This window comes from Pseudotabrizicola sediminis (assembly GCF_004745575.1).
GTDB lineage: Bacteria > Pseudomonadota > Alphaproteobacteria > Rhodobacterales > Rhodobacteraceae > Pseudotabrizicola > Pseudotabrizicola sediminis.
Map to the genome: position 1 here is coordinate 399359 of NZ_RPEM01000001.1, position 56022 is coordinate 455380.

Genomic DNA, 56022 nt, shown 5'->3' on the forward strand with positions numbered 1-56022 from the left:
GAACGCGGCGGGCCGCACGTCACCCCCCCTGTCCGCACAGGCTTTGGCCATACCCTAATCGGCGCAAGTGCGGGCGGTCAGGACGGCAGCGTTGACGTTGACTGGCAGCCCGAAGGTGTCATCTGGACCATCCGCCTGACCCAAGGGGTGACGCCCGTCAGCGGGGACGCGCCTGTCCAGAAGGCTCTGACTTCCGTCACCGTAACCGAGGAGTCGCTGGTGGGGCGGCGGATTCTGATGATCGAAGACGAACCCCTTGTCGCGCTTGATCTGACCTTCGAGCTGGAAGATGTCGGGGCCGAGGTGGTCGCGGTGGCGCGCACCCTGCGCGACGCGCTGCGCGAAGCAGCGGATCAGATGGTGGATCTTGCCTTGCTCGACGGCAACCTTGGCGGCGAAAAGGTGGATGCTGTCGCCGAAATCCTTAGCCGGCGTGGGATTCCCTTCTGCTTTGTGTCAGGCTATGGCCCGGAACACCTGCCCGCCGGCTTCCGGACCGTCCCGATTGTCCAAAAGCCGGTCGATCCGGCGCGACTGCTGTCTGTGCTGCATCAGATCAGCGTCACACCTGTCGCAGAGACCCTCTGAAACCAACCCAGGTCACACAGGCCGGGCCTTGTGTTCGCGAAGCGGGACCATGGGCGCGTCAGCTGTCCGGCTGCTCTGATTCGGGTGACAGTGCCGACCGCTGGCGATCCATCGGCGCAAGCGACTGCAGGGCGATGTCGAGGTCTGACTGGAACACAGATTGCAGCCGTGCCGCATTGCTTTTGGCATGTGTCGAAAGGCTTATCTTGCCGATCATTGAATTGCCTTCCAGCGCTTGGGCAAGCTGCTGAATGAATGGATCTGGCGGGGCCATTTTGGGCATCTTACTCTCCCATAACTCATAAAAAACTGTTCATTTTCACGCAAACAGCAGAACAACAGATGCCTTTCAAACCAAGACACCATGCGACGGCACGACTGCCCCCGCAAAAATGACCGAAGAAACGGGGGATGTTGATGCGACGCACCATCACAGGAAAATGGGACACTTACCTCTGAATACGCGCCAACCCGGCTCTCCAGTCTTCCAATGCACCAGTCGTCTTAACAGCTGGTAACCAATTTATACGATTCAGAAGCCTGTGCGAACAGGTTCGGAAACTACCTAAGAAAAAAGCATTCCGCCCACCTCATCGTCAACAGGAAACCTCCGCAACGCCCGTCTGACATCGACCAAAGTTCCAGATCACCCCCGCCATCCGGGGAACGCAACCTTGCGACGTTCGTTGATGCAGCAGGAAACGGAGAGTGCCATGACACAGAAGATGCCATCGAATGAGGCCCTGCGAAACAAGGGTGGGGTCATCGACCAGCGCAAGCAGCAGATCGACCCTGCGGGAAAGCATCGCGACGATCCGAACGACCTGGCAAAACGCTCGCAGAAGCAACCGGGGCAGGATCTGCGCGATCCGCAAAAGGACACCGGCAATGCCGAATGAACCGAAAGCCGCCAAACAAAAGCGCCCGCCGCCACCGGATCGTCAGAATGCACAGGATGATCACGAAGGGTCGGCGCATAGCCCGGACGAATTTGATGTGATGAACCCGCAAAAGCAGGGGGTGGGGGACGGACAAGCCGATCAGGCGGCCCCGAAACCTGCGACCAAACGCTGACGTGACATCGCAGGTGAAGATGCGGGATTGCGTCATTGTCGGCGGCGGGCCCGCAGGCCTGACCGCCGCGCTTTATCTTGCCCGGTTCCTGCGCAGTGTCACCGTGATTGACGCGCAGGACGGGCGGGCGCAACTGATCCCGAAAACCCACAACCTTGCCCCGTTTCCCGACGGCATTTCAGGTCTTGATCTTCTTGGCCGGATGCGGGGGCACGCGTGCCAATATGGGGCAGTCATTGAACCCGGCACTGTCCGCAGCGTTGCAAAGCAAGACGGCGTGTTTCACATCACGACCGACAGCCGAACCCTTATGGCCCGCACGGTCATCTTCGCCACAGGCGTTTTCAACCATCGGCCGCCCCTGTCCTCCGGGCAACATGCGCAGGGTCTGGCGCTTGGGCTGATCCGCTATTGTCCGGTGTGCGATGCCTATGAGGTGCGTGACAAGCGTATTGCGGTGCTTGGACACGGTGACCACGGCACCAAAGAGGCGCGCTTTATCAGCCATTATTCCCCTTTTGTGACCTTGATCCCGCCAGACGGATCAGTGGGCGTCCCGCAAACCGGCATCGCTGCCCTGTCGGCACCCATGCAGCGCATTTCCCTGTCAGAAACCGAGGTGATCGTCACCTTGGGGACCGGCGCGTCCCACCATTTTGATACGCTTTACGTCGCCCTTGGCACCACGGCACGGTCAGATCTGGCGGATGGGCTGGGGCTGCGTCTGGACGCAGGCCACATTGCCGTCGATTCCCGGCAGCGGACCAGCCTCGACGGCGCCTATGCCATCGGGGATGTCACCGACGGTCTGGACCAGATCGCGGCGGCCATGGGCCAGGGGGCCATCGCAGCCGCCGCGCTCCACAACAGCCTGACTGAAAAAGCGTCCCGTGCTCTGACCCACAGCACAGCGCCGCACACCGATGGTCCCGCTGCCACCGAACCCCGTCTGGAGGTTTCCTGATGCCGCCTTCCCCTTCGCCGCCGGTCAGCCCGGCAGAGCACTCTGCCATTGTAGACGCAATCCATCGCGCGCTCGCCGCCCGGCAGGAAAGCGGCAAGTCCGGCATCGCGGCATCCGTGCTTTGCAACGGCCAGACCGTCGCCAAGGCAGAGAACGAGGTTCACCTGCACTGCGACCCCACCCGACATGCCGAAATGGTCGCCATCACGCGCGCGGCAGAGGCGCTTGGCACAACCGATCTCAAGCAGTGTGTGATGATCTCTACCCTGCAACCCTGTGAAATGTGTCTGGCGGCGATGCGCTTTGCCGGAATACGCCGCGTGATTTTTGCGGCCACCCAAGGCCGTGTGGCGGGCAAATACTTTGCGTTCCCGCACCTGAGCCTCGACGACTTCCGTCATGGCAACGACTTCGACGCCATCGGCGGGATCTGTGAGGATCTGGTGCTGCACCTTTACGCCACCGGAGAAGAATAAATGCCCGCACCCAAATTGCTGAGGATTCTTGAAAGCTCGCTTTATGTCAGTGATCTTGGCAGGGCCGCCGCGTTTTACGAGGGCGTCATGGGCCTGTCGTGCCTGCACGCGGATGACCGGATGCGCGCGTATAAGGTGAATGGGGTCAGCGTTCTGCTGCTGTTCCTGCGCGGTGCCACGACACAGCCGGTTCAGACGGGTGGCGGACTGATCCCACCCCATGATGCCACCGGCCAGATCCACATGGCCTTTGCCATCACACCAGAAACGCTGCAGGCGTGGCGCGACCATCTGGCCCAACACGCAGTGGAAATTGAAGGCACGTCAGACTGGCAGCGCGGCGGACACAGCCTGTATTTCCGCGACCCGGACGCCAACATGCTGGAAGTGGCAACCACACCGGGGCTCTGGCAGGGCTTCTGACCGATGCATCCGGCGCGCAGCCTTCCCTGAAGCGCAGATCTACGGTCGCACGCAGATGGTCGAGACCGAAAGCGCAGGCCCGGACGTCCATTCCCGAAACCCCATCAGGAAACTGACCAATGCCCCCCGACACGCCTTCCACAGACCAGTTACCGCCGCGCACCCCTGTTCAGGTCGTCGCTCAGGAAACGCTGATCGCTAATCTGCGCAATGCACATGCCTTGGAAAAGCAGGTGATCGCGGTGCTGGAACCGCAGCTGAAGCTGTTGGACGACTACGCTGACCTGCACGCCAGACTTACCCGCCACATCGCCGAGACCCGCGAACAGGCAGAGCGGCTTGAGGCCGCATTAGCCTCCTGCGGCACATCGCCCTCCATGATCAAGGATGCGGTGCTGAGTGTGATGGGGCTTGGACAATCTTCGGCGCAGGGCTTCAGTTCCGACGCAGTGCTGAAGGCCGTGGTCGCCGACATGATGACGGAACATCTGGAAATCGCGACCTATCGCACGCTGATCGTGCTTGCCGAAATGGCGGGTCGGTCAGAGCTTGTCCCTGCACTGGAGGCATCCCTGCGCGAAGAGGAAGCGATGGCAGACTGGTTCAACCAGAACCTCGAACTGCTTGCGCGGCGGTTTGTCGAGCTCGAGACGGCACAGAGACGTCAGTAAAATCAAGCCGCGTAGGGTTAACCCGGATGGCACACCGGCCCGGCATGGAACCTGCCAAGCATATCAGGGCCGGGTTTCAATCGCCTGCGCCGCGACGGGCAACATATGTTTGCGCACTGCGCGGGTGATTTCGCCCATCTGGATCGGCTTGCAGATCACATCGTCAAAGCCGCTGTTGCGGTAAGAGTTTATCTGTCCGGGCTGCGTGTTTGCGGTCACCGCGATCAGCGGAAGGGGCGGTATGCCCCTGCCCTGTTCGGCGGTACGGATGGCCAGTGCCGCCGTGACGCCATCCATCCGTGGCATGGAAATATCCATGAACACCGCAGTGAGCGCCCCTTCCCGCACCTTCGTCAACGCTTCCAGCCCATCGCGCGCTGTCTCCACACCCAGCCCGAGCAGCTCCAGCATCGCCTTGATGACAGCCAGGTTGGCCGCATTGTCATCCACGGCCAGCACCACCATACCAGCCACCGCATCCAGCGTCGGGGGATCTTGCGGAGCCACCGGCTCATCCACCGTTTGCAAGGGCAGCTCGACCTTGAACTCCGTGCCCCTGCCCTCCATGCTGCTGACGGTGATGGCACCGCCCATGCCCGTGACCAAATGCTTGACGATCGACAGTCCAAGACCGGTGCCGCCAAAGCGATGCGAAATGGTCGCATCCGCCTGACCGAAGGCCGTGAACAATGACTCCGCTGCCTCTGGGGTCATGCCAATTCCGGTATCGCTGACCGTCACCCGGAACGGACGGCCCGGAACACAGCTGAACCTGACCGAGACAGTTCCCGCTTCGGTGAATTTGATCGCATTGCTGACAAGGTTTTGCAGGATCTGGTTGATCCGCATCTCGTCGCCCCGCCACAACGCCCTCGCCCCCGGATTGGTCATCACCTCAAACGTCAGACCCTTTTGCTCCGCCACGTCGAAGTACAACGTGTCAAGCCTGTTGGCCAAATCAATCGGCCGGAACGGCACGGGGTTGAACTCCAGCTTGCCGGCTTCGATCTTGGACAGGTCGAGCAGGTCATTCAGGAGCTGCAGCATTACGTCACCGGACTCGATGATCGCCTGAACCCGGGTCTGATGCACCGGATCGACCAGATCCTGTGCCAACACCTGGGCCAGCCCCATGACGCCGTTCAGCGGCGTGCGCACCTCATGCCCGACCGAAGCCACGAATTTTGCCCGGGCATCCGATTCCCGTGTGGCCGCCGCCATGGCCACGTCCCTGTCCTGAACGGCTTTGATCAGCAGGATCTGTTCGTCCACCATTGCGGCCAGCTCTTCGATCAGGGACTTTTCTTCCCGTGTCCAGTTGCGCGGCGCGCTGTTGAACACGCACAGCGACCCGATCGGCGCACCGGACGGCTCGTGAATCGGTACACCCAGATATGAGATGATCCCAAGTTGCCTCACCGCAGGGTGCTCCATGACACGGTCATCGGTGCGGGCGTCAGCAATGACCAACGGTGCATCCGCGTCGCGTACCAGCTTGCAAAACGAATGACTGAGCGGAGTTGCGCGTTCGGTCTGCAGGGGTTCGGCGACACCGTTTGTGCTGCGAAAGAACTGGCGGTCGGCCTCATCGTCGATAACCGACATAACCGATGCCTCGGCACACAGAATAAGTCGTGCCAGACGGGTCTGACGGTCAAATCCGTCATGGGATGTTCCGTTCAGCAACCCAAGCGATGCCAGAGTATTGCTTGTGATATGCAGCATGGTATTCCTCTTGCCCTGAGCGGCGGGCTGCGCCAGTCAGGTCCGTTTCCGGTAATAAATCATTCTGGCGTGAACATCCGATCGATATTCAGCACAATCGCCCAACAACACCTTAATGCCATCGAGTATTTCGTCAGCAGACAGGCTGCCTTTTGCTGTCCCGGAGCTGTATCGACCCGCTGGCGCTTGCGGCGTCTCTATTGATAAAACGCGGAAAGGTCCAAGCGCGCCCAGTTTGCCGGCTACCACAAACGCAAAAAACGATGCATTGTTCCCACACAATTTTCACGTATGCGTGACCTCTCCATCTCCTTCACTTGGCCATCAAGGCGCAAGGTCAGCGTCTATACCCTTGGAAAAAGGTGGATTTCTCTGAGAGATCGCGCGCGCACTGGCCTTCGACCAATCCGCACAGTCACGCCGCGATCCGGTTTTAGCCTTGCACGAAGCCCCGAAACACCTGTTGGCGGGTACAAGTCCCATGAGGGCAGGCCCGTCCCACTCGGTGAGTGCAGTGGCACGGTTGGCCTACTCAAACAGGTATAGTCCGACAGAGCCATACACAGAAGTCCTGAGACTCTCAGCGCAGGCGGACCCAGACAGGGGCCGACTTCTGGCATCTTACTTCTAATCGTTCGACCGCCTCATCAGTGGGAGACACGGGCAGCGCACCTCCGGGTCAGTTGTGCTGCACTGTGCCCCATTTTTGTCTAATTAAGGATGTAATTACCGACGTCAATCCTCCGTGATGGAGGCAAATCATAGGAGCCATGAGAACGTCATGCACCCATTCTTGAAAGCCAGCATCGCAACGATCGCTCTTTCTGCATTTGCTGCAGTGCCAGTCGCTGTCGTTCTCGCTCCTGATTCTGCTTATGCCAAAGGAGGCAACGGGGGTGGCGGCGGCGGTAACGGTGGCGGTAACGGCGGCGGTGGCGGTAAAGGCGGCGGTGGCGGTAACGGCGGCGGTGGCGCTGACAAAAGCAACAGGGACGGCCAGGACAAAACCAGCACTGCAAAGTCCAGCAATGGCGCATCGAAAGCCAAGGCCGCACAATCGTCACGCGGGTCTGACGGTGCACCGACACGCGCCTCGAAGAAAGCTACAGTCAAAACGTCCAAAAACGCCGGCGTCGCGAAACAATTTGCAAAGACGGCCGTGAAAGTATCGCCAAAGCCGATGCCAAGGCCGAAAGACAAGGTTTTGGATGTGCTGCATCCAAGCAACCTTGGCAAGCTGAACGGAGCTATCAACGCGAGCGCAAACGCAAAGCTTGCCCAAATCCGCAATGGCAATTTCACCGGTCCAGTTGGGATGGCCGCAGCGTTGGCACTGGCCGATTACAATTTCAGCACTCAAAATGAGGCTTTTTTGTCGGCGAGCAGAGCGTTGGAACTGGCTGCCGCATTTGCTGTCATAGATGGCGCACCCAGTGAAGAGGAACTTGCTGCGGCAAGCGCTTTGATCGCAGGATCTGATCGTCCGACAGAGGATGAGATTCTGGCCGCCGAAGCTTTCGTCGCGACAGCAACTGACGACACGGACGCAGGTGCCCTCGCCGCAGCTCAGGAAACGTTGCAACTTGCGGCGGCCTATAATGTGGTAACGAGCGCGCCGAGTGAGGAAGAGCTTGCAGCCGCGTCCGCGATTATTGAAGGAGCTGAACGGCCGACAGAAGAAGAATTCGCGGCAGCCCAAGCTATTGTCGATGCCGGGGAGCCGACGAATGCCGGAGTCATTGATGCCGAGAGCGCCCTTCTCGCCTCTTACAAGGGCACACTCGACGAAGACGCGAAAGCCCGGCTTCTTGAAGCCCTAAAGATATCGCTTCCGAGCCCGGAACAGATCTCGGAAGCAATACGCGCCAGCGATATTGTTGAAGAACCGGCACTGGTTCAAGAACCGGATATCCTGATCGAAGATACTGCATCTCTTTCAGAGTAAAAACGACCTACAAGTCAGTCCGGCCGCCGCCAAATGTTTGCGGCGGTCGTATGAACTGCCTTTGATGGGCGGTTGCCTCAAACAGCGATCCTGCCCAGGAGACTTTGTAAAGCGTTGCCATCCGCAGTGCTTCGGGTTGAGCATGATCGTGACAAGGTGACAGAAAAATTCCCATGCCAGACGCGGAACAATCCGATGAAAGAGCTGTGATGAAGAAATATAAAACTTACCGCACTCTGGTGTGTTTGGCTGTTCTGAGCGGGTGTGGTGGCGGTGATGATGCAAACAGTATCGCGAAAACTATCGGCGCATACTATTCCTGGATGAGTTCTGAAATTCAAGAGGCGTGGGCTTCTGACTATTTTGGACAGGGAACAAGAATAACAATCGTTGATGCATTTAGGGAAAGCATTTCAAACAAACCATTCTCGGGAAACTTAGGAGATGGAGAGAAACTTCAACTTCACGGCGAATGGGTTTCTGACCAGATTGCGATGCTCGCGCCGCTCTCTTCTCAGAATCTTCATGATCTTTCAAATAATCAAGCGGTATCTCTGGAGGCGGGAAAGCTTAATATAATCAATCTCAGCTATGGCATGATAGGTGAGCCTGACGTGAACGGGAACCCCTATGAGGATCTTAATTGGTCCAAGAGAGAGCAATCAATTATTGACTACGCGAGCAACAATTTGGCACTTGTTGTAAAAGCTGCAGGTAATGATGGAGTTGCCATCGATGAAATCAACCAGAGTGGAAATTTTGAATATCTTAATCTAGACTTAATTGGCGCACAGGCTGCGATCTTTGTTGGCGCACTGAACGCCCATGGAACGATAGACAATCCGGCAAAACTCGCCAATTATTCAAACTATGCCGGAGACAATGTCGTTGCCCAAGATCAATTCATCGTTGTCGGGGTGACTGGAAACATAACTGACCTCTACGGGACCTCATTTGCTGCGCCCATTATTTCAGGCTATGCGGCTGTTCTCGGAAGTAAATTCACATCAGCCTCACCTGATATCATAAAGAGTCGACTGTTGGAGACTGCGAGAACTGACACAATAGCAGGTTACAACAAAGGTATCCACGGAAAGGGAGAAGCAAGCTTGTCGCGCGCTTTGGCACCTGACTCAATTGATTAGTCGGATGACGAACAGGGTTTCCATTCACACGGCTAGTCCCAGATGACATGCAGATAAGCGGCGGAAAGTCATTGACGCCCCATTTCTATAACCGGCGAAAAGGTACCATTCGCATTTTTTTGCAGTCAAATGAAGGCATTCACGAAGAAATCCTCAAGTTCGCCATTACCACCGGCTTTCTGTAATCATCCGACCTGACCGCCTTGCCGCGCGCTGAGAGGCAATTAGTACACTATTGATAATAGACACTACGGTGATGGCGTTGCGTGGCGGACAAATGAACTTTGGACACATGAGGAGAAGCAGTCGACTCGTTTCCAGACGGATGCGTCGCGCGTTTAAGTTGCCCAGGTGGCGCGACGCAATGCTGCCAACTCTACCCTGATTTTCAATTGGCTTCGCAATTCCCGCTATACTCCTGACTTCGTGACGATGTTGTCGCGCGCGATAAATCCTCGCTTTGTACCAGTGGAGGTCGTCGTGAAGATGACGACACCGGCGCTATGCCTGCTGTCGTTGCGAACCGCATTGAGGTCGAGCTGGCGAGCGGGTATCACGCGCTACCCAGGGTCGCCGAACGCTTCCTAGCTTAAATCGAAATCGCGCAGATCCCATTCATCCCTTGCCACTCAACAGGTTACATCATCAAAAAGAGAACCTAAAATTAATTCCCACTTTTGCATCAGCCTCTCCTCGAACCTTGACAAGATAGTCCAAAGAGGTCTCGGGCGGAATTAGGCTTGCAGCCAACCTGCAGTTCACATTCTGAATTCCTCCTAAAGAACCATAATTTGCGATACATGCTTTCTCAGTCATTTTTCCAAAAAACGGATATGTTGCACTAATTGACGCCACAGCGTTTTCAAATGGAGTAAATCGGTAGACAAACCCGAGTTGCAAGGCGGGAGCAATTTTGTACTTTTCTCCCCTCTCGCCTGTGCTGAAACCCCAAATAATGCCGAAATCCGGTGAAACCTGCCTCAACAGAAGAACTGTAGAATCTGGAAAATTTGGAGTGTACCAGTCTTGAAAATCAATAAGGTCGCCTCCTGAAAGTTCGTAACCGCCATTGCTCAGATCTCTGGCGAGGCTGGAGCGATGAGATCCGATATACACATCCAAAAGAAAGGTGTCTGCCCATATCTCTTGCGCCAGGACAGATTTGCTGGAAGTCGCAAGCAGGGCAAGCGCTAGCAAAGATTTATTCCAGCGGGAGAGAGACATTTATTTGCACTGATCCTGATAGAACGGAGCAAAGTTATTCTTTGCACACAGTCTATAACCTGTGGCGAATCTTCGCGACAGGTGGGCCACTCCCCGATCCTTGAAAAAACTTTCGGCTGTTTCAAGCTACCCTGTGCAAACTTCTGAAATCACCATCGATGCGCTGAGCATCCGACTTTCCCGAATTGCACTTTGGGAATTGCGTGCCGGACGACCCACCGCCCCCCGGTGATCGAGACATTGAAGGCCGATGCACCCGTAGATGAACTGTCACCCTCCGGCCGACCAAGGTGTATTGCGCCGCCTCACGGCGGCGCAAAGGGATGGGCTCATTCGCCCGGAGTGAGCTTGTGAATCATGCCCTCATCCACGGCAGCGTAAAGGCTGCCATCTGGCCCCATGACAAGCGAGCGGAATCGTCCCGCTTCCATTGGAAGTGTCATTTCTGTGACATCGACGACCGCAATGCCATCTTGGCCATTGGACATCTCAATCACGTCGATGCGCTGACCGATTGGCGTGCCGCCAAATCCGATGCCCATTAGTCCGATGACCATGGCGCCGTCCCAGGTGCCCCAAGCCTCACCTTCAAGGAAAGCAGCGGAGGAACTGCCCTGCGACCAGCCGTTGTTGGTCCAGATCGAGGGCATTGCATCAGGATAGGTCACCAGGTCGGTCATGGGCATGTATTGCGCCCGTTCATACCGGTTCATCCCATCCATCTGGTTGGGTTCATAGCCGCAATAGCCATCGGGGCAATTGTCTTCACGACCCGCCATGCCCGGTCGAGGATCCCAACCGGCGTTGCCGCCGTTTTTCAGCACCGTCGTTTCGTCTGAGTGCCAGGGGCCATGCTCGACAGTGATCGCATCACCCGTTTCCGGGTGGAAAGCGATGCCCTGAACGTTTCTGTGCCCATAGGTGAAGGTTCGCAAATCAAAGCCCTCGGGTGGCGCGTTGCCTTCGACGGCATTGCCATCGGTGTCAATGCGCAGAACCTTGCTGCCCATCAATGTCGGGCTTTGCGGAACCTCAGGATTGTGATTGTCACCGGTGGTCAGGAACAGATGGCCTTCGGGACCGAACCGCACGCGACCGCCATTGTGAGCACCCGGTCCCCCAAACGGCTGGTCCGAAGCGTTCATCTTGTAGGGCACGTCATCCACAATGTCAGTCCGGTTGGAGACAGCCGTGAAATCCTCGTTTACTTCCAGCCGGATCAGCCGGTTGGTATGCGGATCGGACATATTCGATGTCGCGTAGACGTAGATCCGGCGGTTCGCTTCGAAATCGGGATCGACTGCAACCCCCATCATACCCGCCTGTCCTTCGCAGAACAGATCGTCGGCAGTGGTGGCATAGCCATCGGTGCCTTCCATGCCAAGAAGCGCGTTGACCTCGCCCGACGGCATGAGCACGGAAAGGCCGTCGCATTTTTCAGTGAAAAACATCGTGCCTTCATCGAAGAAGGCCATGTCCCACGGTTCATCAAGACCTTCCAGCACAACGCTGTGCTGAAGGCTACTGGTGTTGGTGCCGGTCTGCGAGAAAGCCGGGGCACCAAACGCGACGGCGGATGCGGCAACGGCGATCAATGATATCTCGGTACGACCGTTCTTTCGGAAATTCATGATGTTCCTCCCTCATATCAATCTTGCCGGATGTCTTATTGTATGACTCCTGCCCAGATTGAACGCATCGAAAGCCCGGAAGGTTCCCAGATGACGGCAAACTCGCAGCTGGCAAGGGCCTATTCCACTGGCCAACGGGTTTTGGCCATCCCAACAACGCATTCTACACATGGGTCTCTTGCTGAAATCTCGTTGGCGTATGGCCAAATCAGTAAGGCCTTGGCCGGCCAAGCTTTAAGACGGACGAGCCCGGCGTGAACCGTGGGTTATGCTGAACCCTGCCATGGCAGCTTTCCTTCCCCGCGCCGGTGCGATCCCAGCAGTCGCAGGCTACTCAACGACGGGTTCGGTCGAACCAGACTCTTCATTTGGAGCAGACTGTATCGACAGATAGGCAAAAATGTCGCGGGCATCTGCTTCGTTGCGAAGACGATAGGACATCTTGCTGCGCGCGCGGGGATCGCCCAGTTCATCGCGCAGGTGACCGTTGGGGTTTTGAAGGAACGCAATGGTGTTGTCTTCGGCCCAGATCGCACCGGTGTCGCCATAGGCGGCAAGAGCATCACTATAGCCCTGATAATCCTCCTGCGTGCCGGGCGTAGAGCCGCTGACGCCGAATAGATTGGGCCCCATGCCTGCGCGGCTTCCCGCTACGACGTTGCCTTCATGATCTGCAATGACATGACAGGCTACGCACAGACGGGCGAACAATTTCTCACCTTCTGCGGCATCGCCCTGCCCGTCTTGAGCCGCAAGCTGCGTTGAGAAAGCCAGAACACCGGCAATTGCATACAGAGATTTCTTGATCATGGTCTTCCCGAATTTGTGCAAACCTACCAGCTTGGTCCGGTGTGCGTTCCATCATTTATCCTTGCCACAGCAGTCAACTTTCAAACGTGGCACCGGCATGGGACAACCCCGCTGGGAGGCAAGAGTTCCGGGCGACCTGCCATGGGCGCGCCTCTGAACGCAGTCACGCCTTCTTCATCGTTCGTTCCTAGCTTGGCTCAAACCCAATCGCAGAAGCGCGGATCCTGTCTGTGCCTCGCTGCCGGAATTCCAGCGCCAGGTCACGCCAGTCATATCCATCGCCTTGCCATCGGCCCAGACACGGCCAAAGCCGGTGATCGGGCCTTCGCAGAGCGCCACGGCGAAGCTGGCATAGTAGAGGTATTCGGTGGTCTTTACCTTGCCGCCCCCGCCACCCTTGCCGCCGCCTTGGGCGGTGGTCTTCGTCTCCTCGCGGAAGTCGGTGGCCCAGATGATGTCGCCGCCGATCCGCATCCGGCCATAAAGCCGCCGGATCACCGCCCCTTCGGTGGCCTAGGTGATGCGCAGGGTGTCGAGCCGCGCGCATTCGATCCGCTGCGCCGGGGCCAGCGAGGACACGATCCAACTGTCGACGACCGAACCCACGGTCGAGCCGATGAAGCCACCGATGGCAGCTCCGGAAAAACCGAGGATCGCGCCGCCAAAGGCCCCGCCGATGGCAGTGCCGACGGCGCCGAGGACAACCCCAGCTGCGTAGCGGCCATCATCCATTGGTGTTTCCAGTAGTCAACGGCATCGGTCTGAGAGGCACAGATAACGGAAGCGATCTCCCCAGTTTCACGCTTCAGCAAAGAATTTCGCTCCCAGTCGCAGAAAATCCAAAAGCGACAGATGCAAAACCTTAACGCCTTGGCCGAAAAGATGGTTATTTTTCATTATGTCACAGAACTTCACCAAAATCGCACAGTCATCAGCTTCGGAGAATTGCTGCCCCAAGAGAAGACTTCCCGCCCACCTGGCGCAGGGACAAGTGCTCAGCCCTTCCCGCATGACCCCCGAAAACAACGGAAAAATCCGGCCGAAACCGAATCTGGAGAACGCATTCGCGAGGGGAAGTGGCGGTGCTGTCAGACAAATGCGAACCAGTCTCCGTTACCCCTACCCTGGCCGGATTTCAGGCAGCCAGAAGTCCGCGCCACTCTGCGAGAGCGGCGGCACGGGTCTGCTTGTAGATGTTGCGGTTCTGGAGGTGGCGCTCCGTTGGAAAGTGGTTGTGGACTGAGGCATGGACTGAGGTGAACTTTTGCAACGTTCGCATGCGCCGGAACCGCAACATTGCCCGCTCACGTCGTCGGAATGGCAAGTACGAGTTCTCCGCCCGGTTATTGAGCCAGCGCCCCATCTCGCGGTCATCGCCTCGACCAAGGTCCTTCAAGGCGGCACCGTATGAGCGAAGTTTATCGGTGACGATCGTCTCGGGTCGACCGTGCCGCTTCATCGATTTTCTGAGAAATTTCAGTGCTGCTTTGCGATCCCGCGTCTTGGTGACGACGCTTCCAAGCACCTCGCCCTCGTGGTCAACCGCCCGCCAGAGATAATGCGTGGCACCGTTGATCTTCACGTAGACCTCGTCCAAGTGCCAACGCCAGTGTCGGCAAGCGCGCATTCTGTCGACCCGTCTTCGTCGGATTTCGGCGGCGAACATAGGGCCGAACCGGTTCCACCGGTACCGCACCGTCTCATGGCTGATCTCGATCCCCCGCTCGTGCAGCAGATCCTCGACGTTGCGGAGCGACAGCGGAAACCGGATGTAAAGCATCACCGCCAGGCGGATGATCTCTGGACTCGTCTTGAAGTAGCGGAATGGGGAGCGTTTGGTCATGGCGGCAGGCTAGCGAACCACCCTGCCCCGCTGCAAGCAACTTTCCTCTGACAACGCCCTTGTGACCCTTCGCGGGCTTGCTGGTATTGGGTTTTTGGTAGATCGGCATCAATCGCATAAGGCGCATCAGCCGCCGAATGCGCTTTTCGTTCACGGCATGGCCTTCGTTCTGCAGATGCCACGTCATTTGCCGGACGCCGTAAAACGGAGTGTCCAGGAACTGCTTGTCGACCTTCAGCATCAGGTCAAGGTTCATCGCCGTCTCACCCTGCGGCGTGTAATAGAACGACGACCGTGAGATCGAGAGCAATTGGCACTGCGCCCCGACCGACAGCTTGGGATGGGTTCTTTCGATCATGCCCCGCCTCACTTCCCGATCCAGGGCTTGAGCTTTCGTGACAAAAAATCGTTGGCCACAGCCAGCTCTCCGATCTTGGCATGCAGATCACGGACCGTTTCCTCAGCGATCTCGGCGGTGGCCACAGCCTGACCTCCACGCTCAAAAATCCCCGCAGCACCTTCCAGAACAGCCTTCTTCCACTGATGGATCATGGTCGGATGAACCTCATAAGCGGCTGCCAGCTCCGACACTGTGCGTTCGCCCTTCAGCCCTCCAGCGCAACACGGGCCTTGAACGCCGCATCGTGGTTCCTGCGTTTCGACATGTTCTGATCTCCTCGAATTGGGGATCAGCAGACCTCAGATCGTAGCTTCCGTCACTGTCCGATTTTCGGGGGGTAGCTCACTATTGCAGGATCCTTTCGGCATCAATCAGCATTGCGGCGGCCGGATGCAGAAGTCCGGCCATCGCGATCGACAGCCCCATTGGAAATCCCGTGCTGCCCGAGATCGACTTCCAGCCGAGCCGGTGCGCCGCCGGTAAACGCCTGAGGCCGAGGACGATGGCAATGCCAGCCAGCATTGATGCCGAGAAGACAAGCGCAAAAAGCGGCATCGTCGGCACCGGCACGAATAGCAGCAGCGCCGAGAGCATCTTTACGTCCCCGCCGCCTAAGATGCGCAGGCAGAACGCCGCGAAGCCGAGCGCGAAGACAGATCCTGCTACGACGATCCGCGCCACCAGATCGTCCGGGGGCGCGATCAGCGCCGCCAGCCCGAAGACCGCTAGCGCGATGAGGCAGAGCACGTTCGGAATCCGCATATGGTTCAGGTCCGAATAGGCCATCGCCACCAGAAGCGGCGCGATCAGCACAAGCGGGAGCAAGGGCACCATGGCTCAGGCACAACGCAGCTCGGACATGGCCGACGCTTCGAGCTTTGTCCGAAGCAGGTTGACGACCAGTTCCGCCAGTCCAGAGGTTTCGGTCTTGGCATAGATGCTGCGAAGATGTGACCGGACCGTCGATTCAGACACCGCGAGTTCGTTAGCGACGCCCATAGCCGACAGCCCCCTGCTGAGAAGCAGGCAGACCCGGAATTCGGCACGGCTCAGCCGTGCCGGATTGGTGGCACCAAGAAGCGCCCTTTGCCCCGGCTGCACCTGACCGGTGTCTTGGGCGGCACGGTGATTGACCACCGTCCGCGTCACCAGCCCGACCTGACGGCTCGCCCACGTGCGCGACATTGTCGGCAGGATGACACTCAGCGAAGACTGCATCGCTTCCGAAACGCGGCCGCCGAAATGCAGTTCGATATGGTCGCGCGTCGTCGGCCCTGAGCCGAGCACCAGCACCGCGAAATCCACCATCCCGCGCCGCGCCTGCCAGGTTTCTAGAGCTGGATCGGCGTCCCCCTCGCTGTCGTGCGCCGAGGCGAGCCAGACCGAAGCCGGCCGCGGCCGAGCCAGATGACGGCCAAAATATCCGTCCGCGTAAGATACCCTCAGCGGCAGGCAACTGCGTGTGTCCAGTTGGTCCCAGACCGCGATCCGGATCGGACGAAGATCGCTCAGATGGGTTCGAACCAGCATCCCGGCGCTGGCGCCGAGACCGTTCGCAAGTGCACCAAATGCGTCTTTGAGGGAAAGGTCACCATGAAGGGCATCGCACCAGTCGGCGATCGCCTCTATAACCTTCGATTCCAGAAAGCTAGGAGCCACCGGCGATCCACACAGCTCTTCGAAATACGCCCGTTGCATTTGCTATTCCCCCTTATAGCTCAAGGACCAGCCATCCCAATAAAATACGAAGTTATCGGAACGTGTCCCGACGCAAATTTATTTTTTTGAAAGGCCGCCATGCCTCCCCTCTAAGAAAGTGTCAGCAATTGCCGCTGTTTAGTCAATAAATTGCCCCAATTTTCGCGCTTGGCGGCCAATAATACAACCACGGGCGGAAATATCGTCCTTGACCGGATACGAATTCGAAAAGATCAGTCCAGATTGGCGCTATTTGTTCGGGAATCATCACCAGCGCCCCCCCGGACCAGTTCAAGAAGTTCATCCCGCGAAAAAGCGCAGGTATCGGATGACGACAGGGCCAAGGGTCAGAAGCAGAAGCGCGGGCAGCATCAGCGACGCCATGACGACGGACATCTTGACCGGCAGCTTGTTAGCCATTTCTTGGGCGCAAAATTCGCGGTTGCGGCGCATCTCGCTGGCGTGGGTGGTCAGGGTTTCCGAGATGCTGGTGCCGAACTGCATCGATTGCAGCACCACATTGGCGAAGGCCGTGACCTCATCCACGCCCGTCCGGGCAGCCATGTCGAGCAGCGCGCGGTCGCGTGACTTGCCGGCTTGGATTTCGCGCTGCGCCGCAAGCATCTCCTCGGCAATCCCGGGCGCTGTCTTTTCCAGCTCATTGCCGACGCGGATCATCGACGCGTCGAAGCCGAGCCCGGCCTCGACCGAAATCTGGATGAGGTCCAGCGCGTTGGGAAAGCTTTCTTCGATCGCCCGCCGGCGTTCCTGCACACGCGATCTAAGGCCGATCGACGGGCCAAAGAACCCGATGGCCACAAGCGCGCTGAGGATCTGGAAGACGTGCAACTGACTCCAGCCGCCGATCCGCGTGTCGAGCGCTTGGGGCAGTACGACGATCCCGGCTCGTGTCGCCCAGATCAGTGCGAGCAGAACAGTCGGCAGCACGATCCCGAGGCCGAGCCGCAGAAGGTAATAATTGCGCACGGAATGCGGCCCGGTGAACCCGGCCAAAGCCAACTGACGCTCCACCTCGGAGCGTTGCTTGCGGTCGGCGGGGATCAAAGTCTTCATCATCCCCTTCGGATCTGCGCTCTTGTAGCGCAGCAGCCCGCGATCCTCGACCATCGGTCGGCGGCGACCCTGCGCCGCCATCCGCCGCAGCACCGGGTCCCTTCCGGCCAACGTTCCGGAGAGACCGAAGACGACCAGCATCGCGCCGATGCCGGCGCCCAGAATGATCAGCATCTGCGGCGTCAGGCCGGCGGTTTGCAGGTGGGTCGCGAGCGCTTCGAACATGGTCGTCCCTCCGGGGTCAGATCCTGAAATTCACGAGCCGGCGCATGATCAGGAAATTGGCAACGACCAACACGGCGACGACGATCGCGAACGGTCGGAAAAGCGGATCACCGCTGACATCGACATAGTAGCCGGGCGCAGTGATCGAGGTGGCGCCAAGGATCACCAGCGGCAGACACGACAGGAAGATTGAGGTCAGCCGCCCTTCCGCCGAGATCGCCTTGATCCGCCGCCGCATGGCCATGCGGTCGCGGATGACCTTTGCGAGCGTGTCGAGCACTCGGGCGAGGTTGCCGCCAGTGCCGTGCTGGATTGCCACCGCGACCGCCAGATAGCGCGCGTCCTCAAGCCCGGTCCGCTCGGCTAGGTCCATGACCGCGTCAACCAGATCGTCGCCGTAGCTGATCTGGTCGATCATCACGCCAAATTCAGTGGCGACCGGGTCCTTCATGTCCGAGGCGACCGAGGCGATCGTCGCGTTCAGAGGATGCCCGACCGTCAGTCCCCGCGCCATGAGGTCGAGCGCCTCGGGCAGTTGAGCGACAAGCGCCGCCATCCGTCGGTCGCGCAAGACGCGGACCCAGATCACCGGGGCGACGATACAAAGCAGCAGGGCAGGCCCTGCGGCCAGCCAGGCCGGAAGGGCGGTCGAAGTGGCCAATGCCAGGACAGCCGCGCCGCCGCCCGCCAACATCATGAAAAGCCCCGGTCGGATCATCAGCCCCGCCTTGCGCAGATCGGCCGGCAGGGTGCCGAAGAACGGCAGCCCTTGCAGTTGCCAGCGCTCCCTGCCGGGCTTCAGCAGGCGCAGAAGCTCTTCCGTCGATGTTCCTGCCGCGATCATCCGCATCCGCCGGTTGCGCGCCTCCGAGAGGCTTTCACTGCGTGAGACAAGCTGGCGAATGCCTTCAAAGGTCATGAGAACGCCAAGGAAGACGCCGACGTAGACCAGCGATGACCAGTCGAATTCGGTTAGCCGGGTCATTTGCGTGCTCCGTCGTTCAGGAAGAGGTCGCCATTGATCTCGACCCCAGCCTGGATCAGCCGTTCGAAGCATTTCGGTCGGATGCCGGTGGCAATGAACTCGCCAGTGACTGCGCCGGTTTCGGACAGCCCGGTTTTGCGGAAGATGTAGATGTCCTGCATAGTGATAGTGTTTCCTTCCATCCCCGTGATCTCGGAAATGCTCATCACCCGGCGCGAGCCGTCACTGAGACGGTTAAGTTGCACCACCATGTCAAGGCCTGAGGCGATCTGCGAGCGGATCGCTGAGATCGGGAAATCGAGGCCGATCATCGTCACCATCTGTTCGATCCGGCCAAGCGCGTCGCGCGCGGTATTGGCGTGGACGGTGGTCATGGATCCTTCGTGGCCGGTATTCATCGCCTGCAGCATATCGAAGGTCTCTGCCCCGCGGACTTCGCCGACGATGATCCGATCCGGCCGCATTCGGAGAGCGTTGCGCACAAGGTCGCGCTGGGTGACGACGCCGGAGCCTGTGGGGCTTGCCGGTCGTGTCTCCAGCCGCACAACATGGTCCTGCTGAAGCTGCAGTTCGGCCGCGTCCTCTATCGTCACCACCCGCTCGCGCCCGCCGATATGGGAGGACAGCGCATTGAGCATCGTCGTCTTGCCGGAACCGGTGCCGCCTGAGATCAGCACGTTCACCCGAGCCTGTACGAGCGCCTTCAGAAGCGCCGCGGCCTGCAGATTCAGCGTGCCGAGTTCCACCATGCGCTCGACCGTCAGCGGATGGCGGGAGAATTTGCGGATCGAGACCGACGGCCCGTCGATCGCGCAGGGCCGGATGATTGCGTTGACGCGGCTGCCATCCTCAAGCCGCGCATCGACCCAGGGCGTGGATTCGTCCACCCGCCGCCCGATGCGGCTGACGATCTTGTCAATGATGCGCAGAAGGTGGCGTTCGTCCCGGAAGCGGACGTTGCTCTTTTCGAGGACCCCGAAGCGTTCCACATAAACGCTGCGGTGCGAGTTCACGAGGATGTCGCTTATCGTGGGATCGGCCAGCAACGGCTCCAGCGGGCCAAAACCGAGAACCTCGTCGAGCAGTTCGTCCACCAGCTGCTTGAATTCTTCGGCCCGCATCGGACGGCCTTCCTCACTCAGGACCTGCGACACCAGTGTTGCCACCTCGCGGCGCAATTCCTCGGGCTGGACCTTGTCGATCACTGCGAGGTTCAGCCGGTCGAGCAGCACATTGTGCAAATGGCTTTTCAGTTCGAGACGGGCGGTCAGCTCGGTCTCCTGTGGAGTCGGTTCGGGCGCGACAGCCACGGGATGGGCAACCTTGGCACCAAGTTCGACGACATTGGATCCTGACGGCTTTTTGAATTGCCTGAACACTGCCGATTCTCCTTATTCCGTCGGCTGCTGAATTCTGGCCGCAAGACCGCTGCGCGTCGATTTGGCCAGTTGCGTCATTGCCTTGCCAAGAGATGAGCGCGGCGCCGCGCGCGACAGGGGCTGACCCCGGTCGGAGGCGGCCGCGGCCGACTGCGGATCGTGCGGCAACCAGTGGTCAAGTCGACGGCCGAGCACCTTCGCCGCTTCGCGCTGAAGCTGTGATTGCAGCAGGGGCCGGCGCTGGCGGTTTACGATGATTTCGACCGATATGGCCGGGTTGTCCTGGGTAAAGAAGTCGATCAGCCGTCGGCAATGCCGGATCGAGGACACCGAGATGTCGGTGACGATCATGAATTCGTCGGCACGCGCGACGATTGGTTCGATCCAACTGACAAGGGCGCGCGGCAGATCCACGATGACATAGTCCTGCGTCTGGCGCAGCGTATCGAGGATCGCGGCCACCTGATCGCTCCTGAGCGAATCGAGCGGCGCGAATTTCGAGGGTGCCGCAAGAACCGACAGCCCGTTCGAAGTCACTGCCATCGATTGTTCGAGGAAATTTGCGTCCGGAATTGTGCCGTCGAGGGCAAGCTGCATGAGCGTGTCCTGCTCGCCAAGGTCGAGGAATGATCCGATCGTGCCGAACTGAAGGTCGAAATCGACGATCGCCACCTTGGGTCGCGGGTCGCGCCGACTGAGGCCGGCACCGGAGGCGAGCTGGTCGGCGAGGTTAACCGCGACCGTGGTCGATCCGGCACCGCCCCGAGCCTGTGCCACCGCAATGATCCGGCCGGTACGGTTTCCGACGGTTGACGGCCGCCGGCCAAGCTGCGCGACCTGACGGTCGACGTCGCCGGTTGCGGTCGGCAGTGGCAAAACCTCGTCCACTCCGGCGTTCGCCAGTGCCCGTGCCTGGGTCAGCGAGATGTTGCCATCGGCGAGTGCCACCAGCTTCGTGCCGCTCCGCCGGTGCGCGACGAGTTCGCGGATCGCGGAGAGGTCGGCCTGATCGTCAGGGCTCGTCTGAAAGAGGACGACATCGTAGTCCGCCATCGCCTTCACCGCCCGCCCGTTCATCCCGGCAAGTGTAGAGCTTTGGGTATCCACCCGCACGCCGGGTTCGGCTGCCAGAGTGCGTCCGATCGTTTCGGAAACGCTGGCCTCGGACGCGATCACGAGCATGGTTTTGGTTGTAACGGTCATCTTGTCATCCTTCCGGTGGTCGGCAGGCCACGTTCCCTCATCCGTTCTCACCATGGTCGAGGTCTTCTCCAGGCAGCGAAGTGCTCATTGCGGGGAATGGCAGCGAAGGGCCGGGAACCGAGGGGTTGCCCGACCCGGCAAGTGCCGCCAGCCCCGACAAGGGCGTGACGAAGGTGAATTGCAGGTTCACCAGATCGACCGTCACCATCGGAACATAGGGACCGCCTAGAAACCCAAGTTGCAGATCGTTCGGGTCGTTGGGGTCGTCAGGGTCGTAGCGAAAACTCAGATTGGCCTCGGTAGCTCCGGCCGGCAGCAGGGGCGCGATCGCACCCCAAATCTCGTCCACCGTCGGGTTGCCGGCGGCCCCGGTGCAGATCATCGCGGCGGGAGCGGCACATACCGTCCCGCTGGCTCCGGCCGAGCAAATCGTGCCGAATTTCGGCACCGATGGGCTGGTGCCGCGCGCGTTGAAGGACGGCAGAGTCCCCGGGCAGGCCGGCGGCCGCACGACTGCGATCCGCGCCGCGATCTGCATCGCCTTGTCAGCCATCACGTATTCCGCGCCCATCCGGCCGAAATCAATCAACGCGAAGAGGAGCAGTAGAAAGACCGGGATCACGATCGTCAGCTCGACCAGCGTGGTGCCGTCCTCGTCGCGCCCGAAGCGGCGAACAATCGTGATCGTGCGAAGAGAGGGGCGACGCGTCATGATCCGAACACTCGCGACCGATCGGTGACGCTGGTGGTCAGCGGCGTCGTCCCGAAGCTCGATCCGAACAGGGTAAAGATGCCGGAGAAGGGGAATGTGATATCGACAAGTGCGGTCACCGAGACGACTGGCGCCGGATTGACCCGATAGCTGCCGGGCACACAGGCCAGCGCTGGGGCTACGCCGCCCGCTTGGACCGTGACGCCGCCGGGAAAGATCGAGCCTCCGGTCAGGCTTTGCGCGACGATGGTCTGAAGCTGCGGCGTATAGCCCGCAACCCCGCCGCCAGTGGTGCAAATGTTGACCGGCACGATCCGTGACAGATAGCGCGTGGCGTCGCGCACCCCGGCGATAGCGCTCTGATAGCCAATCATCAGCCGGCTCCCTTCGACGATGATGGCGAAGACCAGCAGCATCATCGGCAGCACCAACGCGAACTCGATCAGTGCGACGCCGGCCTCGTCGCGCGCCAGACGACTGCCGTGGCGGCTCAGTCTTTTCAGTCGGTGATAAATGTGCTTGCCCATGATCCTTACCGGTAAAGCTGCACGACATCGTGGAAGATCGCGCCCGAGCCGACCGTCCCGGTGCCAGGACTGTCTGCGCGGCCGATGACCTCGGCGTAGATATCGAGACCGTTGGTTGACCCGTTTGCGACGACCGGCTCGGTGATGAACATCTTCACCATCTGATGGACCGGCACCCCGGTAGAGCTCCCCGAGATCGAGGTGCCACCGTTATTGGGGTCGCAGTTGACGCCGGCGACGATGATCACGCGGCGGTCGGGATCGGAGCTCTGATTGGGTGAACACATCGGCCGCCCGGTCTCGGAAAGGCCCGAAAGGATTGGCATTGCCGCGCCGCCACCGCCGGCCGCAGCAATCTCGGCCAGATAATATTGATAGCGGGTCGTCGCCGAGGGATGCGGATCGGCGCCGGCGTAATTTGCCGCGATATACGTCGTGCGCCCCGCCGCCCAGTTGCCGTCTCCGTAGGGCGCGCAGCCGGGATAGCAGTCGTCGTGCGGTAGGGCGGCGGTATCTGCCGTCGGCTGCGGGTTGTTCCAGCTGCACGCGTTGCCGCCATTTGGCTGGATCCCCTTTATGACGTTCGGCGCCGGGGCGTAGATCGGATTGTTCTTCTCGCTGTTCATCGCGCCCGACCACATGTCGAACCGGGTATTCAGCGCGTCATTGGTGATGCCGACCTTCTGGCCCGGTTCCGTATCGACGCCGCGCACCGCAAAGCACTGGGTGATGTTGCCGACAGCCCCGAGGACACAGCGCAGCATCGGGCCTGTGCCGCGCGATCCGGCGCAGCTGCCGTTTGCGTCCAGAGCCAGGGTCGAGGGTTCGAGAAATCCGAAGTTGCCCGGCCCCCAGGCTGCCCCGTTCCCGCCCGAGCGCAACCGGATCAGGTCGCCAATGGTGGCGGCATTGTCGGCGTCGAAACTTGGATCGGGGATGCAGAACATCATCGGTGTGATGTCGCAGGCATACTGGGTGAAACCCGCAACTGCCGTTGCACCGACTTCCGGATCAACCCGTGCCCCGCCAGTCAGCACCTGCAGAGCTGCTCCGAAGGTATAGGGCACGGACTTCGGCGTCAGCGTGACGCGGGCATAGACCGCTTCCTCAGGGCTCGGCTGGTTCGGATTTGGGGGTGGAGCAAGGGCCAAGATATCGTTGCTCGGCAGAGTGGCAAAAAAATCGAGCGTGAAGTCAGCAGAAGAAAGCGCCTGCCCGCCCAAACCGAAGGTCTGGCTGTCGCTGATCAGCGCCGCGGCAGCACCTTGTGCGCGGGTGATCGAGTCGGTCTTGCCGTCAAGCTCGCCCGCCGCCGCCAGGGCGACGTGATCGGCATAGGAGTGCAGTTCCGACTGGGTCGAGGCGACGCGGCCGATATCGAAGGAAATCGCCACCATCCCAAGCACCGCCGTCAGCGCGAAGGCCCAAAAAAGCAGGATCGCGCCATCTTCTTCGCGGGCAAGGCGGATGATCGGGCGAAGGGCCGGGTTACTGGTCGGGCGAGTCATGGCGTGTTCTCCTTGCTGCCCGGCCTACTTGACCTCGACCAACTCGACCGTGTTGGCCCTACGCACCCGGATCGTGGTTGTGGCGACGACCTTGGTCACCGGCGACTTCTCGCGCAGGATGTCCGACAGCCGGATCGAGTCCATCGGTTGGTCGACAGCGTTGTCGAGCGAGCGGAGCGAGAGGCTCAACGTGCCGGCTTTCTGCGCCAGCGCCAACGTCTGGCCCTGTTCGGGCGTGACCTCGACCGTGACGGTCTGGGCGACGAGCGGCTGGTCACTTTGCCGGTTCGCGTCCTGGTCGACGCCTAGGACATGGATGTTCTGGAGAATCGTCACCGCCCGCAGGCCGTCGTCGCGGCCCTGGGTCAGCACGATGTCGACGCTGTCGCCGGGGGTAACAAAGCCGCCGACGGCGGTCTCGGCCTCGACCTTGATTGCCATCGCGCGAGTGTTCTTGCCAAGGCTCTGGACGATGGTCACCTTCTCGCCGAAGTCGGAGATCTTGGAGGCCAGAACGAGTTCGCCTTGCGCCATTTCACGGGTGGCGCGGCGCGGCGGCATCCCGGGGGCAGGGACGAGAGTGTCAAGCTCGGTAATCGCACCTGGCGGCAGCGCAGTGCGCGGCCAAGGCATGATTTGAAGCATCTGAGGCTGGATCGCCTGACCGAAGGGAATGTCGCGTCCCGCAACAATTACCGAGACGAGCGCGGCCTCAGGATCGGTCGCGGCGACGGCGCGGCTACGGTCGAGATATTCACGTGCACCGAAGGCCGACCCTCCGGCAACGACTACGCCGAGCATGGCGACGAGGATGGAACGAGCTCCCACGGTGTTTCTCCTGGCTACTTGTCAAAACGGAGTGAAGTGCGCGTCAATCCCGGATCGCGCGTGGAGTGAAGATGATTTATGCAGGCCGGTATTCGCATATGCGATCCGGCCTGCATAAAGCCGCTGGTTGCTTACGGCATCGCAGCGCCGGCAACACCGAGCGAGGTGTTGATTTGAGTCCCCAATGCCAGAAGCGCACCGGTTCCGACGGCGACGGCGAGCGCGATGGCGATGCCGTATTCGACGAGCGTCACGCCCTCATCGTTGTGGCGGAATGCGATCCATTTCATCAGAAGATAGTCGCGCATTTGATTCTCCTCACATGTGATCAAACTGGTCCCGGATTGCCGGGGTTGAAAGAGACGAACCGGAAGAACGGGCTTGCGGCTCACCCTCAGAATTGCGGCAGAAATTGGGCGGCGCATCGTCTGAAAAGATGAAAGAATCCCGCTAGGATTGTTTTTTAGCGTCTTCGGCGCGGTTCTGGGGCGGACCTTGCGCGAAGACGCCCCTACGGTCGTCGCGGCGGGCTCGGGCAGATGCAACTCGCAAGGCACCGCGACGGCCGCGCATGCTGAGCAGCGAGGACGGTTTTTCGCCCAAGGGCCACCCGAAAACCGTATCGCGCCAAATGCCAAACAGAGATTGGCCCCTTTCTGGGCGGCTATTTCGCGTGGGATGCATGCCAAAACCGAGGAACCCAACCTCCCGTACCGCCGCCTCGAACGCTACGCCGTTGGTGATCATGCGGACGGCGGTCTGCATCGCGGTGCGGCGCACCAGCCGGCTGCAGTTCAAGGGTGCTGTCATGTGTGGACGGCTACGTTTGTGCAAGGATTGATTTGAGCTGCTTTTGATCGTTGCGGGGTGCGGTCATGTGTCCGGCCTGTTGGCGCGGGACATGTGACCGCTGGCCCTGATGAAGCCCGCGAACCAAGTCCCGATCAGACGAGCGAGCCTTGAAGCCCTGACAGCACCTCGGGGTGTCTTGGCAGTGGTCCCGTTAGATCATCATCACTCACATCTGCCCTTGCATTCAGGAGCGGCAGCCGATGGCTGCCGCTGTTCGGGTAGGTTCTGCTCGTAGATGTTGCGGTTCTGGAGGTGGCGCTCCGTCGGAAAGTGGTTGTGGACTGAGGCATGGACTGAGGTGAACTTTTGCAACGTTCGCATGCGCCGGAACCGCAACATTGCCCGCTCACGTCGTCGGAATGGCAAGTACGAGTTCTCCGCCCGGTTGTTGAGCCAGCGCCCCATCTCGCGGTCATCGCCTCGACCAAGGTCCTTCAAGGCGGCACCGTATGAGCGAAGTTTATCGGTGACGATCGTCTCGGGTCGACCGTGCCGCTTCATCGATTTTCTGAGAAATTTCAGTGCTGCTTTGCGATCCCGCGTCTTGGTGACGACGCTTTCAAGCACCTCGCCCTCGTGGTCAACCGCCCGCCAGAGATAATGCGTGGCACCGTTGATCTTCACGTAGACCTCGTCCAAGTGCCAACGCCAGTGTCGGCAAGCGCGCATTCTGTCGACCCGTCTTCGTCGTATTTCGGCGGCGAACATAGGGCCGAACCGGTTCCACCAGTACCGCACCGTCTCATGGCTGATCTCGATCCCCCGCTCGTGCAGCAGACCCTCGACGTTGCGGAGCGACAGCGGAAACCGGATGTAAAGATCAGCCGTAAGTAAGCCTACCGCGAGGGCCGTCTTGAGTGGGTTTCTCGCGGTCGGCTATCGTGTGTCCTTATGGACGCACACGAAGACATGCCGTGGGCTGATCCATGCAGGCCGACCGGGATGCGTTACTGGTCATGGACATCGTGTTGATGCCAGCTGGCGATGCGGAGATGCCGACGCGGTGCACAACGCTACTCTACTAGCCGGAAATACTCCGCGTGGAAGTTATTCTCCATACCACCGTCGCAATACCCGAAAGTCATGTTTGATGTCCCTGATATCTCTCCTCCAGCAACCAGCGCTGCGCCTTGCAACCCTTCCGCATTAGCAGAAAATGTAATATTGTTAGCGGCTATCAACTGCGCGTTGTGCAGGCTAAGACCGGATGGAAAGTCCATGGATCCGAGAGTTAAAAGTTGTGCATCACCTCCATCCATGCAGTTATCCATTTTCCCTACCTGCAGGCCAGACGAACTCGACATGGACTTAGAACCAGAAGAGGTTGTAGCAATAATCGCATCTTCAATCTTTACATTTGCTTCAAACTTGATGTCGCAGTCTGAAATGATCACAACTTCAGATACGACTACATCATTTTTAACAGTTGCCGCAGCTCCACCCCTACAGCTGATGACATGAACACTCCCGCTCCTAAGATCTTCCTGATAAATGTTACGATTTGTTAGATTTCTAACGGTAGGATTTGAAATGTAACTTGGCGTGAACTCTGGATTCAAATACCTCAATCCGGCGATGATTTCAGTTAGTTGAGATAAGATCCTTATGTTCCATGAGCCTTGGCGGAGTGACTGCTGCAATCCTTCATTTGACTCATATCCAGAGGCTGGAAGGTCTATTTTTGAAAGGTCAGACATTGACACAACAGTTCCTGGTTCAAAATAATTGTTCGAGTTGAGTGAAACATACTCATTCGAATGAACACAGAAACCATCTGTGAAGGTGTTGTTGCTGCGCAGATCTACTTTACCTTGAGCGACAAAGCCTTCCCGAAGACAGGTGGGATGATAAGTCTCGAATGTTGAAACAACGTTTACATCAAAAGAATCTACGCCCACCAAGCCGTAGAGATATGTTTTATGAGCATTTTCATAGTATTCGCTCATGCTGCCAGTTACCCTTACAGCTGCATTAGACGATTGATCAGGCGCAAAGCTGTCAGTGTTCGGATTCCACCTACCAAAGACTACATTTTCGGGCCTAACAACGATACCGAACTTATCGGCTGGCATCATTGCTTGGGCGAGACTTGTTGCCTTTGCAACAGCCTCCCCCTGGGTATGCCGTTCCCGTGTCAAAAGTGCCGCATGTGCCGCTGCGTCAGCAGTGATTTGAAGCTGGGTACGAGAATGTGTAACGCTGCTCGAGTCGAGGCCGTACGCTCCTAACATGAGCATAACCAACAGCATGAGGATCGAAAACTCGTTAGCCGCACCATTTTCTTCGGAGGCAAAGTCGGTCAATGTAGTTTTATTCATCGTAATTAGCCTTCTGCAAGGTGTTGCGAAGTCACAATGACATTGCCATCTACTAAGCGCGACAGGAAACCCAAACTTGTCAATTCAATGAGTGGCACAGTCACAGTGCTGATAATGACGCCATTTTCAACAATTGCCGTAACATTCGCGCCAGGAGCAACTGTCGCAAGCTTCTGCTTTATCTCGGTTTCTGCCACATACATGTCGGTTATTTTTCCAACCGAAATGGCTCTGTTCGTGTCTTGGACTACTCTTAGTATGGTCGATCGCTTCCCGAATGCCAAAGATGCATCAGCAACAAGTGCAAAAACCATCATGAATATTGGTAGCCAAAGTACAAACGAAACAGTTGTGGTTCCAGATTGGTCCAAACAAAATCTATGTCGCAGAATTTTGATCATCGACGACTGGAAAATTCGAGACATGTGATGCGACATTTACCAAGACCTCATGTTTCATCACTGATCTGCGATAAATTGGTGAAAAGAGCAGCGAAATCGTGGCAATTTTGGGGCTGATGGAGAAAGAAACGTGCCAAAAAAAGCGACGGTGTAAACGACGCCCACAGTGCTCTTGATACGCTAAGGTGGGTGATGAGCGCATCCCGGATGACAGCGGGATGATAATTGCCAGATAACCCCCATGAGACGGCGATTGACCTACTCCCCAGCATGCCCTCTTTCAGAGGTTAATTCTGTTTAGCATCTGGTGCTGAAAGCCTCCAAGCCGGTCCCACATAGGCTGAACAGGCCGCGGAATCCAGAGGCGGGCAAATCTTGGATCTCGTTAGCTGCTTTGCTGGTCAGTTCCGTGCGCACATCGCCTTCGCCCGTTTGATCGGTTCCTCCAGCATCCCTAGCGCGCCGTCCGGCAAGGGTCGTTGCAGCTTGGCGGCAATCTCAAAAGGTGCCGACAGCCATATCTCCCATGCAGCAGGCTCGGTCAGGATGGCGGGCATAGCCTTGGGATGCACCGCGCCCACCTCGGCATTGGGCATGCACGTCAGAAACGCGAAAAGGTCGTCCGTCGTGGGACCGTCTTTTACCTTGCGCAGCGATTGCCAGCCCCGAACCTCGATGCCGGCGAAGAACATGGGCTTGTCCGGTTCCGTAGGGCCGAACCACTGGTTGCCCCCCTTTTTCGACTCGGCAAACGATGTCACCGGCACGAGACAGCGGTGCGCCGGGCCAAGCCAGCGCCGCCAGTGCGGAGATGCTAACACCGGGGTCAGGTTTCGCGGGGGTTTGGTGTTCGACAAGGCGCAGTCAGACCTTGAGGCTTCCACCATGAGCTACAGCATGCGCAGGTTTCGATCAAACCGTAGCGATTGCGCGAGGCCGTGACTTCTATCAACTGCTCCATGGATTTTGGCGCACAGTTTGCAAAAGCGACTGAACGGCGCTTCGGCAACCGGGCGTGCCCCCGCTAGAAATGGGGGGAATACCCATCCACGCTTGATCAGGTTATCGAGCCGCATCACTTTCGACTGGTAAATCTCTCGACCCCAGATGGCATCGTCCGGCGCGGGCTCGCTATGGACCCTCTCATCGACGCTGAACTGGTACAGTTGATAGTTTTCACATGGCATGACGGCCTTGCCAAGCTCACGGCCCTGCTCCGCAAAGCCGCCGCTCGAACTACAATGAACTTTGGAAAGCCATCGGGGCCGTCTGCGACCTCTTCACCGAACCTCTTCCCGTGCAGGCGACGCCCGTCAAGGAAGACGACCTTCTTACCCGAGCATCCCAGAGTTTCTTCTGGACCCGGTTGGACAAGTCGGACAAGTCGGACAAAACTTCGCCCAACGCCCCTGACACCGACGAGCCGCGCCAGCCAAAGCATCTGCCGTCCGGTTTGTCCGACTTGTCCGGGCGGTAGAATTCAGATGAGAAGTGCAATGCCCAAACAACCTCGGGTCTCCGTCAACGGCGTACACCAGCACCATCGAAAATTGTGGACAACGGGATGACGCAAGCGACTTCGAAGATCATCTTGCAGCCAGCACGAGACGCCGCTTGAGAGAAGTAAAGCATGCCCCACCATACGACTGACACGCGCAATGCGCCTGCGACGAGTGATCTGATCCGCGTCGAACCCGGAGCCCAGCATGAAGACGAGCAGCCACATGCCTCTGAGGATCAAGGCTTCCTGACGGCGATGATGACAGAGCTGCCGGCCGGATGCTGTTTTTTCCCGGATACCAACCTGATGTCAACGGCAGAGCAAAAGTGAGCCGAAGGGCAGCGCAAAATTCGAAGATTTCCAAGGATGCGTTCGGCTGCTCTGCCGCGCGCAACAAGGGCCGGGCGGTCTGCACCAACACGGCGGTGATCAAACAGAGCGATCTTGAGGCCCGGGTGCTGGATGCGCTGGTCCACAACCTGATGGATCCGGATGCCGTGGCGGCCTTCTGCGAAGCCTATACCTCCGAGCGCAACCGCCTCGCTGCGGCGGTCGCCCAAGGAAGGGGCAGCTTGCAAAAGGAACTGGCGCAGGTTTTGCGCGATCATGCCAAACTGGTGGATGCGATCATCGCGGGCGTCCCGGCGGCGCAGGTGAAGGACAAGATGATCAGCCTCGACACCCGGCGGCAAGAGATCGAAGCCCAGCTGTCAGCGGCAGACGCGACCCCTGCCCCGGTCCGGTTTCATCCGAAGATGTCTGAGACCTATCGGCACCGGGTTGCCGCACTAATCCGCGGCTTGGGCGAAGGCGATGCAACGGAGGAGGCGCGTGAGGCGCTGCGCGGGCTGATCGAGAAGATCGTGCTGACGCCTGCGCCGGATGGCGGCGGGCTTGCGATTGACCTTCACGGGGCGCTGGCGAGCCTGCTGCGTCTGGCGACAGGAGCGTCGGCGCTCATGGCGGCAATCCCGGGTCCGAACGCCGGAATGCGCAAAAGCTCCGCGGGCGCGGAGCTTCAAGGCGTTGATACTATTGAAGAATTAGTGTTGGTTGCGGGGACGCGCAACCGCTGTAACCTACCTGACCTTAGGTGCGCTGTGTAACCCACGACCTTCTGGTTATGAGCCGCTATTCTCACACAGCACATCGATGGGCAGCGCGAAGAATTGACTTATGCGGTGCCTTAACCTTCAGGCGCGATTACCGGCTCAAAGGTTCCATTTTCTACCCCGCCTCCCCCAGCGCACGGCCGATGATCTTGAGCACCTTCGCAGTTTGCGCCATATCATCCTTGATGAAGGCGATTTCGTTTTCGTCAGTTGCGTCTTCAAGCATCTGCTGAAGTTCCTCCAATTCAGCCTCAAAATCTGCCCGGCGCTCGACCCATTTGTCCCACTCGGCCTTCTCCTCCCGCGTGGCAGGTCCGATGATGTTTGCGGTGCCTTCCCGAAGATTGATCACCACGTGATCTGGATGCGGCAGCGGTTCTGGGGCGTTGATTATCCCCTGGCGTTTGCGGCGTGCCAGTTCCCGCTCCCACTCGATCTTATATTCTATCGCGGTCTCCAGCCATTCATCATGCTTCGCCCGGTTCGCGGTCTCGACGCTGGCCAGAAGTTCGGAGAAGAGGCGCTGCGACCGATGCTGACCCTTGACGGCATTGACGGCCAAGGATCGCAGTACGGCCCGTGCGATTGGAACGGTGACATTACGCGCGCCGTCACGCACCGTTATGGTGCGGTAGGCTTCCTCAAGGATGATCGCCTTCATTCGCTCCTCGCTCAGCGCCGGGAGCTTGTTCTTCGCCCCCTTCGGCCGACCGCGCGGGTTACCAGAAACTCCCTTGCGGAACTTGCTCCCCTCGGGCGGCTTGGCATAGCCCACATCATAGCCAGGTCGGGACATTAGGGACCCGGTCCGCTCAGAGCTGGTTCCACCCTGTCCCAGTTTACGCCGCCCGGTCATTCCGCGGCCTCCAGAGCGTCAACACCATTCATCCCCCCGGCGCGCGGCCATCCACAGACCTCCTGAATCGCCGCGTCCTTCGCCAGTTGCTCCCAGCGAGCAAGAATACGATCGCAATAGATCGGATCAAGTTCGACCAGCCTTGCCAAGCGACCGGCTTTCTCTGCGGCGATCAAGGTGGAGCCGGATCCCCCAAACGCATCGAGAACAATCTCACCCCGGCCAGACACGTCCTTGATTGCATCAATGATCATCTGCACCGGCTTCACCGTTGGATGAAGCTGCAATTCCTGCATCCGCCCGGCTCGCATCGTATTTACTCCGCGGTAGTTCCAGACATTCGTGCGGTACCTGCCATACTGGCCAAGCTCAAAGCTGTTCACATGTGGCGCAGTGCCTTTCTTGAACGCAAAGACCAGTTCATGACGGGAGCGGTAGAAGGTCCCCATGCCGCCATTGTCCTTGGCCCAGACGATCAGGTTCTTCAATTCGTCGTAAACCGCGTTCCCTGCTGCCATCATTTCCTGCATGTGGCGCCAGTCCATACAGATGAAGTGGATCGAGCCGTCGATGCTGTGGTCCGCCATGTTGGTCAAAGCGCAGGTAAGGAAGGCCGTGAACTCGCCCTCGTTCATCTCGCCGGAGGCCATCGCGAACTCTCGGTGCTTGGTCTTGCCCGAGCCGCCGACATGGCCGTCGATCTTCACGTTGTAGGGCGGGTCCGTAAAGACCATCCGGGCAACGTCTCCGTTCATCACATCGGTCAACACCCGGGGGTCCAATGCGTCACCGCAGGCCAGCCGATGCCCACCCAACTGCCAGATGTCTCCAGGGTGCACCCTGCGGGGCGCATCCTGCGGCAGAAGGTCATCTTCCGGGTTTCCCGGCTCGACTGGGATCAGACCTTCGACAAGGGTGTCGATTTCCGCCACCTCGAACCCGATCACGCCGATGTCGAAGCCAATGTTCTCGGTGGCAAGAAGGCCCTGCAATTCTTGGGCGAGCATTTCCTCATCCCAGCCCGCGTTCAGTGCAAGCTTGTTGTCAGCAATGACATAGGCCCGTTTCTCAGCCTCGGTCATGTGCTCAATCCGCAGACAAGGAACCGTCCCCATCTCCAGGCTCTTGGCCGCTTCTACCCGGCCGTGGCCAGCAAGAATGGCGTTCGATTGGTCGATCAGGACAGGATTGGTAAAACCGAAGGTTCGGATCGACTCAGCAATTTGGCGGAGCTGCTTTTTCGAATGGGTCCGTGCATTGCGCGCCCAAGGCCGAAGGATTGCTGGGTCGAGGTGTTCGATGCTCTTGGTCATAAGGGCTTCCTTCTGATGTGGCATGGGTGTCTGGCAAAGCGCCTTGGGTCGTAAGATACATCTACCCTCTTGCGCCGTCAATCCTGCCGGCATACTGTCGGTAGATAAATCATACGATTTGCAGAGAGAGGAGTGTTGGCCATGAGTCTGAGCGAACGCCTGTTTGAACTGCGTCAAGGGTCCAACACATCCCTCCAGAAGCTTGCCGACGCCGTCGGTGTCTCCAAGGCGCATATCTGGGAGTTGGAGAAAGGCCGCACCGCCAATCCATCCTTTGAACTCGTCCAGAAATTGGCAGCGCATTTCGGGGTGACGCCAGAGGCCCTGACCGGAGCCACAGATGTGCCGCACCCTGCAGAGCAGCAAATCGAGCGCATTCACCGCGATTTGAAAGACCTGTCAGATCGGGACCGCAGTTTGATCGAAGAGATGGTACGATCAATGCGTCGTGACCGTACCGCATCGGAGGCTTAGTTTTTCTGGACCTCGACCGCCTCGATCTCGCCGACATCCATGACCCGCAACGCTTGGCAAAGGCAGTCCACCGGCAGATCGGGCCGCTGTGCTGCGCTGTGCCAGTCGACGAGATTGCGCTCAAGCTGGGGATCACCGAGATCCGCCAAGAAGAATTGGATGGCTGCGAGGGCGTTCTGCTCACCGACCGGGTCAGGAGCGCGGGCAAGATACTTGTCAATACCGGCCGCGGACCGCAAGCCGCGCGGTTCGGCATCGCCCATGAGTTGGGACATTTCTTGCTGGAGCGCCATGTCCTGGGCCTCAGCGGGGCTTTCACGTGCAGCCTCACTGACATGCGCGAGACGCGCACGGCCCGACAGCATGAGCGTCAGGAAGGCGAAGCCAATGCTTTTGCAATCGGGCTTCTTGTGCCTGACAATCAACTGTTGCCCTTTTTAAAGGAGCAGCCGGAGATCTCTTCGGCAGTCACAATGCGAAGCAGCCTGAACATCAGTCTCGAGGCTGCGGCGCGCTGTCTGGTGGATCGCCATGCGGAGCCCATTGCCGCAGTATGGACGAAGGGCGGAAAGATCCGCTATGCCGTCCGTGGCAAGTCGTTCCCGTGGATCACGCGAAGTACCGGAGACAGGGTGTCCTCACTCAGCCAGACCTCGCGTGCGTTGGGAATGGCCAAGTCAGGCACCACGACGATGCGCGAGGTGCCAGCCGCTGCATGGACATCAGCGGATATTCCGGAACTCTTTGAACAGGTCCGTGTCGGCAAGGACGGCCATACCCTGACGCTCCTTTGGGCCACCTTGCCAGATCGTGGCGCGCAGGACGACGAGGAAGACTGACACGTCTGGTCCATGCTGTAGATACCGTTTCATTCGCACCAATCGCTTCGACAAATCAGTGGACTTCGCCGCCAACCGGAGCGTTGCTATGATCCATGCCCGGCACCGTCCGGGCTCGGATGGGTACTGGGTGTGGCACTTCGCCCGCCCGCATGAACCGGAGCCCAAGATGACCAAAGCCAAAACCCCGATGATCCTCGACGCTGTCGCACACGCAGATGTGGCCAATTCGCCGTCAACCTTGCCCACCAAAAGTCACCGCACGTCGGCCAAGCCTGCGGCAGAAGGTCCGGCGTTCCGCCACATGACGCAATCCGAACCAATCTCCGCGCTTCTTCCTCGGCAGCCGCGTCAGACCAAGGCTGCCCTACTTCGTGCCCGCCTGGCAGAGCCCGGCGGCGTGTCGCTCGCCGCGTTGATAGAGGCAACCGGCTGGCAGGCCCACACCCTGCGCGCAGCCCTCAGCGGGTTGCGCAAAACCGGTTTAAAAATAGCCTGTCACCGCGAGGGTGATGACACGATCTATGCCATTGATGCTGAAGCGACGATCGCAGCGCAGCCGTCCGACAGACCATATTCAAATGGCGTTGATCCAGACCCGGCAGCAACTCTGGTGGTGGCTGAGGCAGCCGCCTGTCCCGTGGCCAATCGCGCGCCTGTCATCAGGGCCGACACATGACGTCGCTCGCCGATCTCCACACCATGGACCGCGTGGGTCTGGCGAAACTCTGGTCAGACCTCCTCGGTGGCGAGGTCCCCGCCTGCATGAGCCAGCCAATGCAGCGCCGTTTTCTTGCCTTCGAACTGCAAGCAAGGGTTGAGGGCGACCTACCCGCCGCATTGCGCGCCCGGCTCGACCGCATCGCTGCTGGCGAGGAGCGCAAGCCATCGCCCTCCCTCCAGCCCGGGGCCCGGCTCCTGCGCGAATGGAATGGCACGACCCATGTCGTTGATGCCTTGCCTGAGGGCTTCCTGTGGAACGGCACGCGTCATCACTCGCTCTCCGCGATCGCCCGCGCAATTACCGGTACGCGCTGGTCGGGGCCACGCTTCTTCGGGCTTAAGCGTGCAGGCAACGCGGGCGATGGCAAGTCAAACAAGGACAAATCGCGGAAGACGGGCAGACAGCGCCGGGATCGTGCGTGATGACCCAGAAGCCGATGATCCGTTGTGCGATTTATACCCGCAAGTCGAGCGATGAAGGTCTGGAGCAAGCCTTCAATTCGCTCGACGCCCAGCACGAGGCCTGTGCCGCCTACATCGCAAGCCAGCGCCATGAGGGCTGGAAGCTTGTTCCGGACCGGTTTGATGATGGTGGGCTGTCAGGCGGCTCGCTCGATCGTCCCGCCTTGCAACGCCTTCTCGCCGAGATCGATGCCGGGCGCATCGGCATGGTCGTGGTCTACAAGATCGACCGGCTGACCCGCTCGCTTGTCGATTTTGGACGGCTGGTCGAGAGGCTGGACGCAAACGGATGCTCCTTCGTTTCGGTGACGCAGGCCTTCAACACCGCAAGCTCGATGGGGCGGCTGACCCTGAATGTCCTTCTCTCCTTTGCCCAGTTCGAGCGTGAGGTCACGTCCGAGCGCATCCGCGACAAGATCGCCGCCTCAAAGAAGAAGGGGCTCTGGATGGGTGGCACCTTGCCGCTGGGCTACGACAGCCATCCCGATCCGCAGCGCCGCGAGTTGACGGTCAATCCGGCCGAGGCCGAGGTGGTCCGCACACTTTTTGGCCTTTACGGTGATCTCGGCAACCTTCGACTGGTCGAAGTCGAGGCCGCGCGACTGGGTCTGCGCCCCAAATCTGTCGTCACGCCCTCGGGCCGTGTCCGGGGCGGATCGCCCTTCACCCGAGGGCAGTTGCACTACCTTTTAACCAACCCGATCTACATCGGCCGCATCCGGCACAAGGACCAGACCTATCCGGGCCAGCACCCAGCAATCATAGACGAAAGCCTCTGGGAAACGGTGCAAGCCAAACTCCTCGCCGCCGGGGCGCGGCCCCGCGGACGCACCGCTACCCCTATTGACCCCCGGGTCCTTACGGCCAAACTCCGAGATGAGACCGGTGATCACCTGACCCCAACCCACACCAGGCGACACGGTCGACGCTTTGCTTATTACGTTTCCCACCGCCTGATTGCGGGCGGCACTGACCCCTCCGGCTGGCGGCTCCCGGCCGAAGCGCTGGAGGCCTGCCTGCGACAGATCACGGTTGGACATTTGCGCAAGGCCGCAGCAGGCCATGCCTTGCTGGCGCAACCCGAGGCTGGCGGTGCGGCGGATCTCGTCCATCGCGCTTCGGCCCTCGCCGACCAGATCGAGGCGGATCCGGCGCTCATCGGCAGCATTACTTCATCCGGCACCTTGACGCCGGGCCGGCTGCAACTGCAGCTTGATCCGGCCGTGATCGCTGCGGCACTGGCCCTGCCGGTCGCAGCCCTGTCGGATCGGCTGATCCGGTTTACCTGCCCCTTCGCCTTGCGGCGCCGGGGTGTGGAAACCCGGATCATTGCGGGCGAGACCATCCCGGCCCCGGACAGTGTTCTGCAGCGCTGCCTGGCCGAGGCGCATCTCTGGGCGCGTGCCTTGCGCGCGGGCACGGCACTCACAGAGATCGCGCGTGAGACAGGACGATCAGAGCCCTATATCCGGACCCGCATTCCGCTGGCCTTCCTTGCACCACGTGTGCAAGCGGCAATCCTAGACGGACGACAGCCTGTCGACCTCTCGGTGGCACAGCTTCTCCGTGACGGCATTCCGATGGATTGGCGTGAGCAAGCGCGGCTCTTCGGCATCGCCTGACCGCCTGACCGCCTGAGCCGCACTGGTGACAGCGTTTGAAGTGGCAACTGGCCAGATCACGCAGATATATCGCGTAAACTGGCCCCTTCGCTGTTAATCCCAATTGTTTCCCTGATCGGTCGAATTTAATTCGCTGATACGCCGGATTATGTTCCCTGTTCCCGTGGAGCAGGGAATTTGCTCGCAACCCACGGAAATTACGCCACTATTCAGGATGGGAAACCGTGAAAGATGGCCCAAAAAATCGAACTTCCCTGATAATTCCCTGTTTCTGCGCCGCGGGCAAACCGAACGGGCTCCGCAAGCCGCAGAGACGCAGGCCGCAAAAGAGGCGATCAGGGACAGGTGGTGGCGTCTCCGTAAGAGGAACGCCGACCTAAACGACGGTAACAGCGGGGTATTCCCGGCTAGAACCGAAAGAGCATAGATATCAAGGGGTTGTTGGCGGAGTGGAAGTCTGCCCGTTCATGTTCCGAGAAATTCCAGCCTGTTCCGATAACCCCATATTTTAAAGCAACATAGCGCCCCCGTTATTCCATTATGTTCCGAGAAATTCCCATGCTATCCTGCCCTAAGTGGGGGATAGCTTGGGGGATGTATTGTGGCGACCAAAGGACTGCGGAAACCGGAAAAGGCGCTGACCGCCAAGTTTGTGGAAGGTGCTCGCGAACCGGGCAAGTATTTCGATGGTCACGGACTGTTCTTGCGGGTGCAACCGAACGGCGCGCGGCAATGGGTGCAGCGCATCATCATTCGGGGCAAGCGCAGCGAACTTGGGCTAGGCAACCCGGCGCTGGTCAGTCTGGCCGAGGCGCGGGCCAAGGCGCTGGAAAACCGCAAACTAGCACAGGCGGGCGGCGATCCAAAGCAGGCCAAGCGCGAGGCCGAGGCTGTGCTGACCTTTGAGGAAGCGGCGCGCAAGGTTCACGCCCTGCACCTGCCGACGTGGCGCAATGCCAAACACGGCGCGCAATTCCTGACCACGCTGGAAACCTACACATTCCCCCGCATCGGCAAGACCAAGGTGGGCGAGGTGACAACCGCTGATGTGCTGGCCGTGCTTTCCCCGATCTGGACCGAAAAGCCGGAAACGGCGGCACGGGTGCGGCAACGCATCGGGACTGTGATGAAATGGGCGGTGGCGCAAGGCTGGCGGCAGGACAACCCGGCGCTGTCGATCACTGAGGCCCTACCCAAGCGCGACAAGAGCAAACAGGAACACCGCAAGGCCCTGCCCTATGCGGCGGTGGCCGATTGCATCGCGGCGGTGCAGGCATCGGGTGCAGGGGTGGCAAGCAAGCTGGCCTTTGAATTCCTTGTGCTGACCGCAACCCGTTCGGGCGAGGCGCGCGGCGCGTTGTGGCCTGAAATCGACCTTGGCACCCCTGCTACTTCCGCTACTCCCGCTACCCCGGCAGTCTGGACCATCCCCGCAAGCCGGATGAAGGCAAAGCGCGATCACCGCGTTCCCCTGTCACCACGGGCCGTTGAAATCCTGAAAGCGGCACAGGCCTTGGACAACGGCACCGGTCTGGTGTTCCCCGGCACGATCAAGGGAAAGCCCCTCTCGGACATGACCCTTTCCAAGCTGGTCAAGGAACTTGGCTTTGACGCTGATGTGCATGGTTTCCGCACGTCCTTCCGCATGTGGGCGCAAGAACGCACCAACTTCCCGCGCGAAGTGGCAGAGGCGGCGCTTGCCCACACAATCAAGGACAAGGCCGAGGCGGCTTATGCACGTTCGGACCTTTTCGACAAACGGCGGAAGATGATGGACGCGTGGGCGGCCCACTTAAGCCTGCCATCCGGCACAATTGCATCGAACGAGCCAATGCCGCGCAAGGCGTTGAGAACCATTAAGCCCCTGTAAAGGCTATAGAATTACCAACAAACGGTGACGATTTCCTGCGCACCCTTGCGACGGTTCGTGAACACCCCCTATGCTATGGGAATTCCAGAGAATCGAGATGCTGGAATTTGGCGGCCCGGACCCTTGGAAGTCCGAAGCCGCCGGGTCGGAACGGAATGCTACTCCCTATTTCCTGACCCGTTCTCGCAGACTTCAAACGATTCCGCAAATTCTTTGCGGAAGGAAAAGGGACGCATGACGGACAAGCACTTACGCCGAGTATCGGTTGAACAAATTACGGGGCTTTCCCGTAGCTCGATCTACGCAATGATGGCGAGAAATGAATTTCCCCATCCGATCCGACTCTCTGCCAGAGCCGTGGCGTGGCCGGAAAGTGCGATCAGTGAGTGGCTGAAAAGCCGCCCAAGCACCGAACGCTGACAAGAAAAAACCCCGCACAAGGCGAGGTTTGATCTGTCATGAAACACATTCGGACCATATCGAACTCGCCTGTGCGTTTCAACTCCATTGAACGCAAAGGGCTTCATCATGCCTACTCACCAGCCGAGACATTCGCGGGGTTTGAAAGCCCGCGACAATAGACACGCGCACCTAGAATTCCCGCAGTATACGCTGGCTATGGCGTCCAATAAGGGGGCGGGCGCATTGCAGATTGCGCGCTTGCGCCTTGCCTTCGGGCTTACCCCTTCTCAGGCGGCGCTTGTCGCGGCTCTGGCCTATGGCGAGGGGGTGGCGCATGACTGATGCGGAAACCATCGCACGGGGCTTGGGTGGCGTCTGGCGGGGCAACCGGGGCAATGCTCCCTGCCCGATCTGCCAGCCCGAACGGCGCAAGGGCCAGGATGCGCTGTCCTTGCGCAATGAAGGCGGGCGGCTCTTGGCCTTTTGCCACAAGCGCGGGTGCAGCTTTCAAGACATGGCACGGGCCTTGGACCTGCCCCCCGGCATCTTTCGCCCTGATGCGGAAGCGATGCGCGCGTCTGACCTGCAACGGGCCAAGGATGAGGCCCAGCGCGAAGGGCGGGCAAAGGCGCTGTGGGGCGATGCGGAAACCGTGGCGATCACCGGCACCTTGGCCGAGGCTTATTTGCGGGGGCGGGGCATTACCTGCCCCCTGCCCGACACCCTGCGCTATCAGGCAAGGGGCTGGCATCCATCGGCGCACCGCTTTCCGATGATGGTGGCGCGGGTGGATGGCGGCGCACGGTTTGCGGTGCATCGCACCTATCTGTCACCGAACAACGGCAAGGCCCCCATTGCCCCAAACAAGGCGATGCTTGGCGCTTGCGCTGGTGGCGCGGTGCAGGTTGCACAGGCCGAGGGGCCGCTTGTGGTGGCGGAAGGCATCGAGACCGCCCTGAGCCTTGCCTCTGGCCTTCTGGGCAAGCCTGCGACGATCTGGGCGGCGCTTTCCACCTCTGGGATGCGGGGGCTTGTCTTGCCCCCGATACCGGGGCGGCTGACCATCGCGGCGGATGGCGACCAACCGGGCCGCGAGGCCGCGATGGCGCTTGCAGCAAGGGCCGATGCGCTGGGCTGGCGTGTCAGGCTGTTGCCTGCCCCGGATGGCCGGGACTGGAATGATGTGCTGGCCCTGAAGGGCGGTGTGGCATGACTTTCCACAATGCAGGAACGGAATACACAGGCGAAGGACCGCAACCCCTGTTGCGCCCGATCACCCCCGGCGCGAATTACCCCTGCGAGGCGCTAGGCCCCTTGCGTGAGGCGGTGGAGGCGGTGCAGGGCATGACCCTCGCCCCCTTTGCCGTTCCCGCGCAATCGGCGCTGGCTGTGGCATCGCTTGCTGTGCAGGGCTTTGCCAATGTTGAAACCCTTGGCGGGGGCTTTGCGCCCCCGTCGCTTTACGCCCTGACCATCGCCCGATCTGGCGAGAGGAAGTCATCTTGTGATGCGCCCCTGATGGCCGCTTTGCGCGCCTATGAACGCGAACAGGCCAAGGCCCAGCGCGATGACCTGACACAGTGGCGCAATGCGCAATCGCTGTGGAAGGGCGAACGGGACCGCATCCTTGCCGAGGCCAAGAACGGCAAGGGCGAAAAGCGGGTGGCGGCACAGGTGGACCTTGACCGCTTGGGGCCGGAACCGATTGCGCCCCCGTCTGCTGACCGCACGGTTACGGAACCGACCTTTGAAGGGCTGACAAAGCTGTTCGCGGAAGGGCAACCGTCGCTAGGCATCTTTGCTGATGAAGGCGGGCAATTCATCGGGGGCCACGCGATGAACAGCGAAAACCGCCTAAAGACGCTGACCGCCCTAAACGATCTGTGGCAGGGCAACCCGATCCGGCGCACCCGCGCGGGGGATGGGGCCTATACGCTGTTCGGGCGGCGGCTGGCGGTGCATCTGATGATACAGCCCGAGGTGGCGCGGGGCCTTCTGGCCGATGGCACCGCAAGCGGCACAGGCTTCCTGCCACGCTTCCTTATCACCGAACCGCCAAGCACCATCGGCACCCGCCTGTCATCGCTGACCCGGCGCGATGATGTGGCCCTGAGCCGTTTCAGCGACCGCTTGCGCACCATCCTTGAAACGCCGATGCCGATGGACCCGGAAACCCGCGAACTGCATCCGCGCGCACTTGGCCTGTCACCCGACGCACGGGCCTTGCTGGTGGCCTTTGCCGATACCATTGAACAGGAACAGCGCACCGGAGCAAGCCTTGCGCATGTGACGGGCTTTGCATCGAAGGCCGCAGAACAAGCGGTGCGCATCGCGGCTGTGCTGGCGCTGTGGGGCGATCTGATGGCCCCCGCTATCACGGCGCAGGCAATGGCTTGGGGCATCGCTCTGGCGCAATTCTATCTGTCGGAGGCGGTGCGGCTGGCCGATACCGCGCTTGTGTCGGCGGAAACGGCGCAGGCAGAGGGTTTGCGGCTGTGGATCTTGGACCGCTGGCCAGAACAGGCGCACCGCTTGGACCGCGACCCGGCGACAATCACCCCAAAGGATGCGATGCAATACGGGCCGAACGCTTTGCGCGAGGCAAAGACCGCACGAAAGCTGATGGCAACCTTGGCCGATAGCGGCTGGCTGGCCGCCTTGCCAGAGGGCGAGGTTATCGGCGGCGTATCGCGGAAGGTGGCCTATCGGATCGTGAGGCCGCGCGATGTGGTTTGACGTTGCGGCGGCGCTGCAAGCTGTCACGGCGGGCGGGGGTCACCCTTCGCCCGTTGCGACACCCCCGGCAAAAGTAGCGGAAGTAGCGGAAGTAGCGGAAGTAGCGGAAGTAGCGGAAGTAGCGGAAGTAGCGGAAGTAGCGGCACCCCCTGCCCCAAAATTGAATGAGGAAGGGGCGATCTTGCTTGCCATCGGCGCTGGGCTGCAACGTCCCGGCGCAATCGCCACGGCAACTCGGCTGGGGGTGACCCGCACCTATCAGCTTCTGGACCAGATGCAGGAGGCGGGCCGCATAAACGTGGCGCGCGATGGGCGCATTACCACGAACCCTAATCACTGAAAGGATCGTCACCGATGGACGGCAAGAAACCATCCCGAACAATCAAGGCGACAAAGCCCGATCCATTCAAGGCAGCGGGCGACCTGCCAACGGAAAGCCTGACCGATCTTTGCAAGGGCCTACCAGAACCGCAAAGGGCCAAGGTTGCCAAGGTGGCCGCGAAGTCGCGCGCGCGCGCGGATGGGCCGGAAATGGGCGTTGAATTCAAAGATGGTGCGGTGGTCATCCGATACGTTCACGAAGAACCGGACTTAGCCGCCATTCTCTTGATGGCCGATATGGCAACCTGCGACCCGCATTTCTTTGCAGGGTTATCAGGTCAGGTTGCGACCATCGGGGCGCATGGCCGCAAGATCGACCAAGGGGCCAGCAACTTCCTGCTGTCGGTTGTCCGGGCGGTGCAGCCGCGTGACGAACTGGAAAGTCTCTTGGCGGTGCAGATGGGGGCAATTCACAGCGCAACCATGATGATGGCGCGGCGGCTCAATCATGTGGAAACCATCCCCCAGCAAGACGCGGCAGAACGGGCGCTGAACAAGCTGGCACGCACCTATGCCATGCAGTTGGAAGCCTTGAAGCGATACCGCACTGGCGGGCAGCAAAAGGTGACGGTGGAGCATGTGACGGTGAACGCAGGCGGGCAGGCGATTGTCGGGGCTGTCGCGCATGGGGGTGGGGGGCAGAATGAAAAGTGACGACAACCCCATGAACCCCGCACAAAGGCTGATGGATGCCCCCCGATGCAGCGCCAAATCCAAGAGAACGGGAACGGGTTGCAAGGCCCCGGCTGTCAGGGGCTGGGCAGTATGCCGGTTTCATGGCGCGGGCGGCGGCGCACCTGAAGGCAGGCGCAATGGCATGTGGCGACATGGTGCGCGCACAAAACAGACCGAGGAAATTCGCTTGTTGACGCGAACAGCGGGCCTTTGGGCAAAATTTCTGCGCGAAACAGACTAGCGTCAAAGAATGTCCAAAAAGTTGGGGCGCGCTTTACTGGGGAGATCGGCGCGCCCCTTCAGGATAGTCTCGGGACAGTAGCGAGCGCATGGCTACGCTCGCCGAAATTAACTATCGGCGGCAGCTTTTGTTCCACAGAATTCGATTTTTTTCCGGCTGCTCAATTTGGGTGAAAAAGCGTCACGGCATCAAAGCAGATTGCTCATTGCAACGTGCATACAGAAAACGTGCCAACATGTGACTTGCACCCCAAAGTGTTCTATGTTTGTTCATGCTGCATGACAAGGCGAACCGAACTGCAATCCAAGGCTGATGAACGTGCTTTCCCGGTGCGCATCTGGTTCCAGGTTCCCCCGAACGGGTTTGGTCGCACGATAATGCGGATGTATAAATGGCTTGACCGCCACATCGGTAAGGCAAGCTATGCGCTGCATGGTGGCGGTGGAGATGGCGGGCGCGACCGCATCGCACTGTACTTCCGTTGTCCGCATGATGCGTCTGCCTTTGCCGAGGCCTTCCCCGATCTGCAAGTGGCGGATGGAACGGTTTTGCCCGGATACTATTCCCCCAATGCGCCGCAAGGAAATGTGGTGACTGATGATGAGGCAGACATGTGCAATCTATACAGCCAGACAACCGCCCAAGAAGCGATGCGACGCCTTTTCACTGGTCTGGAATGGTCCGATGCGGCCGGAAACCTTGAACCTGGCTCGATCTATCCCGACCGGCTTGCCCCGATTGTGCGCCACGCAGGCAATGGGCTGGAACTGGTGCGCGCTCGATGGGGTATGCCTTCACCCCCTTCTGTTCTGAAGACCGAGCGTGACCCCGGCGTGACAAATGTCCGCAATCTGGCGTCCCCGCACTGGCGGCGCTGGCTTGGCCCTGCGCACCGCTGCCTTGTGCCGGTGACGTCATTTGCCGAGCCGAAAAAGGGCGGTAAACAATGGTTCGGCCCTGCGGAGGCCGAAAAGCCCATGTTCTTTGCCGGTATAGAGGTGCGCGGCTGGCAATCGCTGCGCAAGGTAAAAGACGGGCCAACAATCGATGACCTTTATGCATTTCTCACCTGCCCGCCCAATGCAGAGGTGGGCGAGGTGCACCCCAAGGCCATGCCCGTCATTCTGACAGATCGTGATGAATGGGAGACGTGGCTGTCAGCACCTTTTGAGATTGCCGCACAGTTGCAGCGACCCTTGCCGGATGGCGCTCTGCGGTTGCTGGATGCAGCGCTCTAAGGAGAATGTTGGGGGCTTTCGGCACGCGGCCCCAGCGCTCCGTCTTCGGCGACATATCTGGCGTGCTAAGAAAGTAAACGAACTCGCGCGGCTGGTCTGCTTAGACCAATTTTCGAAATGGCTTCCGTTTGATGTGAACCGAGTAGATGAGAGATTTGGGCGCTGCCAAGGGAGTCGGGCCGTTTGACCGAGACGCTGCACCCGATCAGTGCTTGATGCGGTGGCCAATCTGGAATCCTTACTTGCACAACGGTCATTCGTATGGTGGCGAGTATCAAAGTTTTGCAACGCCTCACGAAGGTAGTTGTGCAAGGTCGGATAGTCCGAAAGCGCACGGCGGCGGAGGTGTGGCCCGAATCACAAACGCCTCAAAGTCTCAAACAGACTTGCATCGAAGCGCTTAGGCAGGAACCAGACGGAGTGGCTGTTTCTCAAAAGGACAAGGACCCGCGCACTACTTGGGAACTGTTTCCCGCTGCACACCAGACCGAACGCGGGGGCTGCTAAATTCGGCTTGTGTTCATAAAGTACTGGTTCAGGGAGGAAAATCAGGGCAAGGAACTTCTAACTGTCGGTAAAGTTAAACGGTCCGGAAGCCCCCTTTTTACCTAGTTTAGTTTAAGGAAGTGCGAACTATGACACTAATGAAATCACTGGCTGTTGTCGCAGCTCTCGCCGTCACAAGCGGTGCCGCAAGTGCGGCCACTTGTTCGGTCAACAAAGTCACCTACACCTTGACTAAAGGGGTGCCTGACAATGTGACCGATGCTGGCTGCTTTACCGGCAATGACAAGAACAACGTTTTCGGAACGATCTTTTCGGTATCCAGATGGACGCTGGGCGGCGCGACAGTTGGCAAAGGCGATGGAAAAGGCAAAGCGACCATCTCGCTCGCCAATCAAACTCGGTCGTTAGCTGGCAGCGTCTTTGAAAACATGATGGTGGCTCTGAAGCAGGGCAATAAGTACGCGTTGTTCAAGCTCGATACATCTGAAGGCCTTGCGGGCCTTTGGGGCACAACTGGGCCCGGCAAAGGTGCAGTAAACGATTTGAGCCATGCTTCAATCTGGTATGCAGGATCGCCTGTTGACGTTCCTGCTGCGGTGCCGCTGCCAGCGGGCGGGATATTGCTTCTGTCGGCAATGGGTGGCTTTGCCCTCTTGCGCCGCCGCAAGAAGGCCTAAGGCCTTATCATAATCAAGACCCTTAAGGCGCGGCTAAGTCCGCGCCTTTTTCATTTCGGCGGCAAGTGACGAATGACCGCGCGTGCTTTGGCCGGTCTCAAGTCGCCTAAAGTAGGCTTCTTTGCAGGCATAGAAGGCACTGACTCAACATTCCTTGGGAACGATTATTGAAGGCCTTCCTTTTGCGGGCACTGGTCAGGGGGGCCAAAATCTTCACTGCGACCTGTCGACCGACACCGGCGGGCAAGCCATGCAGGGATTAATTTTCGGGCGTTTGATAAACTGCCAAGGACTGCACTAGGGGGGGGCAGCAAAGCTCTAGCTGTCCTATTAGCAGGACCGGCGCTGGTTGCCTGCCTATCATAAGCGGGCAGAAAAAAACTTCGCGCCCCCCATGGCAGCGGGATCGGCACCGGGGGGGGCATGTATTCTCTGGGCCGAACCGACAAGGGACCGGCGCGGGTAGCCCTAGGAACGTGCTAACACAGATTTTTCGAAGGGGGCCGGAGTCCGGTTTGTTCCGGGACATTCCAAGCCTTGCCAGCGCCGAGTGGGGGATACTGTGGGGAATGAAATGAAATTCCCGCCTATAAAAGGCAATATTTTCAAATGGATACGGGAATTTAGTGGCGGAGTGGAAGGGATTCGAACCCTCGAGACGTTGCCGTCTGCACCCTTAGCAGGGGTGTGCCTTNCCCGCCATGTATCCGATATTTCCGTTTCTAATCATATGTGTAAATGGCGAGTGGCCCAAGCTTTTCTAGCCCTACCCCACAAACCACATATGCAGCCTTGTGCGATGGGATGCATCCAGTTACATTTCCTATGTGGGGTAGGATGTAGGATAGATCGATGCCAAGAGTTGCCGAAGAACTGACCGCACTTGATGTGAAGCGCCTTACCCATCCCGGCGGCAAGCGCAACGTGCTGTTTTCGGTCGGGGGGGTTCCTGGCCTTTACCTGCAACTCACGCCGAACAACGGGCGGTCTTGGGTCTTGCGGGCGATGGTCGGCACCATGCGCCGCGATATCGGCTTGGGTGGCTTCCCCGGCATCACCCTGTCAATGGCCCGCGACAAGGCCCGAGAGGCCCGCGCCAAGATAGAGGGTGGCATTGACCCGGTAGAGGAACGCAAGGCCACCAAGGCCGCGCTGGTGGCGGCACAGCGCCGGGGCCTGACCTTTGCGGCGGCGGTGGACAAAGCGCTGTCGGCCAAGCTGGATGCCTTCAAGAACCCCAAGCATCGGCAACAGTGGGAAAACACCCTGCAAACCTATGCCATCCCCGAATTGGGCAAGATGCTGGTGCAGGATATCACACCGCAAGACGTGCTGCGCGTCCTGCAACCCCATTGGATAAACAAGACCGAAACCGCATCCCGCCTGCGCGGTCGGATTGAGGCGGTCTTGTCTTGGGCCACCGTCGCGGGGCATCGCACGGGCGACAACCCGGCGCGCTGGGCTGGCAACCTGAAAGAACTGTTGCCCGCGCCGAACAAGGTCGCCACCGAAGGCAACCACCCCGCCTTGGCCTTGGACGATGTGCCTGCATGGTTTGCAGCCTTGCAGACCCGTGAAGGCTTTGGCGCGCGGGCGGTGGAGTTTCTGGCTCTGACCGCTTCACGGTCGCAAGAGATTCGGGGCGCGGCATGGGATGAAATCGACCTGAAAGCGGGGATCTGGACCATCCCCGGCGCGCGGATGAAAATGGGCAAGGAACATCGCGTTCCCCTGTCGGCCCGCGCTGTGGCGCTGCTAGAGGCCCTGCCCCGGCTGGATGGCAACCCGCTGGTGTTTCCGGCGGCACGGGGCGGGCAACTGTCAGACATGACGCTGTCGGCCACCATGAAGCGGATGCATGAAGCCGAAATTGCCAGCGGCAACGCAGGCTTCATCGACCGCACGTCAAAGCGCCCCGCCGTGCCGCACGGTCTGCGCAGCACGTTCCGCGATTGGGTGGCCGAACGCACCACCTTTCCCGGCGAAATGGCAGAGGTCGCCTTGGCGCACCGCATCAGCAATGCGGTAGAAGCCGCCTATCGGCGCGGCGATATGATTGAGAAGCGGCGGCGGATGATGGGCGAATGGGCGGATTTTGTGGCTGGCACCGCCCTGCGCGGGAAAGTTGTGAAATTGGGCTAACATGCTTCCGACATTTTTAATGGGCATAACCCCGGGCACAACATGAGCACAAATCTGGCCCCCGAATCGCCTCAGAGCACCAAGTAGCCTAGGCCATCACTAAATGTGATGCCGGGAGCTCGTTTTCTTCATGCATTTAGCGCCCAACAATCGTTATCCATAGAGTTATCCCGCCGGTTACGCTGGGTTGCGTTCGGTTCGGCTTAACGTTCACAATCAACAGGAATTAAGCGCAAACGTGTTGGCGCTTGGTTGCCCCGCGCCGCTGGCTAGAGCGAACGCAGGGCGGTTGTCCTTCCGAGACACCCTTTTTCAACACGGCCCACTGGGGCAACGCAACGATTCTGTTGCGCCCCTTCGCTTGAAAGGGCGAACTATGGCCGAGACCTACCTTTCCGACCGCCAACTTGGCGAACGGTTCAACGTCCACTATCTGACCCCGCGCCGTTGGCAAAAGACTGACCCGACCTTTCCCCGTTCAATCAAGCTGACCCCCGGCTGTTGCCGCTGGAAGCTGTCAGAGATTGAGGCTTGGGAAGCATCCAAAGCCATGAATGCCGCATAATGAAACCGCCACCCGGCGGGGCGGCGGCTTGTGTTCATTGTGGGGCATTTGGCGTGCCCGAACATTACCACCCCCTGCCTGCGGTAGCAATTGCCGAGGGGCAGAACATGACCAAACAAGACCAATGGTTTTCCAGTGAAAGCCAAGTGTATTGGTGCTGCAAGGCGCTGATCGATGGCCGCACGATATCGCACAAAACCGAAATCCGAGAGGTAAGGGGCTGGCGACTGGGCGCAATCATCCATCTGTTGCGGTCCAAATATGAGTGGCCGATTGATGTGGAATATCGGGGCGCGGAGAACGTCGCCTATTACAGCCTGCGCCCCGGCACGCTCTTGGAGCGCCTGACCTATCCGCCCAGCGCGGCGCGGCTGGCACCGGAGGGCACAGCATGAACCGGCTGCAAATCCTTTACCTGCGCCGCCTGCATGGCCTGACAGAGGCGCAAGCACAGGCTGTGGCCGCGCTGGTCTGGGGGGTGATGACATGACCGCCCTGCGCAATCCCGTCTTGCCGGACGCTATCCGCAACCAACTTGCCCGCCTTGTGCGGGCGGGTTTTCCCCTGTTGCCTCTGGGTGGCGGGGAGGATGGCAAGGCCCCGCTCTTGCGCGCTTGGTCAGGCCCCGCGCTGGGCCTTGGTCGTATCCTGGCACCCATGCACCGGACTGGCTCACAGGTCTATGGGGTGCGGCTGGATGGCTTGGCGGTGATCGACTGCGACACCGACAGCGCCGAACTTGTCACGGCGATGGAAGCCCGCTTTGGCCCGTCGCCTGTCCATGTGAAAACCCCGCGCGGGCGGCATCTGTATTATCGGGCGGCAGGCAAGGTCCCGAACCTTCGCGGCGAAGGCTTGCCCGTGGATATCAAGACCGGGGCGCGGTCCTATGTGGTCGGCCCGCTGTCGCAGCGCCCAGACGGGGGCCTGTATATCCCTGCCAAGGGTTTGCTGGGCACGGATGGTTTGCCCCTGTTGCGCGCATCGCAAGCGACTGCGCGCGGGGATCTGCAAGGCGGGGAGGCCGGAGCCATCCCGGTCGGCCATCGCCATGCCACGCTGGTCAGAGAGGCGATACGGATGATCGAATATGTGGACAGCGCCGAAGAACTGGCAGGCAACCTTGCGGCGGTCAGGGAAAGCCTTTGCGAGGATGCCGCGACCATGCCCGACAGCGAACTGCGCGCGATTGCGGCATGGGCATGGAAGGCGCGACTCGAAAACCGCCTATTCTCAGGCCGCGACAGCGCCTTTCCTCTGCATCGGCTGGCATTGGATGCCCTGCGCGGTTTGCCGAATGATGCCGATGCCATCGCGCTTTATGTGCTGTTGAACGACATGCACGGCCACACACCCGGCAAGCGGTTTGTTCTGGACTTCAAGGCCATGCGGGCATCGGGGCGCACCCGGCTGTCAGTGCCCCGGTTGCGGGCGGCACGGCGCGCGCTGCAAGGCGCTGGGCTGGTGGTGCAGGTCGGCAATCACAAGGCCGGAGCGATGCACCAGACATTTGCCTTGGCCCGCCTTCGCCCCGGCATGGCCGACGCCGCAAACGTGGCAACGCTGGCCCCTGCCCTGTCAGGCGGGAAAAGCAGGGGGGAGGTCTAAGATTAGATATGACGCCTGAAATCACACCAACAATCAAAGAGGCCACCCGATGCCAAAGTTGACCACCACCCAAGACACCGCGCTTTCCGAAAGCATCGACCGCCTGCCCGTTGCCCAGCGCGAACGGCTGCAAAAGACCGCAAAGGCCATGCAAGAAAACTGCGCCGCCCCGTCCATGAAATTGACCATGAAGGACAAGGCGCTGCACATTGGCTTTGAAGCCGACGCTGTCGAAATCGCCACGCTCTTGCAGCTGGCAGATATCGGGGTGACTGACAGCGACTTTCACAGCGGGCTTTTGGGGCATATCGCTTGCCTTGGGTCACAGGGGCAAAAGATCGACAGCACAGCTTCCAACTTTGTCATGGCTGTTGTGAGGTCAGTTGAACCCCGCGACGCTTTGGAGGCCATGCTGGCAACCCAGATGGGGGCCATCCATGCCGCGACGATGATGATGGCGCGGCGGCTCAATCACGTTGACACCATCCAGCAACAGGACAGCGCCGAACGCGCCTTGAACAAGCTGGCCCGAACCTTCGCAACCCAGATGGAGGCCTTAAAGAGATACCGCACCGGGGGGCAACAGAGGGTCACTGTGGAACACGTCACAGTCAACGCGGGCGGTCAGGCAATTGTAGGGACTGTCGCGCATGGGGGTGGGGGGCAGAATAAAAAGTGACGACAACCCCATGAACCTTGCGCAAAGGCTGATAGATGCCCCCCGATGCTGTGCGAAGTCCAAGCGCAGTGGGGAAAGATGCAAGGCTCCGGCAGTCAAAGGCCTTCAGGTATGCCGGTTTCATGGCACGGGCAGCGGCGCACCTGAAAGTAAGCGCAATGGCATGTGGCGACATGGTGGGCGCACAAAACAGATCCAGGAAATTCGCTTGCTGACGCAAATAGCGGGCCTTTGGGCAAAATTTTTAACAGGCCAATGACCGAAAAAGATGGGGCGCGCTGGTGGGGACCGGGCGCGCCCCTAGGGACAGTTAAGGGACAGTCGCCAGCGCAGGGAAGCGCTTGCAGAGATAGAACTGTCGGCGGCTGCTTTCGTTCCACGCATATTGACGTTTTCGACAATAAGGCGGGCGGGCAGGCGATTGTAGGGGCTGTCAGCACAGACAAGGGGGAAGTGCGCTGAATCCGAAAAGGTCCGTTAGTCACAGGTCGCGCTGTACGCAGCACTTTTCGGCGTGATGGGACCGTGTTTGTTGCTGGTCCAGCCAACCACCTTGTTTGCCAAATCAAAGGTGTAGATATCCACGTACTGCGCGTTAAAAGCTCCTACAGTCAGCAAACTATCGGTTTCCATCAATGGAAAAACTTTTGCTCCATCCTGACGATATCCAGATGACCCGGCAAAATCATCGAACTGTATGTCCCATTCATCGCCCAGACGAATGAGGACTATTTTTCCACTGGATATCCCATCCGCGTCCCAGTTTGGACCGCTCGGGTTCATGGTACCTTTGAAGAAAAAAGAGTGTCCCGAGGATGCACCGCAGCGTATGATGGCTCCGTCAGAAAGTTGGGCCGAGGCCGTTGCAGGCAAGGCAGCAAGCAAAACAGCAGAAAGAATGCGCATGTGTCCAACTCCAATCAAGCCAAGCCAGTATCGCGCGGCGTTCGCAAAGGTGTAAAGCAATGCAGCGACAAACCAACAGGGGGGAGGGGCAGTCAATGAAAAACGCCGACAACCCCATGCGCCCCGCCCAGCGCCTTGCAGATGCCCCCCGTTGTACGGCACGGACCAAAGCGACCGGATGCCGCTGCAATGGCCCCGCTGTGAAAGGCTGGTCAGTTTGCCGGATGCATGGCGCTCGGGGAGGCGCACCAGAAGGCAAGCGCAACGGGATGTGGCGGCACGGTGGACGAAGGACAGAGACGGCATTGATCCGCCACCTCGTCGCGGAACTAGCCCAGATGGCTCGCAAGGTCTGCGGTGATCTGTAGAGGGCAATCTGCGGCAGTAGTCGCCAGAAAATTCTGTCCTACGACCGCTTATTCATTCGCTATTGCGAGACACTTTGGAAAGATGCTGGAAGATGCTCAGAAACCCTCTTGCCGGGCTTGTATTGCTAGCAACAAGTTTTGCGGCGGTAGCGCAAGATATACCCTCGGCTGTCGGACGCATCACCTACAGCGATGCCCCCCAGCTGGGGAGTGCGATCTGCAGCGGCGCGCTGGTTGCCCCAAATCTAGTACTAACAGCGGCGCATTGTGTAAGGGGAGCCGCTGACAATCCTGCGTCTTTGCGTTTCGAGGCCGGTTGGGCTTCAGGCATTCCCGCCGGATATCGGCGGGGACGGCACGTAATCCTGACCAGCCCAGCTCAGATGGCCGGTCTGGCAGGACTGACGGAGGACGTTGCTCTGGTAGTCCTTGATCAACCGTTTTCCCCCGATGAAGCGTCCCCACTGTCGCTCGCTTCTTCGGCAGACCATACAGAAAACAGGGCTTTCACTCTACACGCCTTCCGCCGTGACAACCCCTCTCAACCAGCGCCCCCGCTAGCTTGCATCCCGCACACCACGTTGCCGGGACTGATAGGGTTTGACTGCTCAGTCATTTCGGGAAACTCGGGCGCACCGCTGTTGCATCGTCAGGGTACGGAGTGGCAGGTTGTCGCGGTGATGGTTGCGGCATCGCACTCCGGCCAAATACGGTCTTGGGCCGTCCTGCCATCGATTTTGCTGCGGCAGCGGATTACGGACGCGCCAATGTAATTGTGCTCCTAACCCCTTCGGACGCTCGGGACGAAGGACTTCAAAAGCAGTTTGTGGAAGCTTGGCTTTTGGTTTCTGCTAGCACCAGAAGCCTTGATGACATGGGGCTGGTTTCGAGCCGCCTGCTGCTGCAGGGCTGTGCCTTCGCCTAGGTTTCTAGAAGCGGACTTCGGGGTGAAAGATGGAATACAACGACAGCAAGGCAGACAATGGCACTACCCTGTTCGAAACGCTCCTAGCCAATGGCTGGGAGCGGTTCAATTTCGGGTATGACGGCCCGTTTCCCCCGTATTTGCGCGTAGGGGTTGGCATCACCTTAGACGGACTTGTTTTGCAGTTTCAGTCATTTATCCGCGACCGGTTCTTCGTAACTCGAACCACGGTAGCAATGACGGTGCATCTTCGGGGGTTCCGGGAAATCAAGTTTACCAAGGAAGCCTGCGAGGACGCCTTCGGCAGGGCTTGGGCGGGGAGCAACGGCTTTCCGGTGGGCAGATGGCTACAGCTTCGCCAATTCTCCGTTCAACAGCGCCTAGTGTGGGATCCAATAGACCAGAGGCTTGTGAACGTTCCATTGGAGCTTCTGCCGATGGCAGGCCAAATCCTATTAAAATGATGGGAGCATAAGGCGAGAGAGCGCCTATGCACGCTCTGTCTGCAGGAAGTGCGACTGTAATTCGGTTGCACCCCAGAATGTTCTATGTTTGTTCACGCTGTATAAGTCGGCGCACAGAACCACAAGCAAAGGCTGATGAACGCGCTTTCCCGGTGCGCCTTTGGCTTTATGTTCCCTCATACGGGTTCGGTCGCCTCATGGCTCCCATGCATAGTTGGCTCGACCGCAAGATAGGCAAAGCAAGCTATGCGCTGCACGGGGGCGGCGGACATGGCGGACGCGACCGCATAGCCCTTTACTTTCGCTGTCCGCATGATGCCTCTGCCTTTGCCGAGGCTTTCCCCGGTCTGAAAGTGGCAGACGGAACCATTTTGCCCGGTTACTATTCCCCCTAACCGAATGAGGTGCCGCCGTCGTGTAGCGCCGAAGCTTCGGGCTACGATGGGCGAAACTCCGGGGAGGCTGGCTTACAGCGGTACGCGGACGGAGGGGGCCTCTTTTCGTAGCCCGGTGAGCGCAAAATCAGGGGCGTGTCGATACATTTCCTCGGCAAGCAGTCGTACCTCTCCGCGTCTGAGACTGGGAAGCGCATCCGGGCGGGCAAACATATCGTTGCGTCCTAGTACTGACAGGACACCTTCCAAATCTTTGCGTGCAGCGGGAAGCATTACGTCGATGGTGCGCCGGGCAGGTTGAAAGGTTTCCGTTGGCAATCCGTTTGAAAGAACAATTTCGTGGTCTTCGGTTAGTATATGGAAGTACTCAATATCTGATGTTGGTTCTTCGGTTTCTGCGTAAGTGCCGACAAGGTGCTTGGCTGCTGCAAAAACCCGGGGTTCTCCGAAGAACAATTCGGCTCGTGTGCCTTCGAGCACGACGCGATGCTGTGGTGAAACGTAAAGGTCGGTTGTGGGAAGCGCCGCTCCGAAAGCGTCAGCCGGGATACGGATCGGCGCAAGGTTCGGGTTGTCGCGCAAATTGCAAAGGGAAATGGTGCTCTTGCTGACCCACATGATTTGGCATGCCTCCCCGAGGTCGTTTAGAACATAGTCACCCGCCGAGAGGGTTTCGACTGATCGACGACCAGATGGGGTTTCAATCATCGTACCGGCACAAAAGCAGGGGTAGAACGGCGGCGGATTTGTATTGAGCGCGTCGAGCGGAATAGCTCCATTTCCGATACCATTCATTTGAGCCAGCGTAGCTGTCCCATCTGTTACAAAGAAGTATTCCCGGGTCTGGTTTCCCATGGCTACTGTGATTAGTGCGACCTGCTTGCCTTCGAGGACGTCTGGAACTTGCGGGCTGCCCACAGGAAACTTGCCAACAAGTTTTAGCGAGAAGTTGTAGGTCACCCCGTTGATAATGATCTGTGTATCCGGGTCGACCATCCCACCATTGCTATCTAGCAAGAGGTCACCGGTGCCGCCATTGTCGGTGAAGGTGATTGTGGTCGTCGGCGCCTGGTTTGTGCCGATCGGGTTTAGCACGGCGTTGTTGGCCGTGATGGAATCCTGACGAGCAAAAAAGCTGATCGTTGTCATAGTGATTTCTCTGCTTTGCCAGACTAGTGGACTGCTACCACCGAATGGTCTTAATTGAACCTTATTGCATAAGGGGCCTCGGGTCCATCGGGACGATGCTTTTCGGCGGTTGGGGACAGTACTCCAAGGCGCGCACCATCTTTCGATCAAAATGTTGGCTTCGGGCAGAGACTGACCAATCTGCGCGGGGACGAACCTTGCAAGAAATTCTGATATGGTCCACGCGGCGAGAATGAACATGGCGCAACGACTCAGTCACGTCGAAACCATCCCGCACCAAGACGCTGCCAAACGGGCATTGAACTAGATGGCCCGCACCTAGGCGATGCAACTGGAGGCCTTAAAGCGATACCGCACCGGAGGGCAACAAAGGGTCACTGTGGAACACGTCACGGTCAACGCGGGCGGTCAGGCGATTGTTGGAGCGGTGACGCATGGGGGAGGGGGTGGTCAATGAAAACCAACGACAACCCCATGCGCCCGAGTGGTTTGTGTGACATGCACTCCGTTTGCTCCTTGGCAAACTGGCCCCAGAATACCCCTATGTTGTTAGTCTGGGACGC

General features: G+C 59.4%; 60 protein-coding genes and 2 pseudogenes (2 of these 62 only partly in view). 32 read left to right on the forward strand and 30 right to left on the reverse strand.

The features are described 5' to 3' along the window. Positions 1-588: the end of a response regulator gene (locus EEB11_RS01815; protein WP_135428695.1), read on the forward strand. The gene continues 1245 nt to the left of window position 1, outside the view; only the last 588 of its 1833 coding nucleotides appear in the window; the start codon falls outside the window, past its left edge; its stop codon occupies positions 586-588. Between the two features lie 58 nt (positions 589-646). Here EEB11_RS01815 and EEB11_RS01820 read toward each other — a convergent pair whose 3' ends face one another. Beyond that, entirely contained in the window at positions 647-871 is a 225-nt protein-coding gene (locus EEB11_RS01820) for a hypothetical protein (protein ID WP_135428696.1), read from the reverse strand. Positions 872-1301: 430 nt separating this feature from the next. Here EEB11_RS01820 and EEB11_RS01825 point away from each other — a divergent pair, with 430 nt between their 5' ends. The 6 genes from EEB11_RS01825 to EEB11_RS01850 all read left to right on the forward strand — a co-directional run bounded on the left by EEB11_RS01825 (position 1302) and on the right by EEB11_RS01850 (position 4196). Further along, positions 1302-1487, forward strand: coding sequence for a hypothetical protein (locus EEB11_RS01825; RefSeq protein ID WP_135428697.1), 186 nt, complete (start codon positions 1302-1304; stop codon positions 1485-1487). Next, positions 1477-1662 carry a hypothetical protein gene (locus tag EEB11_RS01830; protein ID WP_135428698.1) on the forward strand — a complete coding sequence of 62 codons (186 nt, stop codon included), beginning with the start codon at positions 1477-1479 and terminating at the stop codon, positions 1660-1662. Before EEB11_RS01825 ends, EEB11_RS01830 begins: the two co-directional genes overlap by 11 nt. Before the next feature lie 19 nt (positions 1663-1681). Further along, complete coding sequence (locus EEB11_RS01835; RefSeq protein WP_135428699.1) at positions 1682-2626, forward strand: NAD(P)/FAD-dependent oxidoreductase; 945 nt, start codon at positions 1682-1684, stop codon at positions 2624-2626. Beyond that, positions 2626-3102, forward strand: coding sequence for a nucleoside deaminase (locus EEB11_RS01840; RefSeq protein ID WP_135428700.1), 477 nt, complete (start codon positions 2626-2628; stop codon positions 3100-3102). Before EEB11_RS01835 ends, EEB11_RS01840 begins: the two co-directional genes overlap by 1 nt. Continuing rightward, entirely contained in the window at positions 3103-3525 is a 423-nt protein-coding gene (locus tag EEB11_RS01845; protein ID WP_135428701.1) for a VOC family protein, read from the forward strand. It abuts the gene before it with no gap. A 119-nt stretch (positions 3526-3644) separates the two neighbouring features. Next, a complete protein-coding gene (locus EEB11_RS01850) occupies positions 3645-4196 on the forward strand; it encodes a YciE/YciF ferroxidase family protein (protein WP_135428702.1) in 552 nt (183 codons plus the stop codon). A 63-nt stretch (positions 4197-4259) separates the two neighbouring features. On the opposite strand, the gene EEB11_RS01855 is transcribed toward EEB11_RS01850, so the two are convergent. Beyond that, positions 4260-5921, reverse strand: a complete 1662-nt coding sequence (locus tag EEB11_RS01855) for an ATP-binding protein (RefSeq protein ID WP_135428703.1) — start codon at positions 5919-5921, stop codon at positions 4260-4262. Between the two features lie 781 nt (positions 5922-6702). On the opposite strand from EEB11_RS01855, the gene EEB11_RS19755 reads away from it, so the two are divergent. Together EEB11_RS19755 and EEB11_RS01870 are read left to right on the forward strand one after the other, a co-directional pair. Beyond that, positions 6703-7866, forward strand: a complete 1164-nt coding sequence (locus EEB11_RS19755) for a hypothetical protein (protein ID WP_210134360.1) — start codon at positions 6703-6705, stop codon at positions 7864-7866. A 209-nt stretch (positions 7867-8075) separates the two neighbouring features. Beyond that, positions 8076-9011, forward strand: coding sequence for a S8/S53 family peptidase (locus tag EEB11_RS01870; protein ID WP_210134361.1), 936 nt, complete (start codon positions 8076-8078; stop codon positions 9009-9011). A gap of 645 nt (positions 9012-9656) precedes the next feature. Here the strand turns inward: EEB11_RS01870 and EEB11_RS01875 are convergent. From EEB11_RS01875 to EEB11_RS01980, 22 genes and pseudogenes are all read right to left on the reverse strand, one after another. Next, positions 9657-10235 carry a hypothetical protein gene (locus tag EEB11_RS01875; RefSeq protein WP_135428706.1) on the reverse strand — a complete coding sequence of 193 codons (579 nt, stop codon included), beginning with the start codon at positions 10233-10235 and terminating at the stop codon, positions 9657-9659. A 329-nt stretch (positions 10236-10564) separates the two neighbouring features. Continuing rightward, complete coding sequence (locus tag EEB11_RS01880; RefSeq protein WP_135428707.1) at positions 10565-11866, reverse strand: PQQ-dependent sugar dehydrogenase; 1302 nt, start codon at positions 11864-11866, stop codon at positions 10565-10567. A gap of 330 nt (positions 11867-12196) precedes the next feature. Continuing rightward, complete coding sequence (locus tag EEB11_RS01885) at positions 12197-12676, reverse strand: c-type cytochrome (RefSeq protein ID WP_135428708.1); 480 nt, start codon at positions 12674-12676, stop codon at positions 12197-12199. Positions 12677-12901: 225 nt separating this feature from the next. After that, positions 12902-13408 (reverse strand): annotated as a pseudogene (locus tag EEB11_RS01890) (baseplate multidomain protein megatron); the annotation flags it as partial. A gap of 403 nt (positions 13409-13811) precedes the next feature. Next, entirely contained in the window at positions 13812-14456 is a 645-nt protein-coding gene (locus tag EEB11_RS01895; protein ID WP_245298742.1) for an IS6 family transposase, read from the reverse strand. Continuing rightward, positions 14377-14877, reverse strand: a complete 501-nt coding sequence (locus EEB11_RS19905; RefSeq protein ID WP_135428710.1) for an IS3 family transposase — start codon at positions 14875-14877, stop codon at positions 14377-14379. The genes EEB11_RS01895 and EEB11_RS19905 overlap by 80 nt, the downstream gene beginning before the upstream one ends. An 8-nt stretch (positions 14878-14885) precedes the next feature. Beyond that, on the reverse strand, positions 14886-15110 hold the full coding sequence (locus tag EEB11_RS01905) for a hypothetical protein (protein WP_135428711.1): 225 nt from the start codon (positions 15108-15110) through the stop codon (positions 14886-14888). A 154-nt stretch (positions 15111-15264) separates the two neighbouring features. Beyond that, positions 15265-15732 (reverse strand): prepilin peptidase, encoded by a 468-nt coding sequence (locus EEB11_RS01910; RefSeq protein WP_167852627.1) that lies wholly within the window; start codon positions 15730-15732, stop codon positions 15265-15267. 24 nt (positions 15733-15756) lie between these two features. After that, positions 15757-16617, reverse strand: coding sequence for a helix-turn-helix transcriptional regulator (locus EEB11_RS01915; protein ID WP_135428713.1), 861 nt, complete (start codon positions 16615-16617; stop codon positions 15757-15759). A 300-nt stretch (positions 16618-16917) separates the two neighbouring features. Continuing rightward, positions 16918-17916, reverse strand: coding sequence for a type II secretion system F family protein (locus EEB11_RS01920; RefSeq protein WP_135428714.1), 999 nt, complete (start codon positions 17914-17916; stop codon positions 16918-16920). Between the two features lie 16 nt (positions 17917-17932). Then, positions 17933-18901: a type II secretion system F family protein gene (locus EEB11_RS01925; protein WP_167852628.1), complete on the reverse strand. Its 969-nt coding sequence runs from the start codon at positions 18899-18901 to the stop codon at positions 17933-17935. Continuing rightward, positions 18898-20280 carry a TadA family conjugal transfer-associated ATPase gene (locus tag EEB11_RS01930; RefSeq protein WP_135428716.1) on the reverse strand — a complete coding sequence of 461 codons (1383 nt, stop codon included), beginning with the start codon at positions 20278-20280 and terminating at the stop codon, positions 18898-18900. Before EEB11_RS01930 ends, EEB11_RS01925 begins: the two co-directional genes overlap by 4 nt. Before the next feature lie 12 nt (positions 20281-20292). Continuing rightward, a complete protein-coding gene (locus tag EEB11_RS01935; protein WP_167852629.1) occupies positions 20293-21483 on the reverse strand; it encodes a CpaE/TadZ family protein in 1191 nt (396 codons plus the stop codon). Between the two features lie 37 nt (positions 21484-21520). Continuing rightward, on the reverse strand, positions 21521-22195 hold the full coding sequence (locus EEB11_RS01940) for a TadE/TadG family type IV pilus assembly protein (RefSeq protein WP_135428718.1): 675 nt from the start codon (positions 22193-22195) through the stop codon (positions 21521-21523). Next, positions 22192-22722 (reverse strand): TadE/TadG family type IV pilus assembly protein, encoded by a 531-nt coding sequence (locus tag EEB11_RS01945; RefSeq protein WP_135428719.1) that lies wholly within the window; start codon positions 22720-22722, stop codon positions 22192-22194. Before EEB11_RS01945 ends, EEB11_RS01940 begins: the two co-directional genes overlap by 4 nt. Positions 22723-22727: 5 nt before the next feature. Further along, a complete protein-coding gene (locus EEB11_RS01950; protein WP_135428720.1) occupies positions 22728-24230 on the reverse strand; it encodes a pilus assembly protein TadG-related protein in 1503 nt (500 codons plus the stop codon). A 24-nt stretch (positions 24231-24254) separates the two neighbouring features. After that, positions 24255-25058 carry a Flp pilus assembly protein CpaB gene (cpaB, locus tag EEB11_RS01955; protein ID WP_245298728.1) on the reverse strand — a complete coding sequence of 268 codons (804 nt, stop codon included), beginning with the start codon at positions 25056-25058 and terminating at the stop codon, positions 24255-24257. Between the two features lie 131 nt (positions 25059-25189). Further along, positions 25190-25366 carry a Flp family type IVb pilin gene (locus EEB11_RS01960; protein ID WP_210134362.1) on the reverse strand — a complete coding sequence of 59 codons (177 nt, stop codon included), beginning with the start codon at positions 25364-25366 and terminating at the stop codon, positions 25190-25192. A gap of 706 nt (positions 25367-26072) precedes the next feature. After that, positions 26073-26783, reverse strand: a pseudogene (locus EEB11_RS01965) (IS6 family transposase); the annotation flags it as partial. 140 nt (positions 26784-26923) lie between these two features. Beyond that, complete coding sequence (locus EEB11_RS01970) at positions 26924-28228, reverse strand: pilus assembly protein TadG-related protein (RefSeq protein WP_135428721.1); 1305 nt, start codon at positions 28226-28228, stop codon at positions 26924-26926. A 5-nt stretch (positions 28229-28233) separates the two neighbouring features. Beyond that, positions 28234-28665: a TadE/TadG family type IV pilus assembly protein gene (locus EEB11_RS20285; RefSeq protein ID WP_354002076.1), complete on the reverse strand. Its 432-nt coding sequence runs from the start codon at positions 28663-28665 to the stop codon at positions 28234-28236. Between the two features lie 365 nt (positions 28666-29030). Then, positions 29031-29516, reverse strand: a complete 486-nt coding sequence (locus tag EEB11_RS01980; RefSeq protein ID WP_135428723.1) for an SOS response-associated peptidase family protein — start codon at positions 29514-29516, stop codon at positions 29031-29033. A 743-nt stretch (positions 29517-30259) separates the two neighbouring features. Between EEB11_RS01980 and EEB11_RS01985 the strand changes: the two genes are divergently transcribed. Beyond that, positions 30260-30460 (forward strand): hypothetical protein, encoded by a 201-nt coding sequence (locus tag EEB11_RS01985; protein WP_135428724.1) that lies wholly within the window; start codon positions 30260-30262, stop codon positions 30458-30460. Continuing rightward, positions 30457-31236: a hypothetical protein gene (locus EEB11_RS01990; RefSeq protein WP_135428725.1), complete on the forward strand. Its 780-nt coding sequence runs from the start codon at positions 30457-30459 to the stop codon at positions 31234-31236. Before EEB11_RS01985 ends, EEB11_RS01990 begins: the two co-directional genes overlap by 4 nt. Positions 31237-31357: 121 nt before the next feature. Here the strand turns inward: EEB11_RS01990 and EEB11_RS01995 are convergent, their stop codons facing one another. Together EEB11_RS01995 and EEB11_RS02000 are read right to left on the reverse strand one after the other, a co-directional pair. After that, a complete protein-coding gene (locus EEB11_RS01995) occupies positions 31358-32017 on the reverse strand; it encodes a DUF5681 domain-containing protein (protein WP_210134363.1) in 660 nt (219 codons plus the stop codon). 77 nt (positions 32018-32094) lie between these two features. Next, a complete protein-coding gene (locus tag EEB11_RS02000; RefSeq protein ID WP_135428727.1) occupies positions 32095-33411 on the reverse strand; it encodes a site-specific DNA-methyltransferase in 1317 nt (438 codons plus the stop codon). Positions 33412-33552: 141 nt separating this feature from the next. On the opposite strand from EEB11_RS02000, the gene EEB11_RS02005 reads away from it, so the two are divergent. Further along, positions 33553-33885 carry a helix-turn-helix domain-containing protein gene (locus tag EEB11_RS02005; RefSeq protein WP_135428728.1) on the forward strand — a complete coding sequence of 111 codons (333 nt, stop codon included), beginning with the start codon at positions 33553-33555 and terminating at the stop codon, positions 33883-33885. On the opposite strand, the gene EEB11_RS19910 is transcribed toward EEB11_RS02005, so the two are convergent. Continuing rightward, the gene (locus EEB11_RS19910; protein WP_245298748.1) at positions 33882-34178 is read right to left on the reverse strand and encodes a hypothetical protein; all 297 of its coding nucleotides are present in this window, start codon (positions 34176-34178) and stop codon (positions 33882-33884) included. The genes EEB11_RS02005 and EEB11_RS19910 overlap by 4 nt on opposite strands. Between EEB11_RS19910 and EEB11_RS02010 the strand changes: the two genes are divergently transcribed. From EEB11_RS02010 to EEB11_RS02090, 17 genes are all read left to right on the forward strand, one after another. Further along, a complete protein-coding gene (locus EEB11_RS02010; protein WP_245298743.1) occupies positions 34140-34724 on the forward strand; it encodes an ImmA/IrrE family metallo-endopeptidase in 585 nt (194 codons plus the stop codon). The two genes, EEB11_RS19910 and EEB11_RS02010, sit on opposite strands and share 39 nt — an antisense overlap. A gap of 169 nt (positions 34725-34893) precedes the next feature. Next, on the forward strand, positions 34894-35403 hold the full coding sequence (locus tag EEB11_RS02015; RefSeq protein ID WP_167852632.1) for a DUF3489 domain-containing protein: 510 nt from the start codon (positions 34894-34896) through the stop codon (positions 35401-35403). Further along, on the forward strand, positions 35400-35870 hold the full coding sequence (locus tag EEB11_RS02020; RefSeq protein ID WP_135428731.1) for a DUF2924 domain-containing protein: 471 nt from the start codon (positions 35400-35402) through the stop codon (positions 35868-35870). The genes EEB11_RS02015 and EEB11_RS02020 overlap by 4 nt, the downstream gene beginning before the upstream one ends. Further along, positions 35870-37531 (forward strand): recombinase family protein, encoded by a 1662-nt coding sequence (locus EEB11_RS02025; RefSeq protein ID WP_135428732.1) that lies wholly within the window; start codon positions 35870-35872, stop codon positions 37529-37531. Before EEB11_RS02020 ends, EEB11_RS02025 begins: the two co-directional genes overlap by 1 nt. Positions 37532-38132: 601 nt before the next feature. Then, positions 38133-39401: a tyrosine-type recombinase/integrase gene (locus tag EEB11_RS02030; protein WP_245298729.1), complete on the forward strand. Its 1269-nt coding sequence runs from the start codon at positions 38133-38135 to the stop codon at positions 39399-39401. Positions 39402-39635: 234 nt separating this feature from the next. Further along, positions 39636-39821: a helix-turn-helix transcriptional regulator gene (locus tag EEB11_RS02035; protein ID WP_135428733.1), complete on the forward strand. Its 186-nt coding sequence runs from the start codon at positions 39636-39638 to the stop codon at positions 39819-39821. A 316-nt stretch (positions 39822-40137) separates the two neighbouring features. Continuing rightward, on the forward strand, positions 40138-41016 hold the full coding sequence (locus EEB11_RS02040; protein WP_135428734.1) for a DUF7146 domain-containing protein: 879 nt from the start codon (positions 40138-40140) through the stop codon (positions 41014-41016). After that, positions 41013-42539: a YfjI family protein gene (locus EEB11_RS02045; RefSeq protein WP_135428735.1), complete on the forward strand. Its 1527-nt coding sequence runs from the start codon at positions 41013-41015 to the stop codon at positions 42537-42539. The genes EEB11_RS02040 and EEB11_RS02045 overlap by 4 nt, the downstream gene beginning before the upstream one ends. Further along, entirely contained in the window at positions 42529-42879 is a 351-nt protein-coding gene (locus EEB11_RS19450; protein WP_167852633.1) for a hypothetical protein, read from the forward strand. Before EEB11_RS02045 ends, EEB11_RS19450 begins: the two co-directional genes overlap by 11 nt. A 14-nt stretch (positions 42880-42893) precedes the next feature. Further along, positions 42894-43574 carry a hypothetical protein gene (locus EEB11_RS02050; protein WP_135428736.1) on the forward strand — a complete coding sequence of 227 codons (681 nt, stop codon included), beginning with the start codon at positions 42894-42896 and terminating at the stop codon, positions 43572-43574. A 645-nt stretch (positions 43575-44219) separates the two neighbouring features. Then, positions 44220-45074: an SOS response-associated peptidase gene (locus tag EEB11_RS02055; RefSeq protein WP_245298730.1), complete on the forward strand. Its 855-nt coding sequence runs from the start codon at positions 44220-44222 to the stop codon at positions 45072-45074. 635 nt (positions 45075-45709) lie between these two features. Continuing rightward, positions 45710-46258 carry a VPLPA-CTERM sorting domain-containing protein gene (locus EEB11_RS02060; protein WP_135428737.1) on the forward strand — a complete coding sequence of 183 codons (549 nt, stop codon included), beginning with the start codon at positions 45710-45712 and terminating at the stop codon, positions 46256-46258. 852 nt (positions 46259-47110) lie between these two features. Further along, positions 47111-48400 (forward strand): tyrosine-type recombinase/integrase, encoded by a 1290-nt coding sequence (locus EEB11_RS02070; RefSeq protein WP_135428738.1) that lies wholly within the window; start codon positions 47111-47113, stop codon positions 48398-48400. A 376-nt stretch (positions 48401-48776) separates the two neighbouring features. After that, positions 48777-48965, forward strand: coding sequence for a helix-turn-helix transcriptional regulator (locus EEB11_RS02075; RefSeq protein WP_135428739.1), 189 nt, complete (start codon positions 48777-48779; stop codon positions 48963-48965). A gap of 107 nt (positions 48966-49072) precedes the next feature. Further along, positions 49073-49360: a hypothetical protein gene (locus EEB11_RS02080; protein ID WP_135428740.1), complete on the forward strand. Its 288-nt coding sequence runs from the start codon at positions 49073-49075 to the stop codon at positions 49358-49360. A 91-nt stretch (positions 49361-49451) separates the two neighbouring features. Continuing rightward, positions 49452-50573 carry a bifunctional DNA primase/polymerase gene (locus EEB11_RS02085; RefSeq protein WP_135428741.1) on the forward strand — a complete coding sequence of 374 codons (1122 nt, stop codon included), beginning with the start codon at positions 49452-49454 and terminating at the stop codon, positions 50571-50573. A gap of 49 nt (positions 50574-50622) precedes the next feature. Then, entirely contained in the window at positions 50623-51252 is a 630-nt protein-coding gene (locus EEB11_RS02090; protein ID WP_135428742.1) for a hypothetical protein, read from the forward strand. Positions 51253-51729: 477 nt separating this feature from the next. Here the strand turns inward: EEB11_RS02090 and EEB11_RS02095 are convergent, their stop codons facing one another. Further along, positions 51730-52158 carry a hypothetical protein gene (locus EEB11_RS02095; RefSeq protein WP_135428743.1) on the reverse strand — a complete coding sequence of 143 codons (429 nt, stop codon included), beginning with the start codon at positions 52156-52158 and terminating at the stop codon, positions 51730-51732. Between the two features lie 460 nt (positions 52159-52618). Between EEB11_RS02095 and EEB11_RS20290 the strand changes: the two genes are divergently transcribed. The 3 genes from EEB11_RS20290 (at position 52619) to EEB11_RS02110 (ending at position 54310) form a co-directional block, all read left to right on the forward strand. Continuing rightward, the gene (locus tag EEB11_RS20290) at positions 52619-53299 is read left to right on the forward strand and encodes a trypsin-like serine peptidase (RefSeq protein ID WP_135428744.1); all 681 of its coding nucleotides are present in this window, start codon (positions 52619-52621) and stop codon (positions 53297-53299) included. 181 nt (positions 53300-53480) lie between these two features. Next, positions 53481-53915 (forward strand): hypothetical protein, encoded by a 435-nt coding sequence (locus EEB11_RS02105; protein ID WP_135428745.1) that lies wholly within the window; start codon positions 53481-53483, stop codon positions 53913-53915. Positions 53916-54112: 197 nt separating this feature from the next. After that, positions 54113-54310: a hypothetical protein gene (locus tag EEB11_RS02110; RefSeq protein WP_135428746.1), complete on the forward strand. Its 198-nt coding sequence runs from the start codon at positions 54113-54115 to the stop codon at positions 54308-54310. 72 nt (positions 54311-54382) lie between these two features. Here EEB11_RS02110 and EEB11_RS02115 read toward each other — a convergent pair whose 3' ends face one another. Next, positions 54383-55459, reverse strand: coding sequence for a Hint domain-containing protein (locus EEB11_RS02115; protein ID WP_167852634.1), 1077 nt, complete (start codon positions 55457-55459; stop codon positions 54383-54385). A gap of 549 nt (positions 55460-56008) precedes the next feature. Continuing rightward, positions 56009-56022: the end of a KTSC domain-containing protein gene (locus tag EEB11_RS02120; protein WP_210134364.1), read on the reverse strand. Its footprint extends 376 nt past the window's final position; the window shows 14 of its 390 coding nt (coding positions 377-390); its start codon lies off the right edge, out of view; the stop codon is at positions 56009-56011.

Excerpts from the sequence above, each read along its gene's own strand:
- EEB11_RS01840 (WP_135428700.1), top strand. The coding sequence starts at position 2,626 with ATGCCGCCTTCCCCTTCGCCGCCGGTCAGCCCGGCAGAGCACTCTGCC.
- EEB11_RS01875 (WP_135428706.1), bottom strand. The coding sequence starts at position 10,235 with ATGTCTCTCTCCCGCTGGAATAAATCTTTGCTAGCGCTTGCCCTGCTT.
- EEB11_RS01985 (WP_135428724.1), top strand. The coding sequence starts at position 30,260 with ATGCCCCACCATACGACTGACACGCGCAATGCGCCTGCGACGAGTGAT.
- EEB11_RS02050 (WP_135428736.1), top strand. The coding sequence starts at position 42,894 with ATGGACGGCAAGAAACCATCCCGAACAATCAAGGCGACAAAGCCCGAT.
- EEB11_RS02085 (WP_135428741.1), top strand. The coding sequence starts at position 49,452 with ATGACCGCCCTGCGCAATCCCGTCTTGCCGGACGCTATCCGCAACCAA.
- EEB11_RS02090 (WP_135428742.1), top strand. The coding sequence starts at position 50,623 with ATGCCAAAGTTGACCACCACCCAAGACACCGCGCTTTCCGAAAGCATC.
- EEB11_RS20290 (WP_135428744.1), top strand. The coding sequence starts at position 52,619 with ATGCTCAGAAACCCTCTTGCCGGGCTTGTATTGCTAGCAACAAGTTTT.
- EEB11_RS01835 (WP_135428699.1), top strand. The coding sequence starts at position 1,682 with ATGCGGGATTGCGTCATTGTCGGCGGCGGGCCCGCAGGCCTGACCGCC.
- EEB11_RS02005 (WP_135428728.1), top strand. The coding sequence starts at position 33,553 with ATGAGTCTGAGCGAACGCCTGTTTGAACTGCGTCAAGGGTCCAACACA.
- EEB11_RS02000 (WP_135428727.1), bottom strand. The coding sequence starts at position 33,411 with ATGACCAAGAGCATCGAACACCTCGACCCAGCAATCCTTCGGCCTTGG.
- EEB11_RS01845 (WP_135428701.1), top strand. The coding sequence starts at position 3,103 with ATGCCCGCACCCAAATTGCTGAGGATTCTTGAAAGCTCGCTTTATGTC.
- EEB11_RS01960 (WP_210134362.1), bottom strand. The coding sequence starts at position 25,366 with ATGCGCGACTATCTTCTGATGAAATGGATCGCATTCCGCCACAACGAT.
- EEB11_RS01970 (WP_135428721.1), bottom strand. The coding sequence starts at position 28,228 with ATGAATAAAACTACATTGACCGACTTTGCCTCCGAAGAAAATGGTGCG.
- EEB11_RS01855 (WP_135428703.1), bottom strand. The coding sequence starts at position 5,921 with ATGCTGCATATCACAAGCAATACTCTGGCATCGCTTGGGTTGCTGAAC.
- EEB11_RS01880 (WP_135428707.1), bottom strand. The coding sequence starts at position 11,866 with ATGAATTTCCGAAAGAACGGTCGTACCGAGATATCATTGATCGCCGTT.
- EEB11_RS02040 (WP_135428734.1), top strand. The coding sequence starts at position 40,138 with ATGACTGATGCGGAAACCATCGCACGGGGCTTGGGTGGCGTCTGGCGG.
- EEB11_RS01830 (WP_135428698.1), top strand. The coding sequence starts at position 1,477 with ATGCCGAATGAACCGAAAGCCGCCAAACAAAAGCGCCCGCCGCCACCG.
- EEB11_RS01950 (WP_135428720.1), bottom strand. The coding sequence starts at position 24,230 with ATGACTCGCCCGACCAGTAACCCGGCCCTTCGCCCGATCATCCGCCTT.
- EEB11_RS19910 (WP_245298748.1), bottom strand. The coding sequence starts at position 34,178 with ATGGCGCTCCAGCAAGAAATGTCCCAACTCATGGGCGATGCCGAACCG.
- EEB11_RS02025 (WP_135428732.1), top strand. The coding sequence starts at position 35,870 with ATGACCCAGAAGCCGATGATCCGTTGTGCGATTTATACCCGCAAGTCG.
- EEB11_RS01945 (WP_135428719.1), bottom strand. The coding sequence starts at position 22,722 with ATGGGCAAGCACATTTATCACCGACTGAAAAGACTGAGCCGCCACGGC.
- EEB11_RS02105 (WP_135428745.1), top strand. The coding sequence starts at position 53,481 with ATGGAATACAACGACAGCAAGGCAGACAATGGCACTACCCTGTTCGAA.
- EEB11_RS01920 (WP_135428714.1), bottom strand. The coding sequence starts at position 17,916 with ATGTTCGAAGCGCTCGCGACCCACCTGCAAACCGCCGGCCTGACGCCG.
- EEB11_RS01980 (WP_135428723.1), bottom strand. The coding sequence starts at position 29,516 with ATGGTGGAAGCCTCAAGGTCTGACTGCGCCTTGTCGAACACCAAACCC.
- EEB11_RS01850 (WP_135428702.1), top strand. The coding sequence starts at position 3,645 with ATGCCCCCCGACACGCCTTCCACAGACCAGTTACCGCCGCGCACCCCT.
- EEB11_RS01895 (WP_245298742.1), bottom strand. The coding sequence starts at position 14,456 with ATGCTTTACATCCGGTTTCCGCTGTCGCTCCGCAACGTCGAGGATCTG.
- EEB11_RS01825 (WP_135428697.1), top strand. The coding sequence starts at position 1,302 with ATGACACAGAAGATGCCATCGAATGAGGCCCTGCGAAACAAGGGTGGG.
- EEB11_RS02080 (WP_135428740.1), top strand. The coding sequence starts at position 49,073 with ATGACCAAACAAGACCAATGGTTTTCCAGTGAAAGCCAAGTGTATTGG.
- EEB11_RS01940 (WP_135428718.1), bottom strand. The coding sequence starts at position 22,195 with ATGACGCGTCGCCCCTCTCTTCGCACGATCACGATTGTTCGCCGCTTC.
- EEB11_RS19755 (WP_210134360.1), top strand. The coding sequence starts at position 6,703 with ATGCACCCATTCTTGAAAGCCAGCATCGCAACGATCGCTCTTTCTGCA.
- EEB11_RS02045 (WP_135428735.1), top strand. The coding sequence starts at position 41,013 with ATGACTTTCCACAATGCAGGAACGGAATACACAGGCGAAGGACCGCAA.
- EEB11_RS01935 (WP_167852629.1), bottom strand. The coding sequence starts at position 21,483 with ATGACCGTTACAACCAAAACCATGCTCGTGATCGCGTCCGAGGCCAGC.
- EEB11_RS20285 (WP_354002076.1), bottom strand. The coding sequence starts at position 28,665 with ATGTCGCATCACATGTCTCGAATTTTCCAGTCGTCGATGATCAAAATT.
- EEB11_RS01870 (WP_210134361.1), top strand. The coding sequence starts at position 8,076 with ATGAAGAAATATAAAACTTACCGCACTCTGGTGTGTTTGGCTGTTCTG.
- EEB11_RS02060 (WP_135428737.1), top strand. The coding sequence starts at position 45,710 with ATGACACTAATGAAATCACTGGCTGTTGTCGCAGCTCTCGCCGTCACA.
- EEB11_RS01885 (WP_135428708.1), bottom strand. The coding sequence starts at position 12,676 with ATGATCAAGAAATCTCTGTATGCAATTGCCGGTGTTCTGGCTTTCTCA.
- EEB11_RS02035 (WP_135428733.1), top strand. The coding sequence starts at position 39,636 with ATGACGGACAAGCACTTACGCCGAGTATCGGTTGAACAAATTACGGGG.
- EEB11_RS02110 (WP_135428746.1), top strand. The coding sequence starts at position 54,113 with ATGGCTCCCATGCATAGTTGGCTCGACCGCAAGATAGGCAAAGCAAGC.
- EEB11_RS01820 (WP_135428696.1), bottom strand. The coding sequence starts at position 871 with ATGCCCAAAATGGCCCCGCCAGATCCATTCATTCAGCAGCTTGCCCAA.
- EEB11_RS01925 (WP_167852628.1), bottom strand. The coding sequence starts at position 18,901 with ATGACCCGGCTAACCGAATTCGACTGGTCATCGCTGGTCTACGTCGGC.
- EEB11_RS19905 (WP_135428710.1), bottom strand. The coding sequence starts at position 14,877 with ATGATCGAAAGAACCCATCCCAAGCTGTCGGTCGGGGCGCAGTGCCAA.
- EEB11_RS02020 (WP_135428731.1), top strand. The coding sequence starts at position 35,400 with ATGACGTCGCTCGCCGATCTCCACACCATGGACCGCGTGGGTCTGGCG.
- EEB11_RS02015 (WP_167852632.1), top strand. The coding sequence starts at position 34,894 with ATGACCAAAGCCAAAACCCCGATGATCCTCGACGCTGTCGCACACGCA.
- EEB11_RS02055 (WP_245298730.1), top strand. The coding sequence starts at position 44,220 with ATGTATAAATGGCTTGACCGCCACATCGGTAAGGCAAGCTATGCGCTG.
- EEB11_RS02075 (WP_135428739.1), top strand. The coding sequence starts at position 48,777 with ATGGCCGAGACCTACCTTTCCGACCGCCAACTTGGCGAACGGTTCAAC.
- EEB11_RS19450 (WP_167852633.1), top strand. The coding sequence starts at position 42,529 with ATGTGGTTTGACGTTGCGGCGGCGCTGCAAGCTGTCACGGCGGGCGGG.
- EEB11_RS02070 (WP_135428738.1), top strand. The coding sequence starts at position 47,111 with ATGCCAAGAGTTGCCGAAGAACTGACCGCACTTGATGTGAAGCGCCTT.
- EEB11_RS01915 (WP_135428713.1), bottom strand. The coding sequence starts at position 16,617 with ATGCAACGGGCGTATTTCGAAGAGCTGTGTGGATCGCCGGTGGCTCCT.
- EEB11_RS02095 (WP_135428743.1), bottom strand. The coding sequence starts at position 52,158 with ATGCGCATTCTTTCTGCTGTTTTGCTTGCTGCCTTGCCTGCAACGGCC.
- EEB11_RS02115 (WP_167852634.1), bottom strand. The coding sequence starts at position 55,459 with ATGACAACGATCAGCTTTTTTGCTCGTCAGGATTCCATCACGGCCAAC.